The following is a 57,671-nucleotide window of genomic DNA, read 5'->3' as shown; positions in this document are numbered from 1 at the left end:
GATCCCGGCGGAGCAGGCCCAGGCGCTGGCTGCGCTGGCCGAGCGAGGCATGCAGTGGCAGGTCAGCATCCAGGACGGGACGGCGTACGTCAGCACCGAAAAGGGCGCGGTGGAGATCACGCCGCAACTGCTGAAGGAACGCGAGGAGTAACTCCTGGGTTAAGGTAGGGGCGGGTTTGCCCGCCCTTGAGAATCAGGAGACCGCAGTGCCTCAATCCGTCCCGTCCGCATCCGTCGACTCGACCGCCGCCAAGGACGATCCGTTCCTGTGGCTGGAGGCGCTGGAGGGCGACGAGGGCGAACGTGCCTTGCAGTGGGTGCGTGAGCGCAACGAAGGCACCCTCGCCGTGCTGAAGGCCGAGCCCGAGTTCGAACCGGTGCGCGAGGAACTGCTGCAGATCCTCAACGCCCGCGACCGCATTCCGCACGTTGCGCGGCGCGGCGACTGGTTCTACAACCTGTGGCAGGACGAGGCCCATCCGCGCGGCCTGTGGCGGCGCTGCACGCTGGAGGAATACCAGCTCGCCGAGCCGCCGTGGCGCCTGGTGCTGGACCTGGACGCGCTGGGCCGCGCCGAAGGCCGCAGCTGGGTCTTCCACGGCGCGACGTCGCTGGCGCCCGAGTACCGGCGCTGCCTGGTGTCGCTGTCCGACGGCGGCGCCGATGCGCACGAGTTGCGCGAATTCGACCTGGAGACGCTGCATTTCATCGCCTCGGCCGACGGCGGCTTCTTCGTGCCCGAGGCCAAGAGCGACGTCGAATGGCTGGACGCCGACACGCTGCTGGTGGGCAGCGATTTCGGTCCGGACTCGCTCACCGACTCGGGCTATCCGCGACAGGTCCGGCGCTGGGCGCGCGGCACGCCGCTGGACGCGGCGCCGGTGATCTTCGAAGGCGAGAAGGCGGATGTCTCCGTCTCCGCCTCGGTGGACCGCACGCCGGGCTTCGAGCGCGTCGTCTTCAGCCGCGCGCTGGACTTCTACAACGAGTCGCGCTTCCTCTGGAAAGACGGCGCCTTCGTGCCCATCGACCTCCCCAGCGACATGAGCGTCCACCTGGAAGGCCCGTGGATGCTGCTGCGTCCGCGCACCGACTGGGCCATCCCGCACGGACCGACCTATCCGTCGGGTTCGCTGCTGCTGATGGAGGAGGCGTCGTTCTGGAAGAACGAGCGGCACGACAAGCACATCCGCGTGATGTTCTCGCCGACGGCGGGGCGTTCGCTCGAGGACTACACGCTGACGCGCCATCACCTGCTGCTCAACGTCAGCGAGCACGTCGCGAGCCGGCTGGAGGAGTGGGACCTGTCGCACCGGCCGCCGACGCTGCGCCAGGTCAAGGCGCCCTTCCCCGGCACCTTGAGCGTGCAGAGCCTGCACGATCCGGAACTGCTCGACGACACGCTCGGCGACCGCTACTTCCTGCACTACTGCGATTTCCTGACGCCGGACGTCGTCTGCCTGGCGCAGGCCGGCGTCGACACGCGCGAGACGCTCAAGCAGCGCGGCGCGCAGTTCGACGCCCACGGCATGACGGTCGAGCAGCGTTTCGCCACCAGCGCCGACGGCGAGACCGTGCCCTACTTCGTCATCGGCAAGCGCGGCCGCGACGCGCAGGCGCAGAAGGAGACGCCCACCCTGCTCTACGGCTACGGCGGCTTCGAGGTCTCGCTGCAGCCGTGGTACTCGGGCGGCAACGGTCGCGCGTGGCTGGCGCGCGGCGGACAGCTGGTCGTCGCCAACATCCGCGGCGGCGGCGAGTACGGCCCGCGCTGGCATCAGGCGGCGACGCTCGAACACAAGCAGCGCAGCTTCGACGACTTCATCGCGGTGGCCGAGGACCTGATCGCCCACGGCCTGACGCGGCCTGGACGACTCGGGATCATGGGCGGCAGCAACGGCGGGCTGCTGGTCGGCGCCTGCATGGTGCAGCGGCCGGAACTCTTCGGCGCGGTCGTGTGCCAGGTGCCGCTGCTCGACATGAAGCGCTATCACCTGCTGCTGGCGGGTGCGTCGTGGATGGCCGAGTACGGCGATCCGGACGAGCCCGACGAGTGGGCGCACATCGCCGCGTACAGCCCCTACCAGCAGCTCAAGCCGGGGGTGACGTATCCGAGGGCGCTGTTCGCCACGTCGACGCGCGACGACCGCGTGCATCCCGGCCATGCGAGGAAAATGGCGGCACGCATGCTGGCGTTGGGCCAGACCTGCTTCTATTACGAAAACATCGAGGGCGGACACGGCGGCGCTGCGGACAACCAGCAGCGGGCGCTGTTGCAAGCTCTCGAGTTCGCCTACTTGTGGCGTCAACTCGGCAGGGAGGCCTCTCGTGGAGACCCATCTTGAATCTGGTCATCCAGCATCTTCCTGACGCGAGATGCTTCCTTGCGCAGCCGCAACCCGGGCTGCAATGCCGGCTCGACTATGAGCGTCATGGTGAACAGCTGATCATCACGCACACCGGCGTGCCGGCGCAGCTCACCGGGCAAGGCGCGGCCGCGCAGCTGGTGGAGGCCGCGGCGCGCTGGCTGGCGCAGTTCCCGCTGCAGCTGGTGCCCGGCTGCAGCTACGTCCGGCACTGGCTGCTGCGGCATCCGCGCTGGCAGCGGCTGCTCACGCCCGCGCCGGCGCAGCGCGTGCTCAACGAATGGTTCGGCCTGCCCGGCAGCGAGCAGGACGGCCAGGTCCAGATGAAGTGGTTCAAGAAGGATGCCGCCTTCGATGCGGCGCTGCGCGAGCGCTTCGGTGACGTCATCGACCAGGCCTTGCGCGGCGGCTTGCGCGACTGGGATTCCACGGCCTGGGGTGCGCTCGCGCGGATCCTGGTGCTGGACCAGTTCACCCGCAACGTCCATCGCGACACGCCGACGTCCTTCGCGGGCGATGCGCTGGCGCTGGAGGCGGCCTTGGCGCTGCTGCCGCGTGCGCAGGACCTTGGCGTGCTGGAGCGTTGGTTCATCGCGATGCCGCTGGAGCATGCCGAGGATCTGGCGATGCAGGATCGCAGCGTTGCGACCTTCGAGGCGCTGGCCGCGGAAGATTCGCGCCTCCAGGATGCCTTGGTCTACGCCCACAAGCATCGTGACGTCATCGTCCGCTTCGGACGCTTCCCGCATCGCAACGAGATCCTCGGTCGCGAGAGCACGCCCGATGAAATCGAGTTCCTGAAGCAGCCCGGCTCACGCTTCTGAGCAGCATCCTCCGAACAACGAGGATGCTTTCCGCACAGCACCCTCCGGACTCCCTCTCCCGCTTGCGGGAGAGGGTGGGGGTGAGGGCCAGCGGACCCGGCAGTCAACAAGAGTTCTTGCGTGAGGCTGCTGGCCCTCACCCCTGCCCTCTCCCGCAAGCGGGAGAGGGAGTCGAGAGACCGAGCCCAGGGTGAGAAGGCGCAGCCGGAGGCGAGGAGCGGACTAGCTCGACTCCTTCTCCTGCAGCAACCGCCACATCACCTTGCCGGAGCCGGACTTCGGCAGCGCGTCGACGAACTCCACGATGCGGGGCGCCTTGTACGCGGCCATGTGTTCGTGGGCCCAGTCGATGATGTCCTTGTCGGTGGTCTGACCCTTGGCTTCGGTGCGCAGCACCACGACCGCCTTCACCGTCTCGCCGCGGTACGCGTCCTTCGCCGCGATGATGCAGGCTTCCTGCACGGCGGGGTGGCGGTACAGCAGCATTTCCACCTCTGACGGCCAGACCTTGTAGCCGCTCGCGTTGATCATCCGCTTGAGGCGGTCGGTGATGAAGAAGTAGCCTTCCTCGTCCATGCGTCCGAGGTCGCCGGTGCGGAAGAAGCGTTTGCCGTCGAGTTCGACGAAGGCGGCGTCGGTGGCTTCCTGTTGTCGCCAGTAGCCCTGGAACACCATGGGACCGTGGGTGATGATTTCGCCCACCTCGCCGACCGGCATTTCCTCCAGCGTCGTCGGATCGACGATGCGCGAATCGACGCCGAAGATCGGGATGCCCAGGCACTGCAGCTTCGCGCGTTCGGGCGGATTGCCGTGGCTGGGTGCGGCGGTTTCGGTCAGGCCGTAGCCTTCGGCGAAAGTCAGGCCGAATTCCGCCTGGAGGCGTTCCGCCACCGCCTTGGGCATGGCCGCACCGCCGCCGCTGAGGTAGCGCAGGCTGCGCAGGTCGAAGGACTTGTAGTTCGGGCTGGCGAACAGGTCGATGATCATCGTCGGGATGCAGGTCCAGTGCGTGACCTGGTAGCGCGAGATCAGTCGTCCGCAGAGCTCGCGGTCCCAGCGCGGCATGATCACCAGCGTCATGCCGATGAACACCGGCCCCAGCACGCCGTACAGCGTGCCGGTGATGTGGAACATGGGCACCACGGCCAGCCCCACCGATTCCGCGCTCGCATAGCCCCACTGGCAGCCGCCGCAGCTGTTGGACATCAGCGTCGCGTTCGTGTGCACGCAGCCCTTGGGCAGCCCGGTGGTGCCGGACGTGTAGGGCAGCATCGCCAGGTCGTCGGGTCCTGCGGTGTGCGGGCCCGGCACGTGGCCGGCGGCGATCGCCTCGCGCCAGTCGGTCGCGCCCGGCGGCAGCTCGTGCACGGCGGTCAGCCACTGGCGCATCGCTTCGGGCGCATCGCAGGCCGGATCGGGGCCGGCGGGCGGCAGCATCTGCCAGTACTGTGTCACCAGCACCGCGCGCGGGCGCTGCGACGCGGGCAGCTTCTCCGCCGCCCGGGCGACGATGCCCGAGAGCTCGCCGCTGCAGATCACGACCTTGGTTTCAGGGTCGGTGAGGTAATGGCCGAACTCGTCCTCGCGGTTCATCGGATTGACCGGCACCACGACCGCGTCGGCGCGGTTGATCGCATAGAAGGCGATCAGGTACTGCGGGCAGTTCTGCAGGAACAGGGCCACGCGGTCGCCCTTGCCCACGCCCTGCGCGCGCAGCCAGCCGGCGAGCGCCTCGGCCTGGCGACGCATCTCGCGGAAGCTCAGCGTCGCGCCGAGGAACTGCGTCGCCGCCTTGTCCGGATACCGGTTCGCGGCGACGTCCAGGTTGAACCACAGCGAGGTCCGAGGGATGGCCAGCCGCCGCGGCAGCCGGGCAGGCCAATGGCTGTATTGCACATCGGCATTCTCGGGACGGGGGGTGACCACGCGCGTCATCGATCTGTCTCCTGTCTTTGTTTGGACCGATCTTCAGTCGACCACGCGCGCCCTCTTGTCACCGCAGCGACAACAGAGAGGCCCATGGAACTCGAACGCAGCGAGCGCCGATGGGGCCGGAATGGTGCTGGGGGTTCCCGGAGGGATGCCCCCTGCACCGTGGAGTGCCCGCGCTCGGCATACCGCAGTCGAAGTGCTCCGGGGCGCGCCCCGCCCACGTGTGGCGTAAACAAGACTGGTCCCTGGCATTGGGGTGGTCCCGTAGATGCTCCGCCCGGGCCCCGCGCGTAGCATGCGGGCTTTCACCAATGCCCTGTACGGCATCCGTTTCCGACCTGGACACGTGGATGCGCGGCCGGGCCGTGTTTCCGTTCATGCTGATCGCGCGCCGTTCCGCCCTGCTCGGGCTGTTGACCTGTGTCCTGGGATCCACCGTCGCCACGCCGACGTGGGCGATCCCCGCCGAGCCGGCGCTGGACCTGCCCGCCGGGCCGGTCGTGCTGACGGTCGGCGGCGCCTTGCGCAATGCCAACCGCGACGGTCGTGCGGCCTTCGACATGGCGATGCTTGAGAAGCTGCCGCAGGTGAGCTTCAGCACGCAGACCCCCTGGTACCCCAGCCCGCGCAAGTTCACCGGCCCGCTGCTACGCGACGTGCTCGCCGCGGCCGGCGCGCAGGGCCGCACGATCGAAGCGCGGGCGCTCAACGATTACCGGGTCAGCATCCCTGTCGACGACACCGCCCGCTATGACGTCATCGTCGCGCGGCTGATCGACGACAAGCCGATGGCGGTGCGCGACAAGGGACCGCTGTTCCTGATCTACCCGTTCGACCGCGCCCCCGAGCTGCGCAACAGCATCTTCTACGGCCGTTCGGCGTGGCAGCTCACCCATCTGGAGCTGCGTTGAGCATGCCGCGCGACGCCGCCCGCATCGTCTCGGCCAAGCAGCGCCGCTGGCGCATCGCCGTCACCGCCATGGGCCTGCTGCTGGTGCTGGCGCTGGCCGGTGTCGCCTGGCTGCAGGCGCGCCAGTATCAGGCGCTCAACGGCACCCGGCGCTACCAGGACGACTACCTCGTCTGGAGCCTGTTCCAGTTCGAGACCGAGTATCTGAAGCTGCGCCTGGCGCTGGAACAGGCCGCAGGACCGAGCGTGGCCGTCGATCCCGACCAGGTCGCGCAGCGTTACGAGATCTTCGTCAGCCGCCTCAACCTCATCGAGAGCGAACATGCGGCGCTGGTGCTGGCGCACCACCCGGACTACCAGCGCACCTTGGCGCGCACGCAGGACTTCGTGCACTGGGCCGACGCGTTGCCGCTCAACGGCGCGCTGATCCGGGAGCATCCGGAGCGGGTCGCCGCGATCATCGAGCGCCTGGAGCCGCTGGCCGATCCGATCCGCGAGCTGTCGCTGACCTCCACCCACCACGTCGCCGAGGACGTCACCACGCGCAACGAGATCGTGCGCAGCCAGAGCCGCATCAGCCTGGGCCTGACGGCGGCGCTGTCGGCGATGGCGCTGCTGTTCGCGGCCGTGATCTACCGCCAGTTCCGCGGCCTGGAACGCTACGGCGACAAGCAGAAGGCGCTGGCAGCGCGGCTCAACGACGCGCAACGCGAAGCCGACGCGGCCAACCGCGCCAAGACGGTCTTCCTGGCCAACATGAGCCATGAACTGCGCACGCCGCTGCAGGGGCTGCTCGGCATGCTGGGGCTGATCAAGGAGGCACCGCTGACCACGTCGCAGCAGGAACAGCTCAAGGCCGCGAACGACTGCGCGCGGCATCTGCTGGCGGTGCTCGGCGACATCCTGGACGTGACGCGCATGGAGGCCGGCGGGCTCTCGATCGCCCCGGAGCCCTTGCAGCCGGGCGCGCTGATGAAGGAGCTGGAGGCGCTGAGCCGGCCGCAGGCCGCGGCGAAGCGGCTGTCGCTGCATTTCGGCGTCGACGACGACGTGCCCGGCTGGGTGCTGGCCGATCCGACGCGCCTGCGGCAGATCCTGTTGAACCTGCTCAGCAACGCGCTGAAGTTCTGCGACCGGGGCCATGTCGGCTGCCAGATGCGATGCGGCGTCGGCGCGCTGGGCGAGGACCTGCTGATGGTCGAGGTCAGCGATACCGGCCCCGGCATCGACGCGCAGACGCAGGCGCGCCTGTTCCAGCGCTTCAGCCAGGGCGACGCGAGCACCTCGCGGCGCCACGGCGGTGCGGGGCTGGGGCTGGAGATCTCGCGCCGGCTGGCGCGCGCGATGGGCGGCGACATCCACGTGCAGAGCGCCGTGGGTCAGGGTGCGCGTTTCACGCTCGCACTGCCGCTGCGCGCCGGGGTGGACCTGCCGCCTGGACAGCTGGTGCCAGGTGTTGCCGACGCGTCGCATGCCTCGCACCCGTCCCATGCCTCGAACGCATCGAATGCCTCGAATGTGCCCCACGCGTCGTCGACCGCCGCGTCTCCCGCCCAGCCGGTGACCGGCCTGCGCGTGCTGGTCAGCGAGGACAACCCCACCAACCGCATCGTCATCGAAGCGATGCTGGAGCGGCTCGGCCACCATCCGACGCTGTGCGAGAACGGCCTGCAGGCGCTGCACGCGCTGCGTCAACAGGCCTTCGACATCGTGCTGATGGACCTGCACACGCCGCAGATGGACGGCTTCGAGGCGACGCGGCTGATGCGCGAACTGCCGGCGCCGCGCGGTCGGCTGCCGATCATCGCGTTCTCGGCGGACGCGTTCGAGGAATCGCGCCAGAAGGCCGACGAGGCCGGCATCAGCGCCTTCCTCGCCAAGCCGGTGGAGCTGGAGACGCTGCGGGTGTGCCTGCAGACGCTGGCGCCTTCGCCGGCGCGGCCCGAGGCCGCTTGAGGTCGCGCAACTCCTGCACGACCCGAGGCAGGGGCGGCGTTCCATCTTCGAAGACAGGCCACAGAAAGTGGTGACGACGCAGCGCTGAAGAGGCGCCATCGGCGCCAGCCCGGCACACCCGGGTCATGGTCGGCTCGACGTGAAGGACATGGAATCCCAGGAGCGGCGCCGCTTGCGCATCGCGCTTGAAAAGGGTCCATCTTCATGTCCATATCCGTGTCCAAATTCCGAGCAACGCCAGTCAACGCCGCGCGCTGCACCGGAGGATCGACGCCCCTCCTCGCCTTTCCCGTCTTGACCCTCGCCATGGCATCGTCACCTGCCCTGGCCGCCGACGTAGCGTCTCAAGGGGAAGGCCAGGCGTCCTCACGCTGCGGTGGCGAACTCATGTGGGAGGAGAAGACCGCAGAACCGCCGGGGTGGGCCTGCGCGACCGACTTCGGCATCCTCCCGCTGGAAAGCTCGGCGACGAGCGACCAGGGCCCCGCGCTTCGTCTCGCCCTCGCTGAACTCGAAAAGCGCAAGCAGAGTCTCTTCTTGCCTCGCGGCACCTACAGGTTCGAAGGCGATCTGGTCCTTCCCGGAGGTACGGGGTTGATCGGCAGCCCCACCGGAAAAACACGCCTCCAGAACGTCGGCGTGAAAACGGCAAAGCTGACCACGGATCCGGAGGCGTCCCCGGGGGTCCGGATCGAGCGATTGCAGCTGCTTGACACGCGGATCGTCCTGAACTCGACGGGCGAAACAACGGTGCGATGGAACGGCATCGCCGGCTCGAAGAGCAAGGAAGCGCAGATCACCGTTGTCAGCGGTTCTCACACCATCGAAGGCAACGTCCTGTGGCGGGCGCGTGGCGAGCCCGGCTTCGGCATCGACGTGGGTCGAATCAAGGACATCGGCCACCACGCCGCCGATCTCCCGGCAAGTGCGTCCAAGGTCCTGATCGCAGGCAATTTCATCGGTGCCGCGCATCCCTCGCGCAATGATCATCCCCATCGCGGATCCCGTCCCGGCCAGCCGAGCTTGCTGACGATGTTCAACGCGATGCTCGACGGCGATCCCGAGGCCTATATGGACGAGGGCCATTACCTCGCCGCGCTGCGGACCCATGCGCCGGTCTCCACAGAGATCGTCGACAACCTCGTCGTCCTGAACGCACCCGACGCAGACCGTGATGCATTCGCCCAGCGCCGCGCCGCGGGCACCTTCTCCTCGGCGAGGCACCTGAAGTTCATCAACAACACCGTCCTCGCCGAAGGTTTTGCAGGCGACCAGCGCCCACCGTTGAGGCTGCGCTCCCCGTCCGATGTCGAGGTCCATTCGAATGTCCTCGATCAGGTGCCCTTGATCCTCGACAGGGACCCGAGACAAGCGTCGTTGACGAAGCGGACATCGATCTGGGACAACTGGATCGGCAATGCCTTCCTCAGCATCCGAGTGCCCGTGAACGGATCGGGCAACGACCAGACGGGGCCGGGTGACGTGGAGGTCCTAGCCAACAGCTTCATCGATCCGGACCGCTGTCCGATTCGACTGCACCCGCCTGAGGCCGGAACTTCGAACTACAAACTCGTCTCCAACAGGGCGCATGGCAAGAGCGGGAGCACCCGCGATCCAGAACCCTGCACGAGGGCGCCGCACCCCGGCTCCGGTCTCTTATAGTCCCTCTCCACCACGGAGAGCCCCGCCCATGTACCTGTCCCGGATCGCGCTGACCAACGTTCGCTCGATGGCCTCGCTGGCCATCGACTTCGGCGCCGGTCCGGACGCGCCGGCCGGCACCAACCGGCGCTGGACGCTGCTGCTGGGCGAGAACGGCTGCGGCAAGAGCACCGTGCTGCGTTCGATCGGCCTGCTGCTGGCGGGCAGCGAGGCGCTGCCGGAGCTGCTCGGCGACACGGACGCGTGGATCCGCAACGGCATGCGGCAATGCCGCATCGCCGGAACGCTGGTGACCGCCAAGGGCGAACGGCGCGAGATCGCGCTGGAGCTGCACCGCGGCGACGGGCTGCGCCAGATCTTCGAGCGCAACGCGCAGACGCTGGAAGCGCTGGACGCGGCGATCCGGCATGCGGACCGCAACTACTTCGTGCTCGGATACGGCGTCTCGCGCCGGCCGCCCGAAAGCGGCAAGCGCGCGAGCGGGCCGCTGGACGACTCGGCCCGTTCGTCACGGGCGCGCGCGCTGGCGTCGATGTTCTCGCCGGATGCGTCGCTGGTGTCGTTGCAGCGCTGGGCCATGGACCTCGACTACCGGCGCGGTGAGGCGGCGCTGGCGCCTATCCGCGCGGCGCTCAACCAGTTGATGCGGGGCATGAATTTCTCGCGCATCGACAAGGCATCCGGGCAGCTGATGTTCAAGACCGTCGACGGCGAAGTGCCGTTGAACCAGCTGTCCGACGGCTATCAGAACATGGCGGCCTGGTGCGGCGACCTGCTCTACCGGATCACCGAAGCCTTCCCCGATCGCAAGGACCCGCTGGCCACGCGCGGCGTGCTGCTGATCGACGAACTCGACCTGCATCTGCATCCGGTCTGGCGCCGGCAGCTGGTGGACTTCCTCTCGAACCTGCTACCGAACTTCCAGTTCATCGCAACGACGCACTCCGCGCTGACCGCGCAGCAGAGCGGCGAAGGCGAGCTCTTCGTCATCCGCCGCGAGGGCCCGAAGCAGCGACCGACGCTGGTGCCCTTCGTCGGCGAGCCGCGGCTCATGATGCTGCACCAGTTGCTGATGAGTCCGATGTTCGGGCTGGAATCGACGGACTCGGTGGCGGTCGAGACCGCGCGGAACACGGCGCGCAAGCTGCACACGAAGACCAAGACGCAAGGCAAGGCGCTGACTTCGCGCGAGCGCACGCAGCTGCAGCGCAGCGCAGAGGTCCTGCGCGTCGCGCCCGAGTGGGACGCGGTGCCCGACTACGCCCGCCAGCAGACGGCGCTGTTGAAGGAACTGAAGACGACGATTGCGAAGCAGGCGGCAGCCTCGACAAAGGCGGCGAAGGTGGCGCCTGCGAAAAAGTCCGCCGCCAAGGGCACGACGAAGCCGGTCGCAGCGAAAGCTGGCGCGACGAAGCCTGTCGCGCCGGTGCCCGCGCTGTCGCCGACCAAGTTGAAGGCGGCCGTGAAGCGGGTGGAGCGCTCGAAGTGATCCGGCTGCGGCGCGGCCGGGACGCCGCGAGCCTGGGCGCGTTCACCGGCGCCCAGCTGCAGCAGCGGCTGCTCAAGCTCGAAGGCTACTTCTACGAGGACGGCGGTCACGTCGACTTCAAGCCCAAGGCGCGCCAGATCTGGTCGACCGCCAAGCCCGCGCTCAAGGTCGATTCAGCCGGCAAGTGCGCCTACTGCGAGGCCGACACGGCCGTGGTCGCGCACGGCGACGTCGAGCACTTCCGCCCCAAGGACCTGTACTGGTGGCTCGCCTACTGCGTCGACAACTACACCTTCAGCTGCCAGGTCTGCAACCAGGTCTACAAGGGCAACACCTTCCCGGTGACTGGCGCGCGATTGAAGCCGCCGCGCATGCCCGCCGCACAGCCGGCCGACGCCACCAAGGCGGCGGCGCTTGCGGCGACCTTCTGCCTCGATCCGGCCGGCGCCACGGACGCGTCGCTGAAGCGCTTCTTCGCCGGCGAGCAGCCGCATCTGCCCGACCCCTACCTCGTCGATCCCGAGAAGTTGCTGTCGTGGAACGCGATCGAGGAAACGCACGAGGTCTGGCTCATCGCGCGCGGACGTTCGGCGAAAGCCAAGGCCGCCGCCAAGGCCGCTGAAGAGGTGCTCGGACTCAACCGCACGGAGCTGTTGCGGCTCCGCTGGAATCACTACGACCTGCTGCGTACCCTGGCGCTCGCGTTCCAGGAGATGGACCCGGCGTCACCGAACGCGGCGAAGGTCCTCGCCGGCATCCGCCGCCGCGCCGACGGCGATCAGCCGTTCGCGGGGATGACGCGGCATTTCTTGCGGACGTGGGGTCTGCTGGCCGCGTGATCCCCGGTCAGACGACCACCGGCTCCGGCTCCAGCCGGATGCCGAAGCGGCCGTAGACGCTTTCCTGGATCGCGCGCGCCAGCGTGACGACCTCGGCGCCGCGGGCTTCGCCGCGGTTCACCAGCACCAGTGCCTGCTTCTCGTAGACCGCCGCGCCGCCGACGCTCTTGCCCTTCCACCCGCAGGCGTCGATCAGCCAGCCCGCAGCCAGCTTGAAGCTGCCGTCGGCCATCGGGTAATGCACGATGTGCGGGTCGCGCGCGATGATGTCGCGGCACTGCTCCGCGCTGACCACCGGGTTCTTGAAGAAGCTGCCCGCGTTGCCGATGCGCGCCGGATCCGGCAGCTTGGCGCTGCGGATCTCGCAGACCCACTCGAACACCTGGCGCGCATCGGGCGCGGCGATGCCGGTCTCGGCCATCTTGCGTTCGAGGTCCAGGTAGCCCAGTTGCGGCTGCCACGGCTTGGGGCAGCGCAGCCGCACCTTGGTGATCACGCTCTTGCCCGCCAGGCCGCCGTAGCCGGTCTGCTTGAACACGCTGTCGCGATAACCGAATCTGCACACCGACGCCGGCAGCGTCACGCGCCGACCGGTCGTCAGGTCGACCACGTCCACGCTCTCCAGCCGGTCCTTCAGCTCGATGCCGTAGGCGCCGATGTTCTGCACCGGCGCGGCCCCCACCGTGCCCGGAATCAGCGCCAGGTTCTCCAGTCCCGGCACACCCTGCGCCAGCGACCACGCCACCGCCTCGTGCCAGGGCACGCCGGCGCCGGCCTCGACGATCCAGCAGTCCTCGCGTTCCTCGACGCTCAGGCCCTGGATCTCCATCTTCAGCACGACCGCGTCGACGTCCTTGGTCAGGACGAGATTCGAACCGCCGCCCAGCACGAACTTGGGCGCCCGGCCCAGTTCGGGGTGGTCGACGACGCGGCGGACGTCCAGTTCCTCGCGGATGCGCACCAGCCGGCGCGCCGTCGCGGGCAGGCCGAAGGTGTTGTAGGGCTTGAGGTTGACGTCGTGCTCGATGACGACGCCCTCGCGGCGCTCGGTCGAGGGGGGGATGGCGGGAGACTGCATGGCTAGAATTCTCGCCCATATCCCTGAAGATCCCCTCGGAGGCCGGCCCCCGGCAATCGGTCGCCGCCCTCCCCCTCTGAAAGAGTCGTACATGCCCAGCTTTGACACCGTCCTCGAACCCGACATGGTGAAGGTCCGCAACAGCGTGGACGCCAGCGCCAAGGAAATCGCCACCCGCTTCGACTTCAAGGGCACCAGCGCCGCCATCGAGTGGAAGGACAAGGAAAAGGAAGTCCACGCCACCGGCGACGCCGAGTTCCAGCTCGAGCAGATCGAGGCCGTGCTCTATTCGAAACTGACCAAGCAGGGCGTCGTGCTCGGCTTCGTCGACAAGCAGGAGAAGATCGAGAAGCTGGGCGGCGACCGCGTCAAGCAGGTCTACAAGATCAAGAACGGCCTGGAGGCCCCCGAGGCCAAGAAGGTCGTCGCCGCGATCAAGGAAAGCAAGCTCAAGGTGCAGGCCCAGATCGAGGGCGACATCGTGCGCATCACCGGCAAGTCGCTGGACGACCTGCAAGGCGCCCAGGCCGCGCTGCGCAAGGCGCTGCCCGACCTGCCTCTGAGCTTCGACAACTACCGCAAGTGATCCTCGTCGCGGGCCGGGCGTCGTCCTGACGCCGGTCCCGCCCGCCGCCCGGGCACCCTGCCCGCGCGCGCGCCGCGACGGCATGGGCCGCGCGTCAGAACAACATTCCCGGGGGGACGAGATGAACACTCTTGGCAGGACCGGCCGGCGACGTCCCGTCGCCGCCGCCTTCACGAGCCTGGCGACGCTGGCCACGGCGGCGCTGCTGGCGATGGGCGTTTCGACCGCGCACGCGGACAGCGTCAAGGCCGCGCGCTACTACGAGGACGCCCTCAAGCGCTTCGAGCGCCAGGACATCGACGGCGCCGTCATCCAGCTCAAGAACGCGCTGCAGCAGGACGCCCGCATGCTCACCGTGCACGTGCTGCTGGGCAAGGCGCTGCTGATGCGCAGCGAGGCCGCGGCCGCCGAGATCGAGTTCAACGAGGCGCTCTCCCAGGGCATCAACCGCGCCGAAGTGGCCGTGCCGCTGGCGCAGGCGCTGGTCGCGCAGGGCAAGCAGGCCGAAGTGTTCAAGCAGCCCGCGCTGGTGCCCGACGGCCTGCCCGACAACATCCGCAAGTCGCTGCTGCTGGTGCGCGCGGCGGCGGCGTCGGACCTCGGCGATCCGACGCGGGCGCAGGCCCAGATCGACCTGGCGCGCGCGATTCCGCCCGACAACGCCGACTCCTGGCTCGCCGAAGTGCCGCTGCGCCTGCGCGCGCGGCAGTTCGACAAGGCCACGGCGGCGGCCGATCAGGCGCTGCGGCTCGCGCCCAACAACGGCGAGGCGCTCTACCAGCGCGCCACCGTGCCGCACGTGCAGGGGAAGCAGGACGAGGCGCTCAAGGGCTATGAACGCGCCATCGCGGCCGATCCGCGCCACATCGAGGCCCAACTGGCGCGCGCCGGCCTGCTGATCGACCTGAATCGAGACGCCGAAGCGCTGACGCAAGTCCAGTCCGCGTTGAAGCTGGCACCTGCCGAGCCTCGCGCCCTCTACCTGACCGCAGTGCTCGCCGAACGCCGCAAGGACGGCGCGGCAGCCAAGGCCGCGCTCAAGGCGGTCACCACCGCGTTGGATCCGGTGCCGATCGAATTCATCCGCTACCGCCCGCAGGCGCTGATGCTCAACGGCCTGGCCCACTTCGGCCTGGGCGAGATGGAAAAAGCCAAGCCGTATCTCGAATACGCGCAGCGCGTCACGCCCAACAGCCCGCTGTCCAAGCTGCTGGCACAGGTCTATATGGCCGAGCCCAATCTGGACCGCGCCGCCGAGGTGCTGGAGGCCTATCTGAAGGCCTATCCCGGCGACGGTCAGGCGCTGGTGATGCTGGCCACCTTGCAGATGGCGCAGGGCCGCCACGCGCGCGCCACCGCACTGATGCAGGAAGCGCTGAAAGCCAAGGACGCCCCGGAGTTCCGGACCGCGCTGGGCCTGTCGCTGCTGCGCAGCGGGCAATCGTCGGACGCCGTCGGCGAGCTCGAAAAATCCTTCCAACGCGATCCGCGCCAGACCTACGCCGGCATGGCGCTGGTCACGCTGTATCTGCGCGGCGGCCAGACGGCCAAGGCGGTCGCAGTCGCCGACCAGTTGGTCAAACAGGCCCCGACCAGCCCTTCGGCCTGGATCCAGCTCGGCCTGGCACGCCGCACGGCCGGCAATGCGGCCGGTGCGCGCGAGGCTTACCAGAAGGCCAATCAGCTCGATCCCTTGCTGATCGAACCGCAGTTGGGCCTGGTGCGCATCGACATTTCCCAGCGCCAGTTCGACGCCGCGCAGGCGCGCCTCGATGCCATGCTCAAGGTCGACGAGAAAAACGCCGACGCGCTCTACGAGATGGCCCTGCTGAGCGAGGCCCGCGGCCAGACCGCCGACGTGCAGCGCTGGCTGTCCAAGGCGGCGGACGTCAGCGGGTCGCGCAATACGCGCGCCGACCAGGCGCTGGTCGCGTGGATGCTGCGACAGGACCAGCCCGGCCCGGCCCTGGAAGCAGCGAAACGCCTGCTGGCCAAGGCGCCGGACGACCCGCAGGCGCTGATCACCTATGCGAAGGCGCAGTTTGCGAACCGCGACCTCACAGGCGCGCGCTCGACGCTGACCAACGCGGCGCGTCGCGCAGGCTTCGGCGCCGATGTGCTGGCGCAGATCGCCGCGCTGCAACTCGACGCCCGTGACTTCGACGGCGCCGCGTACAGCCTGGACAAGGCGCTGCAGACGTCGCCGCAGCATGTCGCCGCGCTCGGCCTGTCGTCGACGGTGGCGCTGCAGCAGGGAAACCTCGCCCTGGCGGAAAAGCAGGCCAGACAGGTCGTGCAGTTGCGCCCCCAGGCGGCCGTGGGCTACACGCTGCTGGCAGACGTGGCGCAGGCGCGCAAGCAGCCGTCGCAGGCTGTCGATTCCCTGCGCAAGGCCCACGAGGTGCAGCCCACCAGCGGCAGCCTGCTGACGCTGATGCGGGCGCTCTCCCGTCAGGATCCGACGGGACGCGCTTCGCAGGATCTGGCCGACCGCTGGCTCAAGACGCACGCCAACGACATCGCCGTCTGGAAAGCCTTGGGCGACGCCCAGGCGCGTGCCAGCGACTTCCGGTCCGCCCGGCGCAGCTACGAGGCGGCACTGAAGCTGCGGCCCAATGACGTCGAGGCGCTCAACAACCTGGCCAACGCGATGATCCGGCAGGGCGAGCCGGCGGTCGCCGCGACCACGGCCGAGAAGGCGTTGTCGCTGGACCCGCGCAACGCGGCGGTCATCGACACGGCCGGCTGGGCGCATCACCTGGCGGGCAACCCCGACCGGGCCTTGCAGTTGCTGCGCGACGCGCGATTGCGAGAGCCTTCGAGTCCCGACATCCGTTATCACCTCGCCGCCGTACTGGCCAAGGCCGGGCGCAAGAGCGAGGCGAAGGAGGAAATCGACGTCGCGCTGCGCAGCACGGCGTTCGAAAGTCACAAGGAAGCCCTGGCCTTGAGCCAAACCTTGCGTTGAGGCACGACAGCCCCTCTGTCGAGGGGTTCCGGGGGCTGTCGGAAGAACTTACAGTTCGCCCTCAACGACATCTGCGTTTCGAGCCAAGTGCTTGAACGACAAGGGAATCGGGGCCCTGGCCCGGCCCTTGCATCAAGTCCGATGAACGAACGAATCAGACACTCCGACGCAGTCGGGGGCACCGAGGGAAACACCATGCGACAAGTCCACCAACGCCTGATCAGCACCGCCGCACTGACGCTGCTGGCCACGCTGCTCCCCTTCAGCGCCCATGCGATCTCGACCTGGACCGCGAGCAACTGCGTCAGCAACTGCAGCGAGACCGGGGACACGGCGCCGAACGTCAGCTACTCGGCCTACTCGGCGACGATCAACACCGTCAACAACGTGACGGGCGGCACCTACGCGAGCACCGCCGGTTTCACGCAGAGCACCCTGGCCTACTACAGCGGCGGCGGATTCGGCGTGTCGGCGGCGAGCAACGACAGCGGCACGCCGCAACATGCGGTCGACAACTTCGGGTATCAGGACATGATCCTGCTGAAGTTCGACGACCTGGTGAATCTGACCCAGGTGAAGATCGGCTACTGGGCCGATGACGCCGACATCACGGTGCTGGCCTACACCGGATCCACGACCAACGTGAACGTCGCCAGCACCATTGCCGGCAAGACGGCGGGCAACCTGCTCTCGGCCAACGGCTGGTCGCTGGTGGGCAGCTATGCCGACCTGCAGAACAAGAACAACACGGCCACCATCAGCACCAACATCAACTCCAGCTGGTGGATCGTCACCGCCTACAACTCGCAGCTGGGCGGTGCCGCCACCGGCGCCGACGGCTCCACCACCGGTCTGACCCGCGGCCTGGGCACGGGCACGACCAACACCGGCTACGACTTCATCAAGCTGTACTCGGTTTCCGGCAACAAGGCCACCGGCGGCGGCACCAACAACGGCAACGTGCCGGAACCTGCCTCGCTGGCCCTGGCCTCCGTCGCCCTGCTCGGCCTGATGGGCGTGCGTCGCCGCAAGCAATCCCAAAGCTGAGCCTCCCTGCTCCGCGGAAAGCGACCTTCGGGTCGCTTTTCTTTTGGCCGAAGCAAAACCTGACCCGCGCAAAAAAACGCCCGATGCAATGAATGCACCGGGCGTTTTCATTTCACAAGGTCCTCGGTCGCAAAACCGAGGCAGTGAGACAGTGGTTGGGGACGGCTGTGCTTGGGGTTTTGCCGCTTGCCGGCAAGGCCCCATGCACTGGCGGCCAACGCCTGGACTTCGCAGTCCAGGCAACTGTCGATCAGCTCCGCAGCGCGCGCTTGCGCTCGTTTTCCGACAGGTGGCGCTTACGCAGGCGCACCGACTTCGGCGTGATCTCGACCAGCTCGTCGTCCTCGATGAACTCGACGCCATATTCGAGCGTCAGGTCGATCGGCGGCGTCACCTTGATGGCGTCTTCCTTGCCGCTGACGCGGAAGTTGGTCAGCTGCTTGGTGCGGGTCGCGTTGACGATCAGGTCGTTGTCGCGGTTGTGGATGCCGACGATCATGCCTTCGTAGACCGGGTCGTTCGGCTTCACGAACATGCGGCCGCGGTCGTCGAGCTTGCCCAGGGCGTAGGTGAAGATTTCACCCGCGTCCATCGAGATCAGCACGCCGTTCTTGCGCCCGGCGATATCGCCCTTGTGGGGTTCGTAGCCGTCGAAGATGTTGGAGATCAGGCCCGAGCCGCGCGTCAGGTTCAGGAACTCGTTCGAGAAGCCGATCAGGCCGCGGGCGGGGATGCGGTACTCGAGGCGCACGCGACCACGGCCGTCCGGCTCCATGTTCACCAGCTCGCCCTTGCGCTCGCCCAGGGCTTGCATGACGCCGCCCTGGTGGGTTTCTTCCACGTCGGCGGTGACCAGCTCGATCGGCTCGCACTTCTCGCCGTTGATGGTCTGGAACACCACGCGCGGCTTCGACACGGCCAGCTCGTAGCCTTCGCGACGCATGTTTTCCAGCAGGATGGTCAGGTGCAGTTCGCCGCGGCCCATCACTTCGAAGATGCCGTCCTCGTCGGTCTCGCTCACGCGCAGCGCGACGTTGGCTTGCAGTTCCTTCTGCAGGCGGTCCCAGATCTGGCGGCTGGTGACGAACTTGCCTTCACGACCGGCCAGCGGCGAGGTGTTGACGCAGAAGTTCATCGTCAGCGTCGGCTCGTCGACCTTGAGCATCGGCAGCGGGGCCGGGCTGCTCGGGCTGGTGACGGTCACGCCGATGCCGATCTCCTCGATGCCGTTGATCAGCACGATGTCGCCGGGGCCGGCTTCGGTGGCCTGCACGCGGTCCAGACCCTGGAAGGTCAGCACCTGGTTGATGCGGCCCTTGACGGACTTGCCGTCCGGACCTTCCATGACCAGCACGTCCTGCGAGGGCTTCAGCGTGCCCTGGCTGATGCGGCCGACGCCGATGCGGCCGACGAAGGTCGAGAAGTCCAGCGCGGAGATCTGCAGCTGCAGCGGCGCGTCCGGATCGCCCTTCTGCGACGGCACGTGCTTGAGCACGGTGTTGAACAGGGCGGACATGTCCTCGCCCCACTTCTCGCCCGGCGCGCCTTCTTCCAGCGACGACCAGCCGTTGATGCCCGAGGCGTACACGACCGGGAAGTCCAGCTGCTCGTCGGTGGCGCCCAGCTTGTCGAACAGGTCGAAGGCGGCGTTGATGACGGCGTCCGGCTTGGCGCCCGGCTTGTCGACCTTGTTCACGACGACGATGGGCTTCAGGCCCAGCGCCAGCGCCTTCTTGGTCACGAAGCGCGTCTGCGGCATCGGACCTTCCTGCGCGTCGATCAGCAGCACCACGCCGTCGACCATCGACAGCGCGCGCTCCACTTCACCGCCGAAGTCCGCGTGTCCCGGGGTGTCGACGATGTTGATGTGCGTGCCTTCCCAGCTGACCGCGCAGTTCTTGGCCAGGATGGTGATGCCGCGCTCACGTTCGATGGCGTTGTTGTCCATCACGGTGTCGACGACCTTCTCGTGCTCGGCGAAGGTGCCGCTCTGGCGAAGGAGCTGGTCCACCATGGTGGTCTTGCCATGGTCGACGTGGGCGATGATGGCGATGTTGCGGATTTGCTTGCTCATGGGGCGGCTTTCGCTAGGGGCTTTCTCTGGATTCGGAGGAAGTCGGGAACTCGGGGATGTCTCGGATCTTTTTAGGCGATGCTGGCTCAGGCGGCCTGCATCAGCATGGAAGCGATTTCGGTCGGACTCAGCAGCCGGTCGGCGATCAGCTCGCCCCCGGCCACGTGGGCGCTGCCCAGGAAGGCACGCGGCGCCTGGCCGTACACCCGCACCTGCGGCATGTCCGTCAGCGTCACGCGCCGGCGCATGCCGGACAGGAAACGGCCGGCCTCGTCGTTGCTCAGCTCGACCTCGGGCCATTCGCCCAGCAGGCTGTCCGGCGCGGTCAGCAGCGACAGGCGGGCGTCTTCGTCCAGCGCCTCGATCTGCTCCAGCGTCACCGCCCGCTCGATCGAGACCGGGCCGCTCGCCGTCCGGCGCAGGCCGGCCAGGTGCGCGCCGCAGCCCAGCTTCGCACCGATGTCTTCGCCCAGCGTGCGGATGTAGGTGCCCTTGGTGCAGCGCACGTCGATCACCAGCAATAGCTCCGAAGGGTGCCACTCGACGATGTCGAGCGCATGAATCGTCACATTGCGCGGCTGGCGCTCCACGGTCACGCCTTCACGGGCGAGCTCGTACAGCGCGCGGCCCTGATGCTTCAGCGCCGAGTACATCGGCGGCAGCTGCGAGATCGCGCCGCGGAAGCCGTCGCAGGCGGCGCGGATCGCGTCCAGGTCCAGCGACTTCGCGACCTCGTCGCGCTGCTCGACGATCTCGCCCTCGCCGTCGCCGGTCGTGGTCGTGATGCCCAGGCGCAGCGTGGCGCGGTAGCCCTTGTCGGCCTCCAGCGAGACCTGGCTGAACTTGGTCGCCGCGCCGAAGGTCAGCGGCAGCAGCCCGGTCGCCAGCGGATCCAGCGTGCCGGTATGGCCGGCCTTCTCGGCGCGCAGCAGGCGCTTGACCTTCTGCAATGCGTCGTTGCTGGTCAGGCCGATGGGCTTGTCCAGCATCAACACGCCGTGCACGGCGCGCTTCACGATCTTGGGGCGGGGGGCTACTGCGCTCATCACTACGCGGCGGCCCTCTCGGGACGCCGTCTTTCTGGCTCGGAGGACCTCAGTCCTCGGTGGTCTCGTCGTCCTTGGCTCGGGACAGGTTCGCTTTGTTGATCAGCGCGCTCATCTCGGCGGCGCGCTCGATCGTGCGGTCGAAATGGAAATGCAGACTCGGCACGGTGTGGATCTGCAGCCGCTTGAACAGGCCGTTGCGCAGGAAACCCGCCGCCTCGTTCAGCGCCGCGCCGGTCGCCTCCGGATCGCCGACCAGCAGCGAGAAGTAGACCTTCGCGTGAGCGTAGTCGGGCGTGACCTCCACCGCGTTGATCGTCACCATGCCGACGCGCGGGTCCTTGAGGTCCCGGATCAGCTCGGCCAGGTCGCGCTGGATCTGGTCCGCCACGCGCAGACCGCGGTTGGGGATAGATCGCTTGTGACGCATGGCTCTTTCCTCACTCTCTCAAACAACAAAGCCCGGCGGTGCGAACCGCCGGGCATGAAGCTGCGGCAGGCTGGTTTACAGCGTGCGCGCCACTTCCTTGATTTCGAAGACTTCCAGCTGGTCGCCTTCCTTGATATCGCTGTAGTTCTTCAGCTTGATACCGCACTCGAAGCCTTCGCGGACTTCCTTGACGTCGTCCTTCAGGCGCTTGAGCGACTCGATCTCGCCGGTGTAGACCACGACGTTGTCGCGCAGCAGGCGGAAGCGCGCGTTGCGCGTCACGTGACCGCTGGTGATCATCGAACCGGCGATGGTGCCGATCTTGGTCGCCACGAACACGGTGCGGATCTCGGCGGTACCGATGATCTCCTCGCGCTGCTCCGGAGCCAGCATGCCGGCCATCGCCGCCTTCACCTCATCCACGGCGTCGTAGATGATGTTGTAGTAGCGCAGGTCGACGTCGTTGTGCTCGGCCACCTTGCGCGCGCCGGCATCGGCACGCACGTTGAAGCCGATCACGACGGCCTTGGAGGCGATCGCGAGGTTGATGTCGGACTCGCTGATCGCGCCCACCGCGGCGTGCACGATCTGGACCTTGACCTCGTCGGTCGACAGCTTGAGCAGCGAGGAAGCCAGGGCTTCCTGCGAGCCTTGCACGTCGGCCTTGATGATCAGCGGCAGCGTCTGCACGTCGCCGGCGGTCATTTCCGCGAACATGTTCTCCAGCTTCGAGGCCTGCTGGCGGGCCAGCTTGACGTCGCGGTACTTGCCGGCGCGGAAGGTCGCGATTTCACGGGCGCGGCGTTCGTCGCTCAGCACCATGAACTCGTCACCGGCGCGCGGCACTTCCGTCAGACCCTGGATCTCGACCGGGATCGACGGGCCGGCTTCGGTGGCGTTCTTGCCATCCTCGTCCAGCATGGCGCGGACACGACCGTAGGTCGAGCCGGCCAGCACCACGTCGCCGCGCTTCAGCGTGCCGGACTGCACCAGCACCGTCGCGACCGGGCCGCGGCCCTTGTCCAGCTTGGCTTCGATGACCAGACCCTTGGCCATCGAATCCTTCGCGGCCTTGAGTTCCAGCACTTCGGCCTGCAGCAGGACCTGCTCCAGCAGATCGTCGATGCCCTGGCCGGTCTTGGCCGACACCGGGACGAACGGCGATTCGCCGCCGAATTCTTCCGGCACGACTTCCTCGGCGACCAGCTCGCTCTTGACGCGCTCGGCGTTGGCATCGGGCTTGTCGATCTTGTTCATCGCGACCACGATCGGCACACCGGCGGCCTTGGCGTGGTGGATCGCTTCCTTGGTCTGCGGCATCACACCGTCATCGGCGGCCACGACCAGGATGACGATGTCCGTCGCCTGGGCGCCGCGGGCACGCATGGCCGTGAAGGCCTCGTGACCCGGGGTGTCGAGGAAGGTGATCATGCCGCGCGGCGTATCGACGTGATAGGCGCCGATGTGCTGCGTGATGCCGCCGGCTTCGCCCGCCGCCACGCGGGCGCGGCGGATGCTGTCCAGCAGCGAGGTCTTGCCGTGGTCGACGTGACCCATGACGGTGACGACCGGCGCGCGGGGCAGCAGCTCGTGCTGGCCTTCGGCGGCGGCGCCCTCTTCTTCCAGGAACGCGTCCGGATCGTCCAGCTTGGCGGCGAACGCCTTGTGGCCCATTTCCTCGACCAGGATCATGGCCGTCTCCTGGTCCAGCTGCTGGTTGATGGTGACCATCTGACCCAGCTTCATCAGCTGCTTGATGACCTCGGAGGCCTTCACCGACATCTTGTGCGCCAGATCGGCGACCGAGATGGTTTCGGGAACGTGCACTTCCTGGGCCACCGGCTCGTTCGGAGCCTGGAAATTCGAGGGCGAGGCGCCGCGATCATCGCGACCGCCACGGCGGCCGCCGGCACCGCCACGGCCCGGCGCGCGCCAGCCCGTGCCGCTGCCCGGACGTGCCGGACCGTCGGTGCGACCGCCACCCGGCTTGCCGGCGGCGCCACGCTTCTTGGCGTCATCGGCCCAGCTGGACGACAGCTTCTCGGACTTGACCGACTTCTTGTCGCCCGGCTTCGCACCGGCGGTTGCCGTCGTGCCGGCGGCGCCCGGAGCACCGCCCGGCTTCTTGTGGATGGTGCCCTTGATGCCGGCGGCCGGGGTGGCCTCGGGCTTGGGTTCTTCCTTCTTCGCGACCAGCACCTTCTTGGGCGCGTTCATCATCGCGCGGATGGCGGCGGCTTCGGCTTCGGCGGCCTTGCGGCGACGCTCCAGCTCGACCTGGCGGGCCTTCTCATCGGCGGCGACGTCCGCGGCCTTCACCACGCGCAGCACGGGCTTGGCGGGTTCGACCGGGGCCGGCGCCGGCGCGGGCGCGGCGGCTGCGGGAGCCGGTGCCGGAGCGGGTGCAGCAGCGGCGGCAGCCTTCTCAGCGGCCTTTTCGGCAGCCTTGTCCGCGGCCTTCTCGGCCTTGGACTTGGCGGCGTCGGCGATCTTGCGCGCTTCGGCTTCGGCGGCGGCCTTGGCCGCGGCTTCGGCGGCGGCGGCTTCAGCCGCTTCACGCGCGGCGCGCTCTTCCTCGCGACGCTTCTCTTCGGCTTCACGCGCGGCGCGCTCGGCGTCCTCGCGCTCACGCATCTTGCGGGCGAGTTCCTCTTCCTGCTGACGCAGGGCCTCGGCTTGCGCCTGGGCTTCTTCCTCGCGGCGCTTGAGCTCGGCTTCCTCGGCGGCGGCGGCGGTGGCGTCGTCGACACCGTCCTCGCGCTTGACGAAGACGCGCTTCTTGCGCACCTCGACCTGGATGGTGCGGGCCTTGCCCGAGGCATCGGCCTGCTTGATCTCGCTGGTCGACTTGCGGGTCAGCGTGATCTTCTTGCGCTCGGCGCCGCCGGCGGTCCCGTGCGCGGTGCGCAGGTGATCCAGCAGACGTTCCTTGTCGCTTTCGTTCAAGGTGTCCTCGGCGGACGCCTTCTTGACGCCCGCAGCTTGGAGCTGCTCCAGCAACGTGGTCGCAGGCCTGTTGAGCTCTGCGGCCAGCTGGGCGACGGTGGTCACGGCCATTGTTGAAATCCTTAAATCTTGTGTGGGGCGGAGCGGTCTGGTTTCGCTTGAAATCGCTTCAGAGCGGTGTCTGCTCGGGCGTTATGCGTTGAACCAGTGCTCGCGCGCCTTCATGATCAAAGCGCGTGCCGCTGCCTCGTCCAGGGACGAAATCTCGACCAATTCGTCAACGGCCAGGTCTGCCAGGTCGTCACGGGTATGGATGTCGCCGGCCGCCAGCTTGGCGATCAGCTCGGGGGTGACGCCGTCCAGGTCGCGCAGGTCCTGGGAGACCTCCTCGACCTTTTCCTCGCGGGCGATTTCCATCGTCAGCAGGGCGTCCTTGGCGCGGGTGCGCAGCTCGTTGACGGTCTCCTCGTCGAAGGACTCGATCTCGAGCATCTCCTGCATCGGAACGTAGGCGACTTCTTCCAGCGAGGCGAAACCTTCGGCGATCAGGATGTCGGCGACTTCCTCGTCCACGTCCAGCTTCTCGACGAACAGCTTGCGCACGCCGTCGGATTCCTCGGCCTGCTTGGCGGCGGATTCCTCGGCGGTCATGATGTTGATCTTCCAGCCGGTCAGCTCGGACGCCAGACGCACGTTCTGGCCGCCGCGGCCGATGGCGATCGCGAGGTTCTCCTCGTCGACGACGACGTCCATCGCGTGGCGTTCCTCATCGACCACGATCGACTGCACGTTGGCCGGGGCCAGCGCGCCGATCACGAACTGCGCCGGATCTTCCGACCACAGCACGATGTCCACGCGTTCGCCGGCCAGCTCGTTGGTCACGCCGTTGACGCGGGAACCGCGCACGCCGACGCAGGTGCCGATCGGGTCGACGCGCTTGTCGTACGAGACCACGGCGATCTTGGCGCGGCTGCCGGCATCGCGGGCGGCGCTCTTGATCTCCAGCAGGCCCTGCTCGATCTCCGGCACTTCCTGCGCGAAGAGTTCCTTCATGAACTCGCCCGAGGAGCGCGACAGCATGATCTGCGGACCGCGCTGCGTCGGGTCGATGCCCAGGATGACCGCGCGGACGCGGTCGCCGGTGCGCAGGTTTTCCTTGGGGATCATCTCGTTGCGCTTGAGGCGGCCTTCGACGCGGCCCGACTCGGCAATGATGTCGCCCTTGTCCAGGCGCTTGACCGTGCCGACGAAGATCTTCTCGCCGCGCGACATGAAGTCGTTCAGCAGCTGCTCGCGTTCGGCGTCGCGGATCTTCTGCAGGATGACCTGCTTGGCGGCTTGCGCACCGATCCGGCCGATGGGCACGGATTCGACGCCTTCCTCGATGTGGTCGTCCACCTCGATGTCGGCGATCTGCTCCTGCGCTTCGAACAGCAGGATCTCGGAGTCGGCGTTCTGCAGGCCGGCCTCGTTGGGCACGACGTGCCAACGGCGGAAGGTCTCATACTCGCCGGTGTCGCGGTCGATGGCCACGCGGATATCGACCTCGCCGCCATACAACTTCTTGGTGGCCGAAGCCAGGGCCGCCTCAACGGCGCCGAACACCACATCGCGCTCCACGCTCTTCTCGCGCGAGATGGCGTCCACCAGCATCAACAGTTCGCGGTTCATTGATCGAGACCTCCGTCAACCTTGTCATCCGTCTGCCGGGACTTGGCATTGCTCTTCTTCTTCGACGCCTTGGGCTTCGCAGCCGCTCCGTCAGCCGATTCCGATCCGGGCGCCAAGCCCGTGTTCTTTTTCGCCGCATCCGCGGCAGCGTCGCCCGTCGACTTCGACGCGCGACCCTTGAAAACGATCTCCGGCACCAGCTTGGCCGAGCGCACTTCGTCGAGCGCGAAGTCCAGCACCTGCTCGGTCTTGCCATCCATGAAGATCACGCGCCAGGCGGTGTTCTGCGCCAGCACGTTCCAGTCGTCCTGCGCCACGCCTTCGGCCGCGACCAGGACACCCCGGTACTTCTTGCGACCCTGGAAAGCCTCGCGCAATGTGATTTCCACTTCGTGACCGTTGAAACGGGCGTAGTCGCCGGCGTTGTTCAGCGGGCGGTCGAGGCCGGGGGTGGACACTTCCAGGCGCGTGTAGTCGACTTCCTCGACTTCCATCACGTAGCGCAGCTGGCGCGTCACGCGCTCGCAGTCCTCGACGTTGACCGGCGTCTCCGGTTCCTGGCCGTTCACCAGCGGTTTGTCGATGTACACGCGCAGCAAGCCCCCGGCGCTGCGTTCGCAGCCCACCACCTCGTAACCGAGTCCGGTCACGGTTTTTTCAACAACGGCTTGCCAGCTCAAATTCATCGACGAAAGTATTGGCCTTGTAACAGGCGCTTGGGAACAGTTTAGGAACAGCCAAAAAAAATGGGCTGGATGAATCCGCCCACCGTTCACTTTTTCAGCGAAGCTAGAAGTGTACTATGCAAACAGCGTGCCGACAAGGCTGCGTCATCCGTCACAGCGTGACGTGCGAGAATCCCGGCCTCCCTCGAATCTATGAATACCAGGAGCAGACATGGGATTTCTCGCTGGCAAGCGACTGCTGATCACGGGCGTGCTGTCCAACCGCTCGATCGCCTACGGCATCGCCAAGGCCTGCCACCGCGAAGGCGCTGAACTGGCCTTCAGCTACCAGGGCGAGCGCTTCAAGGATCGCATCACCGAATTCGCCGCCGAATTCGACTCGAAACTGGTGTTCGACTGCGACGTGAGCGACGACGCCCAGATCGACCGCCTGTTCGAGGACCTCGGCCAGCACTGGCCGGAATTCGACGGTTTCGTGCATTCGATCGGTTTCGCGCCGCGCGAGGCGATCGCCGGAGAATTCCTGGACGGCATGACGCGCGAGAACTTCCGCATCGCGCACGACATCTCCGCCTACAGCTTCCCGGCCATGGCCAAGGCCGCACAACCGCGTCTGCGCGCCGGTTCGGCCCTGCTGACCCTGTCCTATCTGGGGGCGGACCGCTTCGTTCCCAACTACAACACCATGGGCCTGGCCAAGGCATCCCTGGAAGCCAGCGTGCGCTACCTCGCCTACGGCCTGGGCGGCAAGGGCATCCGGGTGAACGGCATCTCCGCCGGCCCGATCAAGACGCTGGCCGCCTCCGGCATCAAGGACTTCGGCAAGCTGCTCAAGCAGTTCGCCGACAGCGCCGCCATCAAGCGCAACGTCACGATCGAGGACGTCGGCAACACGGCCGCCTTCCTGCTGTCGGACCTGGCGGGCGGCATCAGCTCCGAAATCGTCTACGTCGACGGCGGCTTCAGCCACGGGGCGATGGCCGGGACGGAGTAAATCTCCCAGCCCAATGCAATCAGGCCCCGAGGGGCCTGATTTTCTTGGTGCTTACTTCTTGGTGTCGATCACGCAGTCCACGTAGTAGCGCGTGATGCCGTCGTCGCCCTTCTCCGCCACGAGGCCATGGACGTCGGTGGCGAAGCCCGGGAACTTGGCGTTGAAGTCTCTGGTGAACTTCAGGTAGTCGACGATGCGCTTGTTGAAGCGCTCGCCCGGGATCAGCAGCGGAATGCCCGGGGGATACGGCGTCAGCAGCGCGGTGGTGACGCGGCCTTCCAGCTTGTCGATCTCGACGCGCTCCGTCTTGCGATGCGCGATGTGCGCATACGCGTCCGACGGCTTCATCGCCGGCTCCAGCTCGGACAGGTAGACCTCGGTCGTCAGGCGCGCGATGTCGCCCGAGGCATAGGCCTCGTGCACGCTCTGGCTCAGGTCGCGCAGGCCCATGCGCTCATAGCGCGGGAAGGCCGCCACAAAGTCCGGCAGGATGCGCCAGATCGGCGCGTTGCGGTCGTAGTCATCCTTGAACTGCTGCAGCGCGGTCAGCAGCGTGTTCCAGCGGCCCTTGGTGATGCCGATGGTGAACATGATGAAGAACGAGTACAGGCCCGTCTTCTCGACCACCACGCCGTGCTCGGCCAGGAACTTGGTGACGATGCTGGCCGGGATGCCGGTCTTGGCGAACTTGCCGCTCATATCCAGTCCGGGCGTGATGACCGTGGACTTGATCGGATCCAGCATGTTGAAGCCGGCCTCGATCGGGCCGAAGCCGTGCCACTTCTCGTTGGCCTTGAGCATCCAGTCGGCAGCCTTGCCGATGCCGTCGGTGGCCAGCTTGTCCGGACCCCAGACCTTGAACCACCAGTCCTTGCCGTAGTCCTTCTCGACCTTGCGCATCGCGCGACGGAAGTCCAGCGCCTCGCTGATGGATTCCTCCACCAGCGCGGTGCCGCCCGGGGGCTCCATCATCGCGGCCGCGACGTCGCAGCTGGCGATGATCGAGTACTGCGGGCTGGTCGAGGTGTGCATCAGGTACGCCTCGTTGAACAGGTGCTTGTCCAGCTTGACGTTCTGCGAGTCCTGCACCAGCACCTGCGAGGCCTGCGAGATGCCGGCCAGCAGCTTGTGCGTCGACTGCGTGGCGTAGACCATCGCGGTCTTCGGACGCGGACGGTGCTTGCCCATCGCGTGGTACGAGCCGTAGAAGTTGTGGAAGGCCGCGTGCGGCAGCCACGCCTCGTCGAAGTGCAGCGTGTCGATCCAGCCGTCCAGCTTGGACTTGATGGTCTCGGTGTTGTAGAGCACGCCGTCGTAGGTGCTCTGCGTCAGCGTCATGATCCGCGGCTTGGCCTTCTTGGCGTCCACGCCCTTGAGCAGCGGGTTCTTGGCGATCTTCTTGCGGATGGTCTCGGGCGAGAACTCGCTCTCCGGGATCGGGCCGATGATGCCGTAGTGGTTGCGCGTGGGCGTCATGAAGACCGGCACCGCGCCGGTCATGATGATGCTGTGCAGGATGGACTTGTGGCAGTTGCGGTCCACGACCACGATGTCGCCCGGCGCCACCGTGTGGTGCCAGACCATCTTGTTGGACGTCGAGGTGCCGTTGGTGACGAAGAAGCAGTGGTCCGCGTTGAAGATGCGGGCGGCGTTCTTCTCGCTCTCGGCGACCGGGCCGGTGTGGTCCAGCAGCTGGCCGAGTTCCTCGACCGCGTTGCAGACGTCGGCGCGCAGCATGTTCTCGCCGAAGAACTGGTGGAACATCTGGCCGACCGGGCTCTTCAGGAAGGCCACGCCGCCGGAGTGTCCCGGGCAGTGCCACGAGTAGGACCCGTCCTGCGCATAGGCCATCAGCGCCTTGAAGAACGGCGGCGCCAGACCGTCGAGGTAGCTTCTCGACTCGCGGATGATGTGACGCGCCACGAACTCGGGCGTGTCCTCGAACATGTGGATGAAGCCGTGCAGCTCGCGCAGCACGTCGTTGGGCAGATGCTGCGAGGTGCGCGTCTCGCCGTAGACGTAGATGGGGATGTCCGCATTCTTGAAGCGGATCTCCTGGATGAACTTGCGCAGGTTCAGGACCGCCGGGTCCAGCTCCGCGCCGTCGCCGTTGCCGGAGAACTCCTCGTCGTCGATCGACAGGATGAAGGCGCTGGCGCGGCTCTGCTGCTGGGCGAACTGGCTCAGGTCACCGTAGCTCGTGACGCCCAGGACCTCGAAGCCCTCTTTCTGTATGGCCTCCGCAAGCGCGCGGATGCCCAAACCCGAGGTGTTCTCGGAGCGATAGTCCTCGTCGATGATGACGATGGGAAAGCGGAAACGCGGCGTCATGAAGGCCTCCGGATCGGGGCAGGTCAAACAAGAAAGGCGCGAAGTGTAGGGCTAGAGCCGTGTCACGCAAGTGTTGATCGGGCGTTGTCGCAGAAACAGAACGGCCATGCCGCCGGTCTCCCGTCAATGACCCGTGGATGGGGTCTCGATGACTCGGAAAAGCGGGGGGCCCACCCCCTTCGGAGCGACCGGGCAAGCACCGACCCCGGGCGTACACTGACCCGACTCGAAGGACCGGGCGAATCACGGATCGCCCGGCAGTCAGCTAGGAGGAATCGATGGACTGGAGTCTCGCCACCTGGTGGTGGGTGATCTGCGGCGTGCTGGTGGCGGCGGAGCTCGCGACCGGCACGACCTTCTATCTCTTGATGCTGGCGCTGGGGGCGGCGGCCGCCGCGCTGACGGCCCACCTGGGCGGACCGTTCTGGACGCAGCTGGTGATCGCCGCGGCGATCGGCGGCGGCGCGGTGACCTGGTGGCATCTGCGCCTGCGCCGCCATCCGAGACTGCCGGCTGCGGAGAACCCCAACGTGAACCTCGACATCGGCCAGAGCCTGGACGTCGCGCACTGGCGCGCCGACGGCACGGCCGAAGTCCGCTATCGCGGCGCCGCCTGGCAGGCGCGCTTCGTCGGCAACGGCGCGCCGGCCATCGGGCGGCACGTCATCCGCGGCGTCGAGGGCAGCTGCCTGCTCGTCGAGCCCGCCTGATCCGCCCGCCCTGCCCCAACCCCGACCGTTTCGGTTTCATTCCCCGGAAGAGAGCCCCGCTCATGGAAATCATCGCCCTGGTCATCTTGATCGTCGCCATCGTCTTCGTCATCCAGTCGGTGAAGGTGGTGCCCCAGCAGAACGCCTGGGTCGTGGAACGGCTCGGCAAGTACCACGGCACGCTGACGCCCGGCCTGAACATCCTGGTGCCCTTCGTGGACCGGCTGGCCTACAAGCATTCGCTCAAGGAGATCCCGCTGGACGTGCCCAGCCAGGTCTGCATCACGCGCGACAACACCCAGCTGACGGTGGACGGCATCCTGTACTTCCAGGTGACGGACGCGATGCGCGCCAGCTACGGCTCGAGCAACTACATCATCGCCATCACGCAGCTGGCGCAGACGACGCTGCGCTCGGTGATCGGCCGCATGGAGCTGGACCGGACCTTCGAGGAACGGGACGTGATCAACAGCTCGGTCGTGCAGGCGCTGGACGAGGCCGCGCTGAACTGGGGCGTGAAGGTGCTGCGTTACGAGATCAAGGACCTGACGCCGCCGGCGGAGATCCTGCGCTCGATGCAGGCGCAGATCACGGCGGAGCGCGAGAAGCGCGCGCTGATCGCGGCCTCGGAAGGCCGCCGCCAGGAGCAGATCAACATCGCGACGGGCGAACGCGAGGCGGCCATCGCCCGTTCCGAAGGTGAGAAGCAGGCCGAGATCAACAAGGCGCAGGGCGAGGCCGCGGCCATCCTGTCGGTGGCGGAGGCGAGCGCCGAGGCGATCCGCAAGGTCGCCGCGGCGATCCAGCAGCCCGGCGGCAGCGACGCGGTGCAGCTGAAGGTCGCGGAGAAGGCGGTCGAGGCCTTCTCGCAGCTCGCCCAGAAGAACAACACCATGATCGTGCCGGCCAACATGAGCGAGGTCTCCGGCCTGATCGGCACGGCGATGGCGCTGATCAAGAGCGACAAGGTGATCCAGCCGGGCCGCTGAGGACCGGGCAGCCCCCTGTCGGCGCCTTCTTCCGCCTCTGTGGCAACGACTCCCCGCAACTTTCATTTGGGGCAGAAAAACTGCGCTATGATGGCGGGCTTCGGAGAGATGGATGAGCGGTTTAAGTCGCACGCCTGGAAAGCGTGTGTAGGTTAATAGCCTACCGAGGGTTCGAATCCCTCTCTCTCCGCCAGACTTCCAGCGCAACGGGCCTCGAGTGATCGAGGCCCGTTTGCTTTTCCGGGCTCGCAGGCTCGCATCGGCGAAGGCGCCCAGGCGGACTATCATCCCGCCCCATGCTGACCTTCGAACAATTCTTCGGCTTCCTGCTCGCCGCCACGCTGATCACCGCGTCGCCGGGTCCCGACAACCTGATGGTGCTGGGCATGGGCGTGTCCAAGGGGCGTCGGCACGGCATGGCGTTCGGGCTCGGATGCGCGCTGGGCTGCCTGAGCCACACGGTGCTGGCCGCCATCGGCGTCAGCGCGCTGATCGCGGCCTCGCCGGTCGCCTTCACGGCGCTCAAGGTCTGCGGCGGGCTGTACCTGATCTGGCTTGGTTTCAAGGCGCTGCGCAGCCGCGGCGGCGCCACGGTGGGCGACGCCTCGCAGGTCGAGGACTCGCTCTCCCGCCTTTTCTTCAAGGGCGTCTTCGCCAACGCGATCAATCCGAAGGTCGTGCTGTTCTTCCTGTCCTTCCTGCCGCAGTTCGTCGTGCCGGCGCAGGGACACGTGGCCGCGCAGACCGCCTTGCTCGGTCTGACCTTCACGCTGCAGGCGGCCGTGCTGTTCGGACTGCTGGGCTACTTCGCCGGCGCGATCGGCCAATGGCTGCAGCGCAAGCCGCGTGCGGGGCTGTGGCTGGACCGCATCGCCGGCGCCGTGTTCGTCGCGCTGGGGCTGCGCCTGATCGTGTCGCGCTGACGAGGTCGTCCCGATGGGGGCATACGGATTGCCGTCCGTCCACACCCCCAAAATCAGGAGACTCGCATGACCCTTCGCCCCTTGCTGGCCGCCGCCCTGATGGCCTGCCTGCCCGTGACCGCCGCGCTCGCCGCCGAAGCCACCGTGACCTTGAAGGTCGCCACCCCGCAAGGCGAGGCCGGCCCGGTCGGCACCGTCACGATGGAGGATACGAAGTACGGCCTCGTGTTCACGCCCAAGCTCACCGGCCTGCCGCCGGGTCTGCACGGCTTCCATGTCCATGCGAATCCGTCCTGCGCCGCTGCGGACAAGGACGGCAAGCCCTCCCCCGCCGAAGCGGCCGGCGGCCATTTCGATCCGAAGAAGTCGGGCAAGCACGGCGAGCCCTGGGGCGACGGCCACCTGGGCGACCTGCCGCCGATGTTCGTCAACGGGGAAGGTGAAGCCACGCAACCCGTGCTCGCACCGCGCCTGAAGCTCGCGGACGTGAAGGGACACGCGCTGATGGTCCACGCGGGCGGCGACAACCATGCCGACCACCCGGCGCCGCTGGGCGGTGGCGGAGCCCGCATCGCCTGCGGCGTGATCCAGTGACCCTCGGATCCACTGATCTTTGAATTTACGGATCCCGGCGATCCGTCAGAACAGCCCCGGCTCCCGCCGGGGCTCGCCGATCACGCAGAAGCCAACGGCAACACGTGACCTTCGCCGTGCGTCAGCACCGGGGCGTCGTACAGCGCGCGGATCGCATCGCGTCCCACCGCCACCGTGCTCAGGATACGGCCGTCGGCGCCTACCCACAGCGCGCTCGGCGTGGCGATCACGCCGAAGAGCTGGTTGATGTCCTGACCCGACTGCAGCACCACGCGATCCGGCGCCAGGTTGTTGAAGGTCGTGCGATTCGACTCGGCCGTGCCGCTGCTGATGGTCAGCCAGTGCACCGCTTCGCCGTCCTGACGACGCCAGGACGCCATTTCCTTCATGACCTCGTGGCACGGCGCGCATTGCGGTCCGACGAAGACCAGCAGCTGCGACCCCGACTGCGCCACGTAGTCCGCCAGCGTGCGCGTGTTTCCCGCCACCGTCGGCGCGGCGAAGGCCGGCGCCGCCTGACCGACGTGCAGCACCTGGTTGGAGACCAGCGTCTCCAGGCTGGGCACGCCGCCCGCAGGCTCGATGCCGAGCGACTGCAGCCGCAGTTCCAGGTGATCGATCTTCAGCAGCAGGCGACCCTGCTGGCGCGCCAGATGCAGCACCAGCCAACCCAGCAGCCCCACCGCCAGCACCAGCACGGTCGAGAGCAAGACCTGCCCCCGCCCGCTGGACACCAGCGTGCCGGTCAACGATGCCGCACCTTCGGCCGCCAGCGCGCCGGACAGCAGCCAGGCGGCGAGCGCGACCAGCAGGCCGTTGCGCGCGACGCTGGCCCACGATATCGGCTGCGAGCGCGTCTGCCCGAAGCAGTTGCACGAGGGCTTGTTGCCCTGCGCCAGTTGCACGCCCATGGCCGCGGCGAACACGGCCAGCAGGCCGGCCGCCAGCGCGATGCCCAGCGCCGGCGCCCATGGCAGCACCACCAGCAGCGCGACCGCGAACTCCAGCAGCGGCAGCAGCCAGGCGCCGGAGCGCGCCAGCGCCGCCGGCACGCCGAAGCTGCGCAGCGCCTGCGCGGTCGCGTCCGGTTCCGCCAGCTTGGACCACGCCGCGAGCGCGAACACGCCCGCCAGGAACCAGCCTCCCAATACGATCAGGATGTCCACGATGCGTCTCCCTTCCTGTTCCGATGTCCGGTGTCGCCACCAATGGTTGCGCCCGGCCGAACGGCCGGGCGACGTGACTAGGCCCTGCGGTTATTTCGCCCGCATCTCGCCGGAGCCCTGCGCCGGACCCGCGGTCGTCATGCCGACGCTGGGCACCGAGGCCGAGCGGCTCGCCAGACTCGACCCGACCACGAAGCAGGGCCGGATGCAGATCGGCGTGGAGCCGCAGCAGGTCACGCTGACGCAGGCCCATCCCGACGGACAACCCGCGGAGGACGAGCAGGTCGGCAGCCCCGCGCACGACTGCGGCAGATGGCAGAAGCCGCGGCCCTCGATGGTCTGGAAGCAGACGCAACCCGGATCCTGGCAACTCGGCAGCGCGCCGCAGGTACCGCCGGGGCAGGTCGGGCAAGGCTGCGTGCCGCAGCAATCGCAACCGGCTTGCTGCGCGGCAGTGAAGGCGTCGCCGCCCGCGTTGTTGACCGCCTGGTAGTACGCCCCCGCCGCCGCCTTGCAGGCGCCGCGCTTGATCTTGTTGCTGTCCACCGAGATCGGCCCGACCTGCACCATGTTGACGGGATAGGCCGCGTCGCAGGAGCTGGTCATGCAGCTGTAGAAGGTGTTGTCGCAACCGGCCTTGGCCTGGTTGCACTCGCCGTAGCAGCAGTCGTGGCCGTTGCAGCAGCCCAGGAAGCTGGCCGCGCCGTATTGCGACGGGTACTGCGTGCCGCCCGCCGCGCCGCAGCCGTTGGGCGTGCAGCTGTAGCCGGGATGCGCCACCTTGTTCGGGCAGGCCGCGAGGTCCGCCACCGGATGCTTGTTGGCGATGGCGCCGCTGGGCAGGCAGCACTGCAGCGCGGGGTCGTAGAGCTGGCGACCGCACAGACAGTCCGCCGCCGCCTGCGCGGTGCGCGGCAGCAGGCCGCCGGCCAGCGTCGAGAACATGCCCAGCACCGACACCTTCAGCACGTCGCGGCGAGAGCCCTGGCTGCCCAGCGAGCGGGTGAAGTTGTCGAAGGCGTTGTCCGCCAGGTGCCCCTGGAGGTCGATCGCGTCATCCGATCGCAAGGCGGGCGAATCGCTGGCGGAAAACCCGCCCATGCCGCGCCGCAAGAGCGCGGCGACGCGTTGCCCGAAACCGAAGGTGCGTTCTGTCATGGATCACTCCTTGCCGTGGCGGCTCAAGTGCGCGACGGCGTCAGCGTGTAGTCGGCGGACACCTTGCCGGCGTCGTCGGCCGCGTGGTCCCAGGCGACCAGGCTCGCGCCGGTCGATTCGGAGCTCGTGCGCGGGCTCATCAGCTGGAAGCCGGCCAGGGTCGCGCCGGGCGCCACATGGTTGGGATACGGCGGCACCAGGTCCGAGGCGACCCAGGTCACGTAGGTCATGCCGTCGGTGTCCGCTTCCCAGCCCGCCGGCGTGCCCGTCACCGTCACCGGCGCGTTCACCGACAGCGACAGCGTCGCGATGTGCTGGCCGCTGCCCGCCGACTCGTTGTTGGTCAGCGCGTAGCTCCAGTAGTTGGGCGTGGTCGTGACCGCGAGCGAGGCGCGCAGCTCGTCGGCCGGGAAGCTCCCCGCCGCCGGCACCCGCACGTAGCGGCTGACGGTCAACCCGTAGGCCACGCCGGCGACGACGTAGGACCCGCGCACCGTCAGCAGCAGGTTGGCGTTGTCCACCAGTCCCGCGTCGGAGAAGCGACCGGCGAAGGTCGTCGACGACGAGGCCCCGAGCGTGCCCAGGAAGATGGGCGCGTTGGGCGGGCTCTGCCGCGTCGCGCTGCCGTAGGTGATGCTGGTGATCTGCACGCCCTGGAGCGCGGATTCGCCGATGTTCATCAACGGGATGTTCAACCTCACCTGACCGGCGAAGCGCTGGATGAATGGCGCGCCGAGGGTCACGCGCGCGGAGACGACTGTGGCCATGCCTGCCCCTTGTGATGTCTCGAAGAGAGTCGAGGAAAGTCGAAATGGACCCGTCGTGCCGGGCGCGTCCGGGGATGCCTGAAAGCCGGTCGCTGCGGGGGACGGGAGAGGGAACCGGAGAGAAGAACGGCCGGTGGCGTGATCCGCCGGCCGTCCGTGCTCAGGCGCCTGCGAGCGGACCGGAAGGCGGGTCCCGGCGATGGACGCGTCGCACGACCAGCGGCACCAGCGCGATCAACGCCAGGGCGAGCGTGCCGGGTTCAGGCACGTCGCTCGCCGCCGCGGCCCGCACCAGCACCGCCACGGACACCTCGTCGGCGAAGTTGCCGTTGATGTCCGACAGCAGGATGGAGAGGTTGAAGTTCAGGTCCGCGAGCAGGTCCGGCAGCGTCGCGATCATCAGCAGGTCCAGGACCGGGCTGATGGTGCGATCGGGGATCGCCACCTCGGGGTCGCCCAGCAGCGGCGTCACGTCCACGAAGGGGAACGGATAGCCGCTGAGGGACAGGAAGAAGTCCGTGGTCAGCAGCGGGCCGCCGCTGATGTTGGTGATCTGGCCGGTGATCACGAAGCTGTCGCCGGCGTCCAGGACCACCGAGGTCTGGGTCGTCGACAGCGTGATCGGCGCGGCCGCGGCCGGCGCGGCGGACAACCCCAGCAAGCCGGCCGAGGAGGCCGCGACCAGGAGCAGTCGGGTGAAGGCGCGTCGGCCTCGTTGAAGCCAGGCGATGGCGGTCATGGTCATCCTCCGGGGCGCCTGCGGGGCGCCGGGTTGCGATGCGAGTGCTGCAAAGTCTAGGAGTCGCGACCGGCCCCGCGCACCCCCTATCCCGTAAGCGGGGACAGCCCCCCTCATTCAGGGCAGCCTGCCCGGGAAGCCCCTGTTCATCGGGCCTCCGGCGCATCCCGTCTCCTCTGGAGAGCGCAGTGCCGCCGCCTCTTCGCAGGGCCTCCGCGCCCTCCTCCCGCGGACGGCGCAAGGGACAGCCGCGACCATCGCCCCGGTGACAGGCAGGGACAGGGCGGCGTCCCATCAAGGGACAAAGCAGGGACAGGAAGGGTCTTCACGCGCAGTTGACATCGCGCTCGAATTCATGCCTCGGCATGGGTATTTGGAAGGCCGTCAGCAGCCGTCGCACGGATTGCTTGCGCAGGCATGGTGCTTGCCAGTTTGAAACGTCCGGTTTCAGACCGCTTCATCCACTTGCAGAGAGGTTCCCACCATGAACAGCCCAGTCGGCCCGCTCAGCCCGATCGTTCCGGTCGGTGCGGTCGGCACCGCCGTCCCGCACCACTACGACCAGGCGCTGCAGCGCCACCTGATCCAGTGCGCGAAGGCCCGAGGGCGATGGTTCGGCGTCGCTCTGCTCGCTGAACGTGCGCGGGGTCTGGTCCTGCCCCGGCTGGCCACCACGGCCGCCCTCAGCGCCATCACCTTCGGCCTGTTTGCCCACTGGCTATGACCGAAGTCCGGAGCGCGAACGACTCACACCGACCTCCGGCCCATCCGCCGGAGGCCCCGTCGAACCGCTCCGCCGAGCCGGGGACGGATCCCTCCCCGGAAATTGCGGAAGAACTTGCGTTGCTCGACCCGGCGCTCGGCACGATCGAGCCGCCGGTGCGGTCCGTGCTGTTCGGCCTGGCGCGCTTCGAGCAGCACGGGCGCAGCCTCGCGCAGGCGCAGGCGGTCCAGGGCACGGCCGGTGCCGGCCAGTTCTTCCCGCGGCTGGACGACAACGTCGCCATGCTGCAGCAGACGCGGCGCCTGATCGAGAAACGCCATCGCGACTTCCGCCACCTCGGCGCCGCCGGCAAATGGCTGCTGGACAACGCCGCGCTGATCGACGAACAGACCCATCAGGTGCGTCGCGGCCTGCCGCGCGGTTTCTTCCGATTGCTGCCGCGTCTGCGCGACGAGCCGCTCGCGGGCCTGCCCCGCATCTACGGCATCGCCTGGGCCTGGGTGGCGCACACCGACGGCGGCTTCGACACCGAACTGCTGGCCGCCTATCTGCGCGCGTACCAGGACGAGCGCGCGCTGTCGCTGGCCGAGCTCTGGGCGCTGCCGACGACGCTGCGCGTCGTGCTGGTCGAGAACCTGCGCCGGCTGGCCGAGCGCTTCGCCACGCTGCAGGCCGCGCGCGACGTCGTCCACCACTGGTACGACGGTCATCCGACCGATGCCGGCATCGAGGCCATCACGCGGCTGGAGCCGCGCATGAAGGAACGCGGCGTCGTCGAGGCCTTCTGGCTGCAACTCGACCATCGACTCGAGGAACTGCCGCAACCGCTGATGGGCGAGCTGGCCGCGTGGCTCAGCACCCGGCTGCCGGCGCCCGCGCAGGCGCTCGCGCGGCAGCAGGACGAATCGATCCGCGACCTGCAGAGCATCCGCAACGCGATCACCGCGCTGCGGCGCATCGACCAGACCGACTGGCGCCGCCTGATCCAGACCGTCAGCCCGGTGATGCAGACGCTGGGGCAGTCGCCGGTGTTCGCCGCCGAGGCCGCGGACACGCAGGACATGACGCTGCATGAGATCGAGGAACTCGCGCGCAAGTGCGAGAAGAGCGAGCTCGACATCGCGCGCCAGCTGCTGGAACTGACGCAGCGCGCGGGCCCGCCGCAGGACGGCGAACCCGACCGCCGCAGCGCACCGATCTACTGGTGGCGCGGCGCCGGCCGGCCGACGTTGCTCGCGGCGCTCGGCCTGCAGGAGCGCCGCTGGCCGCCACACGACACCGCGCCCGGCCAGCGCTGGGCGGCGGTCGCCTACCTCGGCGGTCTGGCGCTGCTGGGTCTGCTCGGTCTGTACTGGCTGATGAGCCAGGCCCGTCCCGGCGCTGCGACCTGGCTGTTGTGGACCGCCGCCGTGCTGGCCGCCGGTCCGATCAGCGAAGCCGTCGTGGCCTTGACGAACCGCTGGATCAGCGAGCTCGCCCGCCCCGCGCGACTGCCTCGCCTGGACTTCTCGACCGGCCTGCCCGACGCGGAACGCACGCTGGTCGTGATGCCGGTGCTGCTGCCCAACGAGGACGCCATCGCGCCGCTCATCGCGCAGCTGGAACAGCACCACCTGGCGAATCCCGAGCGCCTCGTGCAGTTCGCGCTGCTCAGCGATCATTCCGATGCCTACGAGGAACACCAGACCGGCGACACGATGATCGTCGTCACCGCGGCGGACGCGATCTCGGCGCTCAACGAGCGCCACGGGCCGCTGGCCGACGGCCGGCCGCGCTTCCTGTTCCTGCACCGCCAGCGCGAATGGTCCTCGACCGAGCGCCGCTGGATCGGCTGGGAGCGAAAGCGCGGCAAGATCGAGCTGCTGCTGCGCACGCTGGCGACGCCCGCCGGCACCTCGCCCTTCGTCGAGTTCGGCGAGCTGTCCCGTCCCGCCCCCGGCGTGCGCCACCTGATCACGCTGGACGCCGACACCGACATGCCGCCGGGCCGCCTGCGCGCGCTGGTCGGCACCGCCGCACACCCGATGAACCGTCCCCGCGTCGACGCCGCCAGCCGCCGCGTCGTCGAGGGCTACGCCATCCTGCAACCGCGCGTGCTCGCGCCCATGCCGGACGACAAGGAAAGCACGCCGTACCACCGCCTGTTCGTCGGCCAGTTCGGCATCGATCCGTACAGCGCGGTCAGTTCGGAGATCTTCCAGGACCTGTTCGGCGAAGGCAGCTTCACCGGCAAGGGCCTGCTCGACGTGCGCGCCTGTCATGCGGTGCTGGATGCACGCCTGCCCGAGGGTCAGGTCTTGAGCCACGACCTGCTGGAAGGCAGCATCGCGCGTTGCGCCGGCGTCTCCGACATCTCGCTGGTCGAGGACTCGCCGATGCATGCGGACGTCTCGCATGCGCGGCTGCACCGCTGGACGCGCGGCGACTGGCAGCTGCTGCCCTTCATCGCGCGCGCCGGCCGCTACGGCATTCCGCCGATCAACCGCTGGAAGCTGATCGACAACCTGCGCCGCTCGCTGGTCGCGCCGATGTCGCTGGGCCTGATGCTACTGGTGCTGGGCACGGAGGTCCTGCCCTTCGGCCTGACGCTGGCGGTCGTCGCCGCCGCCTTCGCGGTCGGACCGCTGGTCGGCGCGCTCGCCGGGCTGGTGCCAAGCCGCGACGGCCTGGCGCGCCGGCATTTCTATCGCGAGACCGCGCTCGACCTGCGCCGTGCGCTCGGCCTGGCGGTCTGGCATGTCGCGCTGCTGCTGCATCTGTCGCTGCTCTACCTCGACGCCATCGGTCGCGCGCTGTGGCGCCAGACTGTCTCGGGCCGGCGCCTGCTCGAATGGACGACGGCCGCGGCCGCGCAGGCTGCGGCCAAGCGCGAACTGCCGGCACTGGTCCGCCAGCATCTGCGCGTGCCGATCGCGGCTGCGGTGCTCGGCGGCGTGCTGGCGATCGCCGCGCTCTCCGGCGCACCGGTGAGCGGCACGGCCGCCCTGATGCTGCTGGTCGTGTGGGCGCTCTCCCCGCTGTGGATCTGGTGGGCCAGCGCACCGCGGGCGACGCTGCTGCAGCGCGAAGCCGAGCTGGATCCGCAGGGCCGCGACTACCTGTGGCAGCTCGCGCGCGACACCTGGCGCTTCTACGACACGCACGTCGGCGCCGCCGACAACCACCTGCCGCCGGACAACGTGCAGTTGACGCCGCACCTGCTGGTGGCGCACCGCACCTCGCCGACCAACATCGGCCTGTACCTGCTGACCGTCGCCTGCGCGCGCGAGATGGGCTTCATCGGCGTGGTGGCGATGACGGAGCGGCTGTCGGCGACGCTGGACACGCTCGAACGCCTGCCGCGCTGGCACGGCCATTTCTACAACTGGTACGACACCGAGTCGCTGGTCGTCCTGGCGCCGGGCTACGTGTCGGCGGTCGACAGCGGCAACTGCTCGGCGCATCTGCTGACGGTGGCCCGTGCCTGTGAACTGGCGGCGGAGATGACGCCCGACCAGCTTGCGCAGGCGCCGCGTGACGCGCTCGCGAAGACGCTGCACCGGCTGCGTGTCATGCAGCCGCCGCTGGCCAACGACGGCGTGCTGGGCGCGGGCGCCTCGCTGGTGGCCGCGTTGATCGATCCGCGCAACGCCGAAGCCGGTGCTGAAGAGCAGCAGGCCGTGCTGCGCATGCAGGTCGCGGCGGCGCGGGCGGAGCTCGACGGGCTCGCCACGGCGGAGCACTACGAGGCCCCCGCGGCGCACTGGCTGCTGCGCGACCTCATCGCGCAGCTGGACTCCTTCTGGCGCGACCACGGCGCGGCGTTCGCCGAGTCGCGGCAGCGGCTGCGCGAACTCGCGCAGCGCGCGCGCCGGCTCGGCCTGGAGGCGGACTACCGCCCGCTGTTCGATCCCGAACGCCGCCTGCTGCGCATCGGCTGGCGCGGCGACGCGCAGCAGCTCGACGAGAACCACTACGACCTGCTCGCCAGCGAGGCGCGCCTCACCAGCCTGATCGCGATCGCCAAGGGCGACCTGCCGCCGGAGCACTGGCGCTCGCTGGGGCGGCCGTTCTTCTCGCGCGACGGGGCCGGCAGCGGGGCGGGAAGCGGGATGGGAGATTCGCTCGGCCTGAAGTCGTGGACCGGCTCGATGTTCGAGTATCTGATGCCGTCCCTGGTGCTGCGCGAGCCGGCCAACAGCGCGCTGGGCCGGGCGATCCGCACGGCGGTGGCCGAGCAGCGCTTCGAGGCGCGCGACAAGGGCACGCCGTGGGGCATCTCGGAATCGGCGATCGCCGGCCAGGACCACACCCTCGCCTACCAGTACGGACCGCAGGGCGTGCAGACGCTGGCCCTGGCGCGGCTGGCCGTCGACGAACGCGTGCTGGCACCTTACGCGGCCGTGATGGCGGCGATCGTCGCGCCGGTGCGGGTCGTGGCCAACCTGCAGGACTTCGAGCGCCTGGGCGCGCGTGGCGCGTTCGGCTTCATCGAGGCGGTGGACTACACGCCGCAGCGGCAGACCGCCGGCGCGGGATTCACGCTGGTGCAGACCTACATGGCGCACCACCAGGCGATGGGGTTCGTCGCGCTCACCAACCTGCTGGCCGACGACGCGCCGCGCCGCTGGCTGATGAGCGATCCGCATGTGAAGGCCGTCGCGACGCTGCTGCACGAGCGCGCGCCGCGCGAAGTGGCGCCGCTGTCGACCGCGGCGACGGATGCCACGCCGCGCTCGCGCCAGGTGCGCAAGACGCGCATGGTGCGCGAGAGCGAGCCGCTGAACGAGACCTTGCCGCTGACGCACATGCTGACCAACGGCCGCTACTCGGTGGTGCTGCGCAGCCACGGCGGCGGCTACAGCAACTGGGACGGCGTGTCGGTGACCCGCTGGCGCGACGACCTGCTGCGCGACCAGCACGGCAGCTTCACGATGCTGCGCCGCGCGGGCGAGGACGACTGGTTCAGCAACACCGCCCGCCCGGCGCCGGATCCGCGCGCCCGCTACGAGGCGCGCATGCAGGCCGAGCGCGTGCTGTTCGAGGCCGCGTGGCCCGACCTGCACAGCTGCACCACGGTGTGGGTGAGCCCCGAGGACGACTGCGAGCTGCGCCAGGTCGAGCTCACGAACCGCGGCTCGCAGCCGCTGGCGCTGGACCTGGTCTCGTCCTTCGAAGCGACGCTCGCGCCGCAGCGCGGCGACGAGGCGCATCCGGCCTTCTCCAATCTCTTCATCCAGGCCCGCTGGGACGAGGCGGAACACGCGTTGCACCTGCGGCGCCGGCCGCGCTTGTTCGACGAGGCCGCGATGCGCGCGGTGTTCTTCCTCGCCGGTGTCGACGGCGGCAGCGCCTGCGCCAAGGGGCCGCGACGCGACGGCGACACCTCGGAATGCCGGCCCGACGGCTACACGCTGCGCGAGGTCCTGCCGATCGCCGACCGCGGACGCTGGCTGGGCCGCTACGGCAGTTCGACGCGACCGGTCGGCGATGCGCGGCCGGAGTTCGTCGATGACGAGGCCGACGTCACCGCCGCCGGCGAACCGGGCCGGCTGCTCGACACCGGCCTGGACCCGATCGCCGGCCTGCGCGTCGGCCTGGACCTGGCGCCGGGTGCGACGGTGCGACTGACCTTCTGCACGGCCGCCTCGCGCGACGGCGACCTGCTGCGCGCGCTGGTCGACAAGTACCGGCAGTCGGCGCATGTGGAGCGCTCGGCCTCGATGTCGCACACGATGGGCGGCATCCGGCTGCGGGAGCTGCAGTTCGACACCGCGACCTGGGGCGCGCTGCTGCAGCTCAACACGCTGGTCACCGGCCAGGCGGTGCGCGAGCCCGCGCATGTCCGCGAGCCGCGCGGCCGCTGCGACCGCCGCGCGCTGTACCGCTTCGGCATCTCCGGCGACCGGCCGATCATCATGGTCACCATCACCGGCGAGGAAGGCATCGACCTGATCCGCGCGCTGAAGAAGGCGCTGCGCATGTGGACCACGCATGCGGTCGGCGTCGATCTCGTCGTGCTGAACGAGGAACCGTCCTCGTACAACGCCCCCGTCCAGCAGACGCTGCAGGCCCTGCAGGCGCGGCTGCAAGGCCAGGCGCAAGGTCGGCCCGGGCATCTGTGCTCGGCGCTGCACGTGCTGCGCGACGGCGACCTGCAGCCCGACGAGCGATTCACGCTGCAGACGTTGACGCGGTTGCGGCTGCAGGCCGACGGACGCCCGCTGTCGCAGCAACTCGAACGCTGGATCGAGGACACGGCGCCGACCAACGAGTCGCAGCGGCTGCCGGTGGCGCACGCGCTGGCCGAACGGCCCCGGCCGGAAGCCACGTCGCGTCCGCCGGAAGGCCGCTTCGATCCGGACCACGGCGGCTTCTCCTTCGAGGTCTCGCCGGAGCGGCACCCGTCCAAGCCGTGGGTGAACGTGCTGGCGAACCGCGACTTCGGCTGCCAGGTCACCGAGATCGCCGCCGGCTACACCTGGGCCGGCAACAGCCGGATGCACCAGGTCACGCCGTGGTCCAACGACCCGCTGATCGATCCGCCCGGGGAGTGGCTGCTGCTGCACGACCTGGACAACGACCGCGTCTGGCCGCTCGGCCGGCAACTGCGCCGCGAGGCGCCGATGTCGATCGAGCACGGCATCGGCTACTCGCGCAGCCGGCAGCAGCTGGACGATCTCCAGGTGGAACTGTGCTGGTGCGTCGACCGCGACGCCTCGGTCAAGCAGGTGCAGGTGCGCATCGACTCGGGGGCGCGGACCCGGCGCCGGCTGCGGCTGGTCGCGCTGGCCGAATGGCAGCTCGGCAGCGCGCGAGGCGAGCGCCTCTCGGTAACGACGCACAACGACTGGCTGACGGTCGGCGAGCTCGGCGCGGGGCTGCCTCAGCCGGAACGCGCGCTCGCGCTGCAGGCGACGCAGCTCGACCACCTCGGAGGCTTCGGCGACGCGACGGCGGCGTTGTGCATCCGGCCGCGGCAACGCGGCGACAGCAGCGATGCACGCCACGCTGGCGGTACAGGCGCTACGCCCTTCGGCGATGCCGGTGAGGTTCGCGTGCGGCTCGACCAGCAGGACTGGACCTGCGATCGCCGGGAGTTCTTCGACAGCGCCGGCCGCATGGTGCTCCCGAAGGCGTTGAGCCGTCGCAGCGGCAGCGGACTCGACGCCTGCGCCGCGCTGTCGGCGCGGCTGGAGCTCGACGCCTCGCAGCCGGCGGAGTTGACCGTGCTGCTGGGTCACGCGCCTTCGCCGGAGGCCGCCCATGCGCTGATGGAATCCGCGTGGAAGGTCGATCCTGCGGTGCGTCTGGATCGCCAGCGCCGGCAGTGGCCGGAACTGCTGGGCGGTCTGCAGGTCTCGACGCCGGATCCGCGCTTCGACGCGCTGACCAACCATTGGCTGCCGTACCAGACGCTGGTTTGCCGCATGTGGGCGCGCGCCGGCTTCTACCAGGCGGGCGGCGCCTTCGGTTATCGCGACCAGTTGCAGGACGCGATGGCGCTGACGGACGTCGCGCCGCAGCTGCTGGCCGACCAGATCCGTCGCAGCGCGGCGCGGCAGTTCCCCGAAGGCGACGTGCAGCACTGGTGGCACGAACCGGGTGGCGCCGGCGTGCGGACGCATTTCTCGGACGACCGGTTGTGGCTGCCGTATGCGCTGGCGCACTACCTGGTCCGCACCGGCGACCTGAGCCTGCTGGAGGACGCGGTGCCCTTCCTCAACGGGCAGCAGGTGCCCGAGGGTGCGGAGGACATCTACGAGAGCCCGCGCACCGACGGCCCGACGGTCTCGGTCTACGAGCACGCGGCCCGCGCGATCGACCGCAGCCTGGACAGCGGCCAGCACGGTCTGCCGCTGTTCGGGACCGGCGACTGGAACGACGGCATGAACCGCGTCGGCCATGAGGGCAAGGGCGAATCGGTCTGGATGGCGTGGTTCCTGGCGCAGGTGATCGAGGACTTCGCGCCGGTCGCGACCGCGCGCGGCGAGCATGAACGCGTGCAGCGCTGGAAGGCGGCGCGCGACGGCTGGATCGCGGCGCTGGACGGCCCCGGCTGGGACGGGCAGTGGTACCGGCGCGGCTTCTTCGACGACGGCTCGCCGCTGGGGTCGTCCGAGAACGCCGAGTGCAAGATCGACCTGATCGCGCAGAGCTGGTCGGTGCTGACCGCCGCGGCCGATCCCGCGCATGCGCGTCAGGCGATGGCGAGCGCCTGCGCGCACCTGCTCGATCCGGTGGCGAAGCTGGCGCGACTGCTGCATCCGCCGCTGGCGATGGCGCAGCCGAGCGCGGGCTACATCCAGTCCTATGCGCCGGGCGTGCGCGAGAACGGCGGCCAGTACAACCATGCGGCAGTATGGGCGCTGATGGCGCTGGCGCGGCTGGGGCAGCGCGACACGATGTGGCAGGTCTACACGGGGCTGAGCCCGGCGCACCGCTGGGCCGATCCGCGGCTCGGACCGACCTATGCGATCGAGCCCTACGTGATGGCCGGCGACATCTACTCGCATGCGCCCTGGGTCGGGCGCGGCGGATGGAGCTGGTACAGCGGCTCGGCGGGCTGGCTGCTGCGGGCGTCGCTGGAATCGATCTGCGGCGTCGTGGTCGAGCAGGGCCGGTTGCGCGTCGACGCCTGCCTGCCGGTGCACTGGGACCAGGCCGAGGTGCGCATCCGCCACGAGGACCGCTGGCTGCGCATCATCGTCTGCGCCAACGAGACGGCCTGCCGCGCCGCGCAGACACGCGAGCCCGGCGCGCGACGCGAGAACGCGGGCGAGTCGATCGAGCTGTCGTCGCTGTCGCCGGACCAAGCGCTGGTCGTCGTCAGCGTGCCGGAGATGGTGCGGCTGCCGGAGGCGGATGCGCTTCGTACGACGGGGCGCTGAGGCGCAGGGGTTCAGCTTTTCCACCGCCGCTGGCCCTCACCCCCACCCTCTCCCGCAGTGCGGGAGAGGGAGCCACCCCAGTGCCCGATTCGGGCGGCGCGGCCAGAATGGCACGATGTCCATCCAACACCCCTCGCCGAACCTTCAGGACCGCTTCGTCGCGGACCTGCTGACCAACCCGAACAACCGCGCGATCCTGGACCGCTGGGAGGCGCTCGCGCTGCCCGACGGCTGGCTGGTCGCGGGCTGCCTGTTCCAGACCGTCTGGAACCTGCGGGACGGGCGACCGCCGACGGCGGACATCAAAGACTACGACCTCTTCTACTTCGATCCGGACGACCTGAGCCGCGAGGCCGAGCGCCTCGTCCAGGCCCGCGTGGACGAGGTGCTGGGCGACCTCGGCATCACGATCGAGGCCGCCAACCAGGCGCGCGTGCACCTCTGGTACGAAGAGGATTTCGGTGAACCGTACCAGCCGCTGCACAGCTCGCGCGACGGCATCGACCGTTTCCTGGTGCCGTCGACCTGCGTCGGCGTGCGGCCGGGCGAGGTCTACGCGCCGTACGGCCTGGAGGACCTGTACCGGGGCGTGCTGGCGATGAATCCGCTGGTGCCGCATCGCGCGCTCTTCGAAGGCAAGGCGGCGTCGTACCAGCGGCGCTGGCCGTGGCTCACGATCGAGCGTCCCGAATAGACGCCGGTCGGCCCGACGCGCGCCAGCAGGCGCTGCAGCGGAGGCGACCTGCCGGCCGTTCGGGCCGGTCAGGCTGACGGACTCGGCTGCGCCGGTTGCGCGAGTTGAGCCAGACGCTGGTGGTTCGCCAGATCGTCGGCGCTGAAGCCGAGCGCTTCCAGCGCCCTCGCCTCACCCAGGCCCGAGCGGGCCATCGCATCGAGCAGGCGACGCGCGGAGGTCTTCAGCTCGTCATGACGGGCCTCGGAGCGCTCGACCTCGGTGCAGGTGCGCAGGTCGTCCTCGATGGCGTCGCGCATCAGCGTGACCAGCATGCGCACGCCCGAGGAGGTCTCCCGCGGACGCTCGTCCATGACGCAGACGGTACCGACGACGGTGCCTTCGGCGTCACGGATCGGTTCGCCGTAGTAGTGGACCAGTCCGAGCGCCGCGGTCGGATTGCGATCGCCGACGGCGGGCAGGCGACGCACGTCGTCGACGAGCAGATGCTCACCGCGACGGATCACGTTGGCGCAGTAGCTGTTGACGGCCAGTTCGAGCCGGCCGTTGCGCGGGAAGCGCTGCTGCTCGTCGCGCACGGCCGAAGAAGACGAGGTCGCTGCCGTCGACGAGGTTGATCATCGCCACCGGCATGTCGAGCTGCTGGGCGAGGACTTCCAGCATGCGCTGCCAGCGACCGTAGAGGCGTTCCGAATCGGCGAGGCAGTGGGTCGGCATGCAGTCCTCCGGCGCGGCGTCGCGCGCGCATGAGCGCTCATGATCGCGCGATCCCTTGAACGGGGCCAGCCCCCAGGACGAAGGGCCAGGAACGCGGGCGCAGCGCGCGGGCGACGCTCGCCATGTATCGAATCGATGCTTTTCCGGTCCGATGTATCGAATTCAATACCCGGTCGGCGCCAACGCTTCGAACCCCGCCTTCTTCACGTTCTCATCGATCGCCGGGGTCAGCTTGCGCGCGGCCTCCAGGTCCGGGCGTGCCTTGTCTGCTTCGTTGAGCTTGAGCAGGGCCACGGCGCGTCCGTAGTGGGCCCACGCCGAAGCCTTCTTCTCGATCGACTGGTCGAAGGCCTTGCGCGCCCGCGACGCGTCGCCCTGCCGCAGCCAGGCCCAGCCCAGCTGCCAGTGGAACGTCGCTTCGTCCTCGTCCCGGCTGATCGCCGACTTGCAGTCGTCGATCGCCTTGTCCGCCTCCAGGTTCAGCCGGGTCCGCATCCAGCAGCGCTCCGCGAGCATCGACCCCAGACGCGGGTCTTTCGGGTGGCTGGCGATCCAGAGCTCGAACTGACGCAACGCCTCCGGCACCTGGTTCCGCCGCGCGTAGCTCTGCGCCATCGTCGCGCGCAGGTTGGATGCCGGCGGGAGTGTGGCGTCCAGTTCCTTCAGGTCCGCCGCGGCGCCCTCCTCGTCCTTGGCCGCCAGACGCAGCGGCACGCGGCGCAGGCGCGCCTCGGCCAGGCCCGGATCCAGGCGCAGGGCCTCGTCCAGATCGGCCAGGGCCGCCTTCGGCTGCTTCAGCGCGACCTGCACCCGGGCGCGTGAATCGAAGTAGCCCGCCACCGTCGGCTTCAGCGCGATCGCGCGGTTCAGGTCTTCGAGTGCGCGTGGCGCGTCGCCCGCGACCAGCGACGCATTGCCTCTTCGCGCGAATCCGTCGGCGTCGTCGGCCGCGATCTCCTCCGCCTTCGCCGCATAGCTCGCGTTGTAGGTCCCGCTGCCCGGCTGGCTCGGCAGGAAGACCTTGCCGCCGTTCCAGGTCGCATAGACCTTGTTCTGAGACCTCGCCACGTAGATCCGGTGCGACAGGAAATAGTCCAGGCCCAGCAGCACATCATGGTCTCGCGCGCTCACGTCGGACACCTTGAGCCGGTTGTCGCGCACCTTCTCGCCGCCGATCTCGAACAGCGCCACGTTGGTCATCCAGGTCGCCGCCAGGTCGGCGCCCGCTCCGCCCGATCGAATGCCCGGCGTCATGTCCGCCTCCGCGATGCCGGCCTTGCGCGCCGCGCTCAGCGTGAGCGACGTGGCCGGCGCGCCCGTGTCCATCAGCGCCTCCAGCTTGCGCCCGTTGACCTGGACCTCCACGCGGATGGCGCGGTCGTTGCGGCTGTAGCTCAGCGCCGGCACCTCGATCACCGGCGCGTCGCCGGCCCAGTAGGCCAGGGACCGCTTCGCGCAATCGCCCCGGGGCGACACCAGCCGCACCACCCCGTGCGCGAGGTCGTACTCGGTGTCGGCGATCGACAGGAAATTGCGACCCAGCACGCCCATGATCCCCGCGTTCAGCTCGCTGCCGCCGACGAGGAACTCGACGTACTCCAGCTTGGCCTCCTCCAGCTTCACGCTCTTGACCGTCGTGAGGCGCAGGCCCTCCACCGGGCCGGTGACGCCTTGCACGACGAGGTTGGACGGCGGCTTGCGCAGCGGCAGGCCCAGTTGCTGCGCGGTCGACGCGCTCAGGAAGCTGTAGAACGCGCCGCTGTCGACCAGCAGGGACACCGGCACGCCGTTGAGCTCGAGGGTGGCGACCGGCCGGCGCTCGACCAGACGAACCGGGATGGTCATGGATTCGATGGCGCAGCGTCCCGGTTCGTCGGCCGCAGCCGCGCGCGGCGGTGCGAAGGCGGTCAGGACCAGCGCCAGCATCGGCGCGAAACAGGCAGTCAGGCGTGCGTTCAATCGGCCCTCCCTGGGCGTGAGGTTTCGCGGGCGGTGCTCCGCCCGTCTCGACCGGCGACGATACCCGTCCCGCCGACTCCACACGCTCCTCCCGAAGGGGGAATCGACGCGAGCGCCACACGCACCAGGAGGTGTCGAACGCCCCGTCAACGGCTCCTCAACATCCTCTCAACGACGCCTCAACGTCGCCCCGACACGCCGACGGTGCCGGAGTTCCCGACCTTACTCGGCCTCGCCGTCGCGCTCGATGGTCTTGGCGAAGACCGGGCCGCCGTTCCAGGTCAGGTAGACCTTCCCCTGCGTGCGCGAGACCAGGATGCGGTGAGCCAGGAAGTAGTCCAGGCCCAGCAGCAGGTCGTCCCCCATCGCGTCCGTGTCGGCGACTCCGAAAGTGATATTGCCCACGCGTTCGCCGCCGAGCTCGAAGCTGTCGAACTTCGCGCGCCAGTGCTTCGCCCGGCCCTCGCCGATGCCGCTGACATGGCCGGCCTCGTCCAGGCCGCCCGGCTTGACGCCGGCGCGCTTCGCGGCGTCCAGCGTCAGCGTCGTCCTGGACGCGCCGGAGTCCATCAGCGCCTGCATCGACGTCCCGTTGATCCGGACCCGCACCGTCACCTGGTGGTTGTCCTTGTGGCCGTCCGTCTCCAGCGGCACCACGACCACCGGCATCTCCTTCGGCGCCCAGTACGCCATGTCCACCCGCGAGCAGTCGCCCTTGGGGAACATGAGGCGCACCATGCCGTTGGCCAGGTCGTATTCCGTGTCGGCGGCGGCCAGGATGTTGCGACCGAGCAGGCCCTGGATGCCCGCGCCCATCTCGTTGCCGCCGACGACGAAATCGATCTTCGACAAGGTGCCGCCCAGCAGGCCCACCTTGTCCACGCGCGTGCGGTGCGCCTCGATGCGGCCGGTGTAGCCGATCAGGCGCATGCCGTCCGGCAGATTCAGCTTGGGCAACTTCAACTGCTCCGCCGTCGCCGGCGTCAGCAGGCTGTAGAACGCGCCGCTGTCGACGAGCATGCGTACCGGGACGCCGTTGAGCGTCAGCGTCGCCACCGGCGCGCCGCCCACCATCGTCACCGGCAGCTCGTAGGTGTTGAGCTCGCAGGCGGCCTGCGCCGTCGGCATCGCCCCAGCCGTCGCCAGCAGCGCGCACGCGATGCGCGCCCTCCCCCATCCTGTCTTCATCTCGATTCCTCTGATTCTTCTTCTTGCGGCCAGGTCTATCGCTGCGCCGCCGGCTTCAGCACCTCAGCCCACAACGCCGCCGCGCGCGCGGTCCCGTCCACGGTGAAGTGGCAGCCGTTGCGCAAGGGCTGGCCGACCGTGTCCGTGTCCGGCCCCGCGCGGAACCCGCTGTCCGGAATCGCCAGCAGCTCGCGCACGGCCTCGCGCACCTGGCCGCCATCGGCCGGCGGGCAATACGTGGACCGCGCGATCCACCACGGCGCGTCGACGCCCCGCATCGCGACGCCCGCCCGCAGCGCGGCCAGCGCGTCGCGGTAGTCGGCCATCGCCGTGCGCGCGCGGGCATCGGCCTCGCCCTGCTGCCACAGCACCGCGGCCACCGGCCAGCGCGTGCCCTTGATGCGGTCCATCTGCGTCTGCCAGTAGCTGCGTAGCGCGCTGTTGGAGTCGGTCCATTCCGCGATCGAGCTGTTGTCGACCGCCACCACCGCCCAGACGATGGGCCGGCCCTGCCAACGTCCGCCCAGCGCCTGGTTCACTGCCGGCCAGAGGCTGCCTCCGGTGGCGGTCCCGCCTGGAACCGGCGAGCTGGCCAGCCCGCAGCCGCCCAGATGCAGCACCGGCATGGGCGGCACCGGCGCGGCGGCCGGCGGGATCGGGTCGGCGTGGTTGGCGGCGTTGGACTGGCCCATCACCACGATCACCACGGGCTGTTCGTCCTTGAACACCGTCCCGCAGTCCGGCGCCGTCACCGGCATGTCGTGGATCGCGGCGATGCGTGCCGCGAGGTCGTCCGCGGGCGTCGACGGCTTGCCGTCGCGCAGCATCGCCACGCCGGCGGCGATCATGCCGCCGCAGGACAGCAGCGCCACCGCGCCTATCGCCAGCGGGATCAGGGAATTCTTCCGTTCTTCGGTCATCGGGAGCGTCGTCAGCTGAGGGTGCGGAGCGCGCATTGTCTCCGCCGCAGGACCCACTTGGAGCTTGGGAGCGCCGGTGCCACTCGGAGCGAATGCCGAGCATGCGCAGGCGATTGAGCGGAGAGGGGCACCGGCGCTCCCAAGCGGGCGCGGTCCCCGGTCAGCTGCCTGCGGTGGCCGGCTTCGCCCCGGGCTGCCGCGCCCGATAGCGGTCGCGGATCCACCGCATCGCCGGCTGCTCCACCAGGGTCGTCAGCCCGTGCGCGAGCGCCATCGACAGCGCCATGGTCAGCGCGATGGCAACGTGGACCTCGACGCCCCAGCTTTCCATCCGGCGCAGCACGGCCCAGCCGATGTTCTCGTGGAGCAGGTACAGCGTGTACGAGATCGCCCCCAGCCACAGCAGCACCGGGTGTTCCAGCCAGGTCCACCGTCCGCGCGCCGCGCCGAACAGCACGGCGTAGAAGATCGCGGCGAGTGCCGCGAGGCCCCAGTGCTCGACGATGCCCAGCACGAGGATCGCCGCCACCGCCAACGCGCGGTCCGCGATGGAGCCCGCGTCCTGCCGCCCGAGCCGATAGACCGTCACGCCGAGCGCGAACCAGCAGATGTAGGGCAGCAGCAGCCAGCGCTGCCCCATCCAGGGCAGATCCACACCCCAGAAGGCCTTCGCCGCCGCGTAGACCAGCCGCAGCGCCAGGCAGGCGAAGAGGAAATGCCGCAGCCCCGCCGCCCCGCCGAAGCGGAAGCTCAGCAGCGCCCAGGCGTAGAACAGCAGCTCCACCTCCAGCGTCCAGTACACGCCGTCGACGTGCGCCACGCCGAAGAAGCCCTGCACCATCGTCACGTTGACCAGCAGCGCTTCCCATCCGACCGTCTTGCCGGGCAGCCCGATCGCATGGGTCAGCGCGAAGGTCAGCACGATCGCGCCCCAGTACGCCGGATACAGCCGGCTGAACCGCGACACGACGAAGTCCATCGGCCGCGCGGTGCGCTCCAGCGTCATGAAGATGACGAAACCGCTGATCATGAAGAACAGGTTGACGCCCAGGTACCCGTAGGGGAACGCGAGCAGCGGCGCCTGCGCGTGACCGAAGAGCTGGTCGTAGCGCGTCGTGTAATGGAAGAGCACCACCGCCAGCGCCGCGATGCCGCGCAGGGCATCGAGCTGCGCCAGGCGGGGTGCCGTGCTCACACCAGGACCTCGGCCGCGCCCGGATGGCTCAGGAAGCCCTGCGGGCTGGCCGTGATGCCGTAGGCGCCGGACTGGAAGACGACGACCAGGTCGCCGGGTTCCGCCTGCGCCAGGCTCATGCGCTCGCCCAGCAGGTCCAGCGGCGTGCACAGCGGCCCGACCACCGACACGCCCGCCTCGGGCTCGCCGCCGATGCGGTTGCCGATCGCGACCGGGTAGTTCTTGCGGATCACCTGGCCGAAGTTGCCCGAGGCCGCCAGGTGGTGGTGCAGCCCGCCGTCCGTGACCAGGAAGACCTGCCCCCGCGAGACCTTGCGGTCGACGACGCGGCACACATAGACGCCGGCCTCGCCGACCAGGTAACGGCCGAGCTCGACAACGATCCTGGCCTGCGGCAGCTCGACCGCCGCGCGTTCGATCAGCGCGGCCAGATTGGCCGCGATGGGCGCCAGGTCCAGGCGCTGCTCGCCAGGGAAATACGGGATGCCGAAGCCACCGCCGAGGTTCAGCACCTTCACCGGCGCCGGCGCGTCCTGGGCCAGGCGCAGCGCGAGCTCGAAGCTCTTGAGTTGCGCCTCCACGATCGCCTCGGGCCTCAGGTTCTGCGAGCCGGCGAAGAGGTGGAAGCCCTCGAAGCCGAGACCGGCCTCGCCGATGCGCGCCAGCAGTTCCGGCACCTGCTCGGCATCGACGCCGAACTGCTTCGGACCGCCGCCCATCTTCATGCCCGAGGACTTCAGCTCGAAGTCCGGATTCACGCGCACCGCCACGCGCGCCGCGTAGCCGGTCTCCGCGCACAGCGTGCGCAGCAGCTCGACCTCGCGGAACGATTCGAGGTTGATGAGGATGCCGGCGGCCAGCGCCTGCTTCAGCTCCAGCGCGCTCTTGCCGGGTCCGGCGAAGCTGATCTCGCGCGGATCGCCGCCGGCGTCCAGCGCGACCTGCAGCTCGCCCGCCGACGCCACGTCGATGCCGTCCACCAGCGTGGCCAGATGCGCCACCAGCGCCGGCATCGGGTTGGCCTTCATCGCGAAGTGCAGCTCCAGCTTCGCGGGCATCGCGGCGCGGAGTTCCTCGACGCGGCGCGTCAGCAGCGCGCGGTCGTAGGCGTAGAACGGCGTGCGGCCCACGCGGTCCGCGAGCCGCGTCAGCGGCTGCCCGCCGATCTGCAGCACGCCGTCGCGCGCGACGAACTGGTCCATGGGCGCATGTTGCGGCGCGGCCTTGACGGGCGCGGCAGTCGCGGCAGGCGGGGTCTTGTCGTCGTGGTTCACAGCAGTCACGGGGTTCTTCACTGGGCTTCCTGCTTCGCCACCCATTCGGTGCTCAGCAGCTTGCGATCGATCTTGCCGTTGGGGTTGCGCGGCAGCGGGCCGGTCTTCTCCTCGACGCCGGCGGGGATCATGTAGGCCGGCATCCGGGCCTTGCACTGGGCCAGCAGCGCCGCGCCGTCGAGCGCCTCGGCGCCGGCCGGCGGCGTCGCGATCACCTGGATCGTCTGACCCAGCGTCGGGTGGTCGACACCGAAGGCGACGCATTCGCCCACCAGCTGCGTCGCGTACAGGATCTCCTCGACCTCGGTCGGGCTGACGCGGTAACCCGAGGTCTTGATCATCTCGTCGCGCCGGCCGATGAAGTACAGGAAGCCTTCGGCGTCCATGCGCACGTTGTCGCCGGAGAACACGGCGTACTCGGGCAGCTGCAGCCCGGCCTCGCGTCCGGCCGCGCCGGGCGGCAGCAGCTTGTAGCGCTCGGCCGTCTTCTCGGCGTCGTTCCAGTAGCCCATCCCGACCAGCGCGCCGCGATGCACCAGTTCGCCGGGTTCGTCGGGCGCGCAGGGCGTGCCGTCCTCGCGCAGCACCAGGATCTCGGCGTTGGGGATCGCCTTGCCGATCGAATCGGGCCGGCGGTCGACCTCCTCCGGCGGCAGGTAGGTCGAGCGGAAGGCCTCGGTCAGGCCGTACATCAGGAAAGGCTGCGCCGACGGCACGCGCTGGCGCAGCAGGTTCAGCGTCTCGCGCGGCATGCGCCCGCCGGTGTTGGCGAAATAGCGCAGCTGCTGGTCGATCGCCGCCGGCCATTCCAGCTGCGCGAGCTGGATGTACAGCGGCGGCACGGCCGTCAGGCCGGTGATGCGGTCGCGCTCCAGCGCCTTGAGCACGTCGCGCGGCATCAGGTAGTTCAGCAGCGACACCGACGCGCCGGCGTGGAAGGCCGTCGTCAACTGGCTGAAGCCGGCGTCGAAGGACAGCGGCAGCGCGGCCAGCAGGCGGTCCTCGGGGCGGTTGCCGAGATAGCTCGCGACGCTCTTCGCGCCGGCCACCATGTTGCGGTGCGACAGCACCACGCCCTTGGGCCGGCCCGTCGAGCCCGAGGTGTAGAGGATGGCCACCATGTCGGTGTCGATGACGCGATGGGCCGTCCGGGCCGGGGCGTCCAGCAGGTCGCTGTAACGGAGCCAGCCGTCCGGCGCGGCATCGGGCGCCGGATCGACCACCACGACATGCCGCACCGACGGGCAGTCCGCCAGCACCGTCCGCAGCGACGCGAAGCGGTCGCGCGAGGTGATCAGCACGCGCACGTCGCAGTCGCGCACGATGAAGCCGACCTGCTCCGGCTTGAGGATGGGGTTGACCGGCACGAACACGCCGCCGGCGGCCGGCGCCGCGAAGCTGGCGACGACCGTCTCCAGGCGCTTGTCCAGGTAGATGCCGACGCGCTCAGCCCGTCCCAGGCCCAGCGACAGCAGCCCGTTGGCCAGCGCGCGCACCTGCGCGGCCAGTTCGGCGTAGTCCAGGGCCCGGGCGCCATCGCGCAGCGCCGGGGCCGCCGGATCGCGGTCGGCGCTGTGCCAGATCAGGTGCGCAAGCAGGTGGCTGTCGGTGGCGGCGGTCATCAAAAAAGTATCTCACGCGCCCCCGCGGCAATCCCTCACGACGCGCGCAAGATCCCCTTGGGATGAGGGGGCGCCCCGGGGGTTCCCAGAGAGGGCCACAGTTAAGATCCGCCCCGACATGAACACCCAACAACACCTGCTCGCCATCCTCGACGACGTCCTCAGCCTGGAAGGCCGCGCGAAGGACTTCACCGTCGACACCGCGCTGCTGGGCGCGATCCCGGAGCTCGACTCCATGGCGGTCGTCAGCCTGATCACCGCGCTCGAGGAACAGTTCGGCTTCGTCGTCGACGACGACGAGATCGACGGCGCCACCTTCGCCACGGTGGGCGCCCTGCTCGCCTTCGTGAACGGCAAGCTCGCCGCCTGACGCGCGCCGCGACCGCCGCGTCCCCGTCCCCATGGCCGCCGCCGACAAGCCCGCCCCGACCTCCACGCTGTTCTTCCTGGAGGACGGCGCCGGCGGCCAGCGGCTGTGCGTCCATTACCCTGCGTCCTCCGCCGCGGCGGCGCCGCGCGGCCAGATCCTGCTCCTGCCGCCCTTCGCGGAGGAGATGAACAAGTCCCGCCGCATGACCGCCCTCGCCGCGCGCGCGTTCGCCGCCGCCGGCTTCGAGGTGCTGACGATCGACCTGCTCGGCTGCGGCGACAGCAGCGGCGACTTCGGCGACGCCGCCTGGGCCCGCTGGTCGGACGACGTCCGGCTGGCCGTCGGCTGGCTCGACGCCCGCGCCGTGCCCGGTCCCGACGGCGTCAAGGCGCCGCTGTGGCTGTGGGGCCTGCGCGCCGGCGCGCTGCTGGCGCCCGCGGCCTTCGACCTCGCCATCGATCGCCCGCTGCACCTGCTGCTGTGGCAGCCGCTGACGGCGGGCAAGCTCCAGCTTCAACAGTTCATGCGCCTGCGCGTCGCGGCCGACCTGATCGGCGGCCAGGCCAAGGGCGCCGTGCAGGCGATGCGCGACCAGCTCGCCCGCGGCGAGTCCGTCGAGATCGCCGGCTACCTGCTCGCGCCCGCGCTGGCCGAAGGCCTGGAATCCGCGCAACTGAAGCCGTCGGCGCGCGTGCGCCGCGTCGCGTGGCTGGAACTCTCGCCGCGCGAGGACGCCACGCTCACGCCGGCCGCGACGATGGCCGTCGAAGCCTGGACCGCCCAGGGCGCCGAAGTGCGCGCCGCGGTCTGCCAGGGCCCGTCCTTCTGGGCGGCCACCGAGATCGAGGAAGCACCGCGGTTGATCGAAGCGAGCCTCGCCGCGCTGACCGCCGACGCCGACTTCGCGACCCGGGCGGTCGAGGCGGTGAGCGCATGAACGCGCCGGACACCATCAAGCCCGCGCATCGCGACAGCGTGCTGCGCATCGACTGCGACGGCCAGGCGCTGGTGGGGCTGCTGAGCGAGCCCGCATTCGCGTCGGCGTCAGCGTCAGCGTCGGCATCCGTATCCGCCTCGGCGTCCGTCTCCGCTGCGATGGCAAGACCTGCCCCCGGCACGGGCGTGCTGCTCATCGTCGGCGGCCCGCAATACCGCGTGGGCAGCCACCGCCAGTTCACGCTGCTGGGCCGCTCGCTGGCCGCCGCCGGCGTGCCCTGTCTGCGGCTGGACTACCGGGGCATGGGCGACGCGCAAGGC

General features: G+C 69.0%; 43 protein-coding genes and 1 tRNA gene (2 of these 44 only partly in view). 23 read left to right on the top strand and 21 right to left on the bottom strand.

What is annotated here, in order from left to right; all coding sequences use genetic code 11:
- The 3 genes in view from ACQZ13_RS11585 to ACQZ13_RS11575 are tightly spaced (at most 55 nt apart) and all read left to right on the top strand, a layout consistent with a single transcriptional unit that may run on beyond the window.
- Window positions 1–151: the end of a YaeQ family protein gene (locus tag ACQZ13_RS11585; RefSeq protein WP_377153514.1), read on the top strand. The gene continues 410 nt to the left of window position 1, outside the view; only the last 151 of its 561 coding nucleotides appear in the window; its start codon lies beyond the left edge, outside the window; its stop codon occupies window positions 149–151.
- A 55-nt stretch (window positions 152–206) separates the two neighbouring features.
- Window positions 207–2,345, top strand: coding sequence for a prolyl oligopeptidase family serine peptidase (locus tag ACQZ13_RS11580; RefSeq protein WP_431052038.1), 2,139 nt, complete (start codon window positions 207–209; stop codon window positions 2,343–2,345).
- Window positions 2,342–3,190, top strand: coding sequence for a DUF924 family protein (locus ACQZ13_RS11575; protein WP_431052036.1), 849 nt, complete (start codon window positions 2,342–2,344; stop codon window positions 3,188–3,190). The genes ACQZ13_RS11580 and ACQZ13_RS11575 overlap by 4 nt, the downstream gene beginning before the upstream one ends.
- A gap of 222 nt (window positions 3,191–3,412) precedes the next feature.
- Here the strand turns inward: ACQZ13_RS11575 and ACQZ13_RS11570 are convergent, their stop codons facing one another.
- Window positions 3,413–5,125, bottom strand: a complete 1,713-nt coding sequence (locus tag ACQZ13_RS11570) for a long-chain fatty acid--CoA ligase (protein ID WP_431052034.1) — start codon at window positions 5,123–5,125, stop codon at window positions 3,413–3,415.
- 347 nt (window positions 5,126–5,472) lie between these two features.
- Between ACQZ13_RS11570 and ACQZ13_RS11565 the strand changes: the two genes are divergently transcribed.
- The 5 genes from ACQZ13_RS11565 to ACQZ13_RS11545 all read left to right on the top strand — a co-directional run bounded on the left by ACQZ13_RS11565 (window position 5,473) and on the right by ACQZ13_RS11545 (window position 11,978).
- Window positions 5,473–6,033 carry a molybdopterin-dependent oxidoreductase gene (locus ACQZ13_RS11565; RefSeq protein WP_431052032.1) on the top strand — a complete coding sequence of 187 codons (561 nt, stop codon included), beginning with the start codon at window positions 5,473–5,475 and terminating at the stop codon, window positions 6,031–6,033.
- 2 nt (window positions 6,034–6,035) lie between these two features.
- On the top strand, window positions 6,036–7,988 hold the full coding sequence (locus ACQZ13_RS11560) for an ATP-binding protein (RefSeq protein ID WP_431052030.1): 1,953 nt from the start codon (window positions 6,036–6,038) through the stop codon (window positions 7,986–7,988).
- A gap of 204 nt (window positions 7,989–8,192) precedes the next feature.
- Window positions 8,193–9,650 carry a hypothetical protein gene (locus ACQZ13_RS11555; protein ID WP_431052028.1) on the top strand — a complete coding sequence of 486 codons (1,458 nt, stop codon included), beginning with the start codon at window positions 8,193–8,195 and terminating at the stop codon, window positions 9,648–9,650.
- Between the two features lie 28 nt (window positions 9,651–9,678).
- Window positions 9,679–11,139, top strand: coding sequence for an AAA family ATPase (locus tag ACQZ13_RS11550; RefSeq protein ID WP_431052026.1), 1,461 nt, complete (start codon window positions 9,679–9,681; stop codon window positions 11,137–11,139).
- Entirely contained in the window at window positions 11,136–11,978 is an 843-nt protein-coding gene (locus ACQZ13_RS11545) for a hypothetical protein (RefSeq protein ID WP_431052024.1), read from the top strand. The genes ACQZ13_RS11550 and ACQZ13_RS11545 overlap by 4 nt, the downstream gene beginning before the upstream one ends.
- Before the next feature lie 7 nt (window positions 11,979–11,985).
- Here ACQZ13_RS11545 and murB read toward each other — a convergent pair whose 3' ends face one another.
- Window positions 11,986–13,056: a UDP-N-acetylmuramate dehydrogenase gene (gene murB / locus ACQZ13_RS11540; RefSeq protein ID WP_431052022.1), complete on the bottom strand. Its 1,071-nt coding sequence runs from the start codon at window positions 13,054–13,056 to the stop codon at window positions 11,986–11,988.
- Between the two features lie 91 nt (window positions 13,057–13,147).
- Here murB and ACQZ13_RS11535 point away from each other — a divergent pair, with 91 nt between their 5' ends.
- The 3 genes from ACQZ13_RS11535 to xdp1 all read left to right on the top strand — a co-directional run bounded on the left by ACQZ13_RS11535 (window position 13,148) and on the right by xdp1 (window position 17,657).
- Entirely contained in the window at window positions 13,148–13,642 is a 495-nt protein-coding gene (locus tag ACQZ13_RS11535; protein ID WP_067274572.1) for a YajQ family cyclic di-GMP-binding protein, read from the top strand.
- 121 nt (window positions 13,643–13,763) lie between these two features.
- Entirely contained in the window at window positions 13,764–16,610 is a 2,847-nt protein-coding gene (gene prsT, locus ACQZ13_RS11530) for an XrtA/PEP-CTERM system TPR-repeat protein PrsT (protein ID WP_431052020.1), read from the top strand.
- Window positions 16,611–16,805: 195 nt separating this feature from the next.
- Window positions 16,806–17,657: an exosortase-dependent surface protein XDP1 gene (xdp1, locus tag ACQZ13_RS11525; RefSeq protein WP_431052018.1), complete on the top strand. Its 852-nt coding sequence runs from the start codon at window positions 16,806–16,808 to the stop codon at window positions 17,655–17,657.
- A gap of 250 nt (window positions 17,658–17,907) precedes the next feature.
- On the opposite strand, the gene typA is transcribed toward xdp1, so the two are convergent.
- From typA to rimP, 6 genes are all read right to left on the bottom strand, one after another.
- The gene (gene typA / locus ACQZ13_RS11520) at window positions 17,908–19,731 is read right to left on the bottom strand and encodes a translational GTPase TypA (protein WP_431052016.1); all 1,824 of its coding nucleotides are present in this window, start codon (window positions 19,729–19,731) and stop codon (window positions 17,908–17,910) included.
- Between the two features lie 86 nt (window positions 19,732–19,817).
- The gene (gene truB / locus ACQZ13_RS11515) at window positions 19,818–20,777 is read right to left on the bottom strand and encodes a tRNA pseudouridine(55) synthase TruB (protein WP_431052014.1); all 960 of its coding nucleotides are present in this window, start codon (window positions 20,775–20,777) and stop codon (window positions 19,818–19,820) included.
- Between the two features lie 49 nt (window positions 20,778–20,826).
- Entirely contained in the window at window positions 20,827–21,207 is a 381-nt protein-coding gene (gene rbfA / locus ACQZ13_RS11510; RefSeq protein WP_331616714.1) for a 30S ribosome-binding factor RbfA, read from the bottom strand.
- Window positions 21,208–21,282: 75 nt separating this feature from the next.
- The gene (infB, locus tag ACQZ13_RS11505; RefSeq protein ID WP_431052011.1) at window positions 21,283–24,264 is read right to left on the bottom strand and encodes a translation initiation factor IF-2; all 2,982 of its coding nucleotides are present in this window, start codon (window positions 24,262–24,264) and stop codon (window positions 21,283–21,285) included.
- A gap of 81 nt (window positions 24,265–24,345) precedes the next feature.
- Entirely contained in the window at window positions 24,346–25,824 is a 1,479-nt protein-coding gene (gene nusA, locus ACQZ13_RS11500) for a transcription termination factor NusA (protein ID WP_431052009.1), read from the bottom strand.
- Window positions 25,821–26,510 carry a ribosome maturation factor RimP gene (rimP, locus tag ACQZ13_RS11495; protein WP_431053197.1) on the bottom strand — a complete coding sequence of 230 codons (690 nt, stop codon included), beginning with the start codon at window positions 26,508–26,510 and terminating at the stop codon, window positions 25,821–25,823. Before rimP ends, nusA begins: the two co-directional genes overlap by 4 nt.
- A 211-nt stretch (window positions 26,511–26,721) precedes the next feature.
- On the opposite strand from rimP, the gene fabI reads away from it, so the two are divergent.
- On the top strand, window positions 26,722–27,504 hold the full coding sequence (gene fabI, locus ACQZ13_RS11490) for an enoyl-ACP reductase FabI (protein ID WP_088403772.1): 783 nt from the start codon (window positions 26,722–26,724) through the stop codon (window positions 27,502–27,504).
- 51 nt (window positions 27,505–27,555) lie between these two features.
- Here the strand turns inward: fabI and ACQZ13_RS11485 are convergent, their stop codons facing one another.
- Window positions 27,556–29,835 (bottom strand): Orn/Lys/Arg decarboxylase N-terminal domain-containing protein, encoded by a 2,280-nt coding sequence (locus ACQZ13_RS11485; protein ID WP_431052006.1) that lies wholly within the window; start codon window positions 29,833–29,835, stop codon window positions 27,556–27,558.
- Between the two features lie 278 nt (window positions 29,836–30,113).
- Here ACQZ13_RS11485 and ACQZ13_RS11480 point away from each other — a divergent pair, with 278 nt between their 5' ends.
- The 5 genes from ACQZ13_RS11480 (at window position 30,114) to sodC (ending at window position 33,051) form a co-directional block, all read left to right on the top strand.
- Window positions 30,114–30,545: an NfeD family protein gene (locus ACQZ13_RS11480; protein ID WP_431052004.1), complete on the top strand. Its 432-nt coding sequence runs from the start codon at window positions 30,114–30,116 to the stop codon at window positions 30,543–30,545.
- 62 nt (window positions 30,546–30,607) lie between these two features.
- Window positions 30,608–31,534, top strand: a complete 927-nt coding sequence (locus tag ACQZ13_RS11475) for an SPFH domain-containing protein (RefSeq protein WP_067274606.1) — start codon at window positions 30,608–30,610, stop codon at window positions 31,532–31,534.
- 102 nt (window positions 31,535–31,636) lie between these two features.
- Window positions 31,637–31,727: transfer RNA gene (locus tag ACQZ13_RS11470), tRNA-Ser, on the top strand.
- Between the two features lie 103 nt (window positions 31,728–31,830).
- Window positions 31,831–32,457, top strand: a complete 627-nt coding sequence (locus ACQZ13_RS11465; protein ID WP_431052001.1) for a LysE family translocator — start codon at window positions 31,831–31,833, stop codon at window positions 32,455–32,457.
- Window positions 32,458–32,523: 66 nt separating this feature from the next.
- A complete protein-coding gene (gene sodC / locus ACQZ13_RS11460; protein ID WP_088403768.1) occupies window positions 32,524–33,051 on the top strand; it encodes a superoxide dismutase family protein in 528 nt (175 codons plus the stop codon).
- 80 nt (window positions 33,052–33,131) lie between these two features.
- Here the strand turns inward: sodC and ACQZ13_RS11455 are convergent, their stop codons facing one another.
- From ACQZ13_RS11455 to ACQZ13_RS11440, 4 genes are all read right to left on the bottom strand, one after another.
- Window positions 33,132–34,217, bottom strand: a complete 1,086-nt coding sequence (locus ACQZ13_RS11455; protein WP_431051999.1) for a MauE/DoxX family redox-associated membrane protein — start codon at window positions 34,215–34,217, stop codon at window positions 33,132–33,134.
- A 90-nt stretch (window positions 34,218–34,307) separates the two neighbouring features.
- Entirely contained in the window at window positions 34,308–35,375 is a 1,068-nt protein-coding gene (locus tag ACQZ13_RS11450; RefSeq protein WP_431051995.1) for a hypothetical protein, read from the bottom strand.
- 23 nt (window positions 35,376–35,398) lie between these two features.
- On the bottom strand, window positions 35,399–36,142 hold the full coding sequence (locus tag ACQZ13_RS11445; protein WP_088403765.1) for a hypothetical protein: 744 nt from the start codon (window positions 36,140–36,142) through the stop codon (window positions 35,399–35,401).
- A 160-nt stretch (window positions 36,143–36,302) separates the two neighbouring features.
- Window positions 36,303–36,881 carry a hypothetical protein gene (locus ACQZ13_RS11440; protein WP_431051993.1) on the bottom strand — a complete coding sequence of 193 codons (579 nt, stop codon included), beginning with the start codon at window positions 36,879–36,881 and terminating at the stop codon, window positions 36,303–36,305.
- A 484-nt stretch (window positions 36,882–37,365) separates the two neighbouring features.
- On the opposite strand from ACQZ13_RS11440, the gene ACQZ13_RS11435 reads away from it, so the two are divergent.
- From ACQZ13_RS11435 to ACQZ13_RS11425, 3 genes are all read left to right on the top strand, one after another.
- Window positions 37,366–37,605: a hypothetical protein gene (locus tag ACQZ13_RS11435; RefSeq protein ID WP_431051991.1), complete on the top strand. Its 240-nt coding sequence runs from the start codon at window positions 37,366–37,368 to the stop codon at window positions 37,603–37,605.
- 119 nt (window positions 37,606–37,724) lie between these two features.
- Window positions 37,725–46,475, top strand: a complete 8,751-nt coding sequence (locus tag ACQZ13_RS11430; protein ID WP_431051989.1) for a GH36-type glycosyl hydrolase domain-containing protein — start codon at window positions 37,725–37,727, stop codon at window positions 46,473–46,475.
- 115 nt (window positions 46,476–46,590) lie between these two features.
- Window positions 46,591–47,169, top strand: a complete 579-nt coding sequence (locus ACQZ13_RS11425) for a nucleotidyltransferase family protein (RefSeq protein WP_431051987.1) — start codon at window positions 46,591–46,593, stop codon at window positions 47,167–47,169.
- Window positions 47,170–47,237: 68 nt separating this feature from the next.
- Here ACQZ13_RS11425 and ACQZ13_RS11420 read toward each other — a convergent pair whose 3' ends face one another.
- The 8 genes from ACQZ13_RS11420 to ACQZ13_RS11385 form a co-directional block, all read right to left on the bottom strand.
- Window positions 47,238–47,747, bottom strand: a complete 510-nt coding sequence (locus ACQZ13_RS11420) for a GAF domain-containing protein (RefSeq protein WP_431051985.1) — start codon at window positions 47,745–47,747, stop codon at window positions 47,238–47,240.
- Window positions 47,659–47,886: a hypothetical protein gene (locus ACQZ13_RS11415; RefSeq protein WP_431051983.1), complete on the bottom strand. Its 228-nt coding sequence runs from the start codon at window positions 47,884–47,886 to the stop codon at window positions 47,659–47,661. The genes ACQZ13_RS11420 and ACQZ13_RS11415 overlap by 89 nt, the downstream gene beginning before the upstream one ends.
- Window positions 47,887–48,048: 162 nt before the next feature.
- Entirely contained in the window at window positions 48,049–49,845 is a 1,797-nt protein-coding gene (locus tag ACQZ13_RS11410) for an aspartyl protease family protein (RefSeq protein ID WP_431051981.1), read from the bottom strand.
- Between the two features lie 222 nt (window positions 49,846–50,067).
- Window positions 50,068–51,033 carry an aspartyl protease family protein gene (locus tag ACQZ13_RS11405; protein WP_431051979.1) on the bottom strand — a complete coding sequence of 322 codons (966 nt, stop codon included), beginning with the start codon at window positions 51,031–51,033 and terminating at the stop codon, window positions 50,068–50,070.
- 35 nt (window positions 51,034–51,068) lie between these two features.
- A complete protein-coding gene (locus tag ACQZ13_RS11400) occupies window positions 51,069–51,953 on the bottom strand; it encodes a sialate O-acetylesterase (RefSeq protein WP_431051977.1) in 885 nt (294 codons plus the stop codon).
- Window positions 51,954–52,113: 160 nt separating this feature from the next.
- Window positions 52,114–53,148, bottom strand: a complete 1,035-nt coding sequence (locus ACQZ13_RS11395) for an acyltransferase family protein (RefSeq protein ID WP_431051975.1) — start codon at window positions 53,146–53,148, stop codon at window positions 52,114–52,116.
- On the bottom strand, window positions 53,145–54,350 hold the full coding sequence (locus tag ACQZ13_RS11390; RefSeq protein ID WP_431053195.1) for a pyridoxal-dependent decarboxylase, exosortase A system-associated: 1,206 nt from the start codon (window positions 54,348–54,350) through the stop codon (window positions 53,145–53,147). Before ACQZ13_RS11390 ends, ACQZ13_RS11395 begins: the two co-directional genes overlap by 4 nt.
- Window positions 54,351–54,439: 89 nt before the next feature.
- Entirely contained in the window at window positions 54,440–56,044 is a 1,605-nt protein-coding gene (locus tag ACQZ13_RS11385; RefSeq protein WP_431051973.1) for an acyl-CoA ligase (AMP-forming), exosortase A system-associated, read from the bottom strand.
- Between the two features lie 118 nt (window positions 56,045–56,162).
- Between ACQZ13_RS11385 and ACQZ13_RS11380 the strand changes: the two genes are divergently transcribed.
- The 3 genes in view from ACQZ13_RS11380 to ACQZ13_RS11370 are tightly spaced (at most 31 nt apart) and all read left to right on the top strand, a layout consistent with a single transcriptional unit that may run on beyond the window.
- Complete coding sequence (locus ACQZ13_RS11380; protein ID WP_431051971.1) at window positions 56,163–56,414, top strand: acyl carrier protein; 252 nt, start codon at window positions 56,163–56,165, stop codon at window positions 56,412–56,414.
- A 31-nt stretch (window positions 56,415–56,445) separates the two neighbouring features.
- Window positions 56,446–57,351: a hydrolase 2, exosortase A system-associated gene (locus ACQZ13_RS11375; protein ID WP_431051969.1), complete on the top strand. Its 906-nt coding sequence runs from the start codon at window positions 56,446–56,448 to the stop codon at window positions 57,349–57,351.
- On the top strand, window positions 57,348–57,671 hold the beginning of the coding sequence (locus ACQZ13_RS11370; protein ID WP_431051967.1) for a hydrolase 1, exosortase A system-associated. It continues 681 nt past the right edge of the window; 324 of the gene's 1,005 nt are visible here — the first part of the coding sequence; its start codon is at window positions 57,348–57,350; its stop codon lies off the right edge, out of view. The genes ACQZ13_RS11375 and ACQZ13_RS11370 overlap by 4 nt, the downstream gene beginning before the upstream one ends.

Origin of the sequence: Roseateles sp. L2-2, from assembly GCF_050613215.1 — a bacterium.
Classification (GTDB): Bacteria; Pseudomonadota; Gammaproteobacteria; order Burkholderiales; family Burkholderiaceae_C; genus Roseateles; species Roseateles noduli.
Note: the sequence above shows the minus strand (reverse complement) of the source record. Positions and strands in the feature narration are given on the sequence as shown.

Excerpts from the sequence above, each read along its gene's own strand:
- ACQZ13_RS11565 (WP_431052032.1), top strand. The coding sequence starts at position 5,473 with ATGCGCGGCCGGGCCGTGTTTCCGTTCATGCTGATCGCGCGCCGTTCC.
- ACQZ13_RS11560 (WP_431052030.1), top strand. The coding sequence starts at position 6,036 with ATGCCGCGCGACGCCGCCCGCATCGTCTCGGCCAAGCAGCGCCGCTGG.
- ACQZ13_RS11570 (WP_431052034.1), bottom strand. The coding sequence starts at position 5,125 with ATGACGCGCGTGGTCACCCCCCGTCCCGAGAATGCCGATGTGCAATAC.
- ACQZ13_RS11475 (WP_067274606.1), top strand. The coding sequence starts at position 30,608 with ATGGAAATCATCGCCCTGGTCATCTTGATCGTCGCCATCGTCTTCGTC.
- infB (WP_431052011.1), bottom strand. The coding sequence starts at position 24,264 with ATGGCCGTGACCACCGTCGCCCAGCTGGCCGCAGAGCTCAACAGGCCT.
- ACQZ13_RS11440 (WP_431051993.1), bottom strand. The coding sequence starts at position 36,881 with ATGACCGCCATCGCCTGGCTTCAACGAGGCCGACGCGCCTTCACCCGA.
- truB (WP_431052014.1), bottom strand. The coding sequence starts at position 20,777 with ATGAGCGCAGTAGCCCCCCGCCCCAAGATCGTGAAGCGCGCCGTGCAC.
- ACQZ13_RS11425 (WP_431051987.1), top strand. The coding sequence starts at position 46,591 with ATGTCCATCCAACACCCCTCGCCGAACCTTCAGGACCGCTTCGTCGCG.
- rimP (WP_431053197.1), bottom strand. The coding sequence starts at position 26,510 with ATGAATTTGAGCTGGCAAGCCGTTGTTGAAAAAACCGTGACCGGACTC.
- ACQZ13_RS11465 (WP_431052001.1), top strand. The coding sequence starts at position 31,831 with ATGCTGACCTTCGAACAATTCTTCGGCTTCCTGCTCGCCGCCACGCTG.
- ACQZ13_RS11550 (WP_431052026.1), top strand. The coding sequence starts at position 9,679 with ATGTACCTGTCCCGGATCGCGCTGACCAACGTTCGCTCGATGGCCTCG.
- ACQZ13_RS11450 (WP_431051995.1), bottom strand. The coding sequence starts at position 35,375 with ATGACAGAACGCACCTTCGGTTTCGGGCAACGCGTCGCCGCGCTCTTG.
- sodC (WP_088403768.1), top strand. The coding sequence starts at position 32,524 with ATGACCCTTCGCCCCTTGCTGGCCGCCGCCCTGATGGCCTGCCTGCCC.
- fabI (WP_088403772.1), top strand. The coding sequence starts at position 26,722 with ATGGGATTTCTCGCTGGCAAGCGACTGCTGATCACGGGCGTGCTGTCC.
- ACQZ13_RS11380 (WP_431051971.1), top strand. The coding sequence starts at position 56,163 with ATGAACACCCAACAACACCTGCTCGCCATCCTCGACGACGTCCTCAGC.
- ACQZ13_RS11535 (WP_067274572.1), top strand. The coding sequence starts at position 13,148 with ATGCCCAGCTTTGACACCGTCCTCGAACCCGACATGGTGAAGGTCCGC.
- rbfA (WP_331616714.1), bottom strand. The coding sequence starts at position 21,207 with ATGCGTCACAAGCGATCTATCCCCAACCGCGGTCTGCGCGTGGCGGAC.
- ACQZ13_RS11385 (WP_431051973.1), bottom strand. The coding sequence starts at position 56,044 with ATGACCGCCGCCACCGACAGCCACCTGCTTGCGCACCTGATCTGGCAC.
- ACQZ13_RS11485 (WP_431052006.1), bottom strand. The coding sequence starts at position 29,835 with ATGACGCCGCGTTTCCGCTTTCCCATCGTCATCATCGACGAGGACTAT.
- nusA (WP_431052009.1), bottom strand. The coding sequence starts at position 25,824 with ATGAACCGCGAACTGTTGATGCTGGTGGACGCCATCTCGCGCGAGAAG.
- ACQZ13_RS11445 (WP_088403765.1), bottom strand. The coding sequence starts at position 36,142 with ATGGCCACAGTCGTCTCCGCGCGCGTGACCCTCGGCGCGCCATTCATC.
- ACQZ13_RS11555 (WP_431052028.1), top strand. The coding sequence starts at position 8,193 with ATGTCCATATCCGTGTCCAAATTCCGAGCAACGCCAGTCAACGCCGCG.
- ACQZ13_RS11405 (WP_431051979.1), bottom strand. The coding sequence starts at position 51,033 with ATGAAGACAGGATGGGGGAGGGCGCGCATCGCGTGCGCGCTGCTGGCG.
- ACQZ13_RS11415 (WP_431051983.1), bottom strand. The coding sequence starts at position 47,886 with ATGCCGACCCACTGCCTCGCCGATTCGGAACGCCTCTACGGTCGCTGG.
- xdp1 (WP_431052018.1), top strand. The coding sequence starts at position 16,806 with ATGCGACAAGTCCACCAACGCCTGATCAGCACCGCCGCACTGACGCTG.
- ACQZ13_RS11390 (WP_431053195.1), bottom strand. The coding sequence starts at position 54,350 with ATGGACCAGTTCGTCGCGCGCGACGGCGTGCTGCAGATCGGCGGGCAG.
- ACQZ13_RS11400 (WP_431051977.1), bottom strand. The coding sequence starts at position 51,953 with ATGACCGAAGAACGGAAGAATTCCCTGATCCCGCTGGCGATAGGCGCG.
- murB (WP_431052022.1), bottom strand. The coding sequence starts at position 13,056 with ATGCAGTCTCCCGCCATCCCCCCCTCGACCGAGCGCCGCGAGGGCGTC.
- prsT (WP_431052020.1), top strand. The coding sequence starts at position 13,764 with ATGAACACTCTTGGCAGGACCGGCCGGCGACGTCCCGTCGCCGCCGCC.
- ACQZ13_RS11375 (WP_431051969.1), top strand. The coding sequence starts at position 56,446 with ATGGCCGCCGCCGACAAGCCCGCCCCGACCTCCACGCTGTTCTTCCTG.
- ACQZ13_RS11480 (WP_431052004.1), top strand. The coding sequence starts at position 30,114 with ATGGACTGGAGTCTCGCCACCTGGTGGTGGGTGATCTGCGGCGTGCTG.
- ACQZ13_RS11435 (WP_431051991.1), top strand. The coding sequence starts at position 37,366 with ATGAACAGCCCAGTCGGCCCGCTCAGCCCGATCGTTCCGGTCGGTGCG.
- typA (WP_431052016.1), bottom strand. The coding sequence starts at position 19,731 with ATGAGCAAGCAAATCCGCAACATCGCCATCATCGCCCACGTCGACCAT.